This is a genomic window from Bradyrhizobium sp. CCGUVB14 (assembly GCF_024199935.1).
In the GTDB taxonomy this organism is placed as follows: Bacteria; Pseudomonadota; Alphaproteobacteria; order Rhizobiales; family Xanthobacteraceae; genus Bradyrhizobium.
Map to the genome: position 1 here is coordinate 5105485 of NZ_JANADS010000001.1, position 54696 is coordinate 5160180.

58 protein-coding genes and 1 tRNA gene (2 of these 59 cut by a window edge) are annotated in these 54696 nt (G+C 63.8%); 23 read left to right on the plus strand and 36 right to left on the minus strand.

Annotated elements, in window-relative coordinates:
* Positions 1–534, plus strand: partial view of a L,D-transpeptidase family protein gene (locus NLM32_RS23605; RefSeq protein WP_254131267.1) — the 3' portion only. It extends 474 nt beyond the left edge of the window; 534 of the gene's 1008 nt are visible here — the last part of the coding sequence; its start codon lies beyond the left edge, outside the window; the stop codon is at positions 532–534.
* Positions 535–550: 16 nt separating this feature from the next.
* Here the strand turns inward: NLM32_RS23605 and NLM32_RS23610 are convergent, their stop codons facing one another.
* The 18 genes from NLM32_RS23610 to NLM32_RS23695 all read right to left on the minus strand — a co-directional run bounded on the left by NLM32_RS23610 (position 551) and on the right by NLM32_RS23695 (position 20910).
* Positions 551–1294 (minus strand): SDR family oxidoreductase, encoded by a 744-nt coding sequence (locus NLM32_RS23610; protein ID WP_254131268.1) that lies wholly within the window; start codon positions 1292–1294, stop codon positions 551–553.
* Positions 1295–1490: 196 nt separating this feature from the next.
* Entirely contained in the window at positions 1491–2495 is a 1005-nt protein-coding gene (locus NLM32_RS23615; RefSeq protein ID WP_254131269.1) for an ABC transporter substrate-binding protein, read from the minus strand.
* Positions 2492–4597 carry an adenylate/guanylate cyclase domain-containing protein gene (locus NLM32_RS23620; RefSeq protein WP_254131270.1) on the minus strand — a complete coding sequence of 702 codons (2106 nt, stop codon included), beginning with the start codon at positions 4595–4597 and terminating at the stop codon, positions 2492–2494. Before NLM32_RS23620 ends, NLM32_RS23615 begins: the two co-directional genes overlap by 4 nt.
* Positions 4598–4618: 21 nt before the next feature.
* Complete coding sequence (locus tag NLM32_RS23625; protein WP_254131271.1) at positions 4619–5635, minus strand: transporter; 1017 nt, start codon at positions 5633–5635, stop codon at positions 4619–4621.
* A 77-nt stretch (positions 5636–5712) separates the two neighbouring features.
* Positions 5713–7140 (minus strand): DUF1254 domain-containing protein, encoded by a 1428-nt coding sequence (locus NLM32_RS23630; protein ID WP_254131272.1) that lies wholly within the window; start codon positions 7138–7140, stop codon positions 5713–5715.
* Positions 7141–7151: 11 nt separating this feature from the next.
* A complete protein-coding gene (locus NLM32_RS23635; RefSeq protein ID WP_254131273.1) occupies positions 7152–8093 on the minus strand; it encodes an HlyD family secretion protein in 942 nt (313 codons plus the stop codon).
* Positions 8093–8332, minus strand: coding sequence for a DUF3302 domain-containing protein (locus NLM32_RS23640; protein ID WP_254131274.1), 240 nt, complete (start codon positions 8330–8332; stop codon positions 8093–8095). Before NLM32_RS23640 ends, NLM32_RS23635 begins: the two co-directional genes overlap by 1 nt.
* 33 nt (positions 8333–8365) lie before the next feature.
* Entirely contained in the window at positions 8366–8875 is a 510-nt protein-coding gene (locus NLM32_RS23645) for a hypothetical protein (RefSeq protein ID WP_254131275.1), read from the minus strand.
* A 58-nt stretch (positions 8876–8933) separates the two neighbouring features.
* Complete coding sequence (locus NLM32_RS23650) at positions 8934–9947, minus strand: HAD family phosphatase (protein ID WP_254131276.1); 1014 nt, start codon at positions 9945–9947, stop codon at positions 8934–8936.
* A 29-nt stretch (positions 9948–9976) separates the two neighbouring features.
* A complete protein-coding gene (locus NLM32_RS23655; protein ID WP_254131277.1) occupies positions 9977–11662 on the minus strand; it encodes an arylsulfatase in 1686 nt (561 codons plus the stop codon).
* Positions 11663–11746: 84 nt separating this feature from the next.
* Positions 11747–13141, minus strand: a complete 1395-nt coding sequence (locus tag NLM32_RS23660; protein WP_254131278.1) for a BatD family protein — start codon at positions 13139–13141, stop codon at positions 11747–11749.
* Positions 13138–14661, minus strand: a complete 1524-nt coding sequence (locus NLM32_RS23665; protein ID WP_254131279.1) for a VWA domain-containing protein — start codon at positions 14659–14661, stop codon at positions 13138–13140. The genes NLM32_RS23660 and NLM32_RS23665 overlap by 4 nt, the downstream gene beginning before the upstream one ends.
* Positions 14654–15652 carry a VWA domain-containing protein gene (locus tag NLM32_RS23670; RefSeq protein ID WP_254131280.1) on the minus strand — a complete coding sequence of 333 codons (999 nt, stop codon included), beginning with the start codon at positions 15650–15652 and terminating at the stop codon, positions 14654–14656. The genes NLM32_RS23665 and NLM32_RS23670 overlap by 8 nt, the downstream gene beginning before the upstream one ends.
* The gene (locus NLM32_RS23675; protein WP_254131281.1) at positions 15645–16136 is read right to left on the minus strand and encodes a DUF4381 domain-containing protein; all 492 of its coding nucleotides are present in this window, start codon (positions 16134–16136) and stop codon (positions 15645–15647) included. The genes NLM32_RS23670 and NLM32_RS23675 overlap by 8 nt, the downstream gene beginning before the upstream one ends.
* Positions 16129–17130: a DUF58 domain-containing protein gene (locus NLM32_RS23680; protein ID WP_254131282.1), complete on the minus strand. Its 1002-nt coding sequence runs from the start codon at positions 17128–17130 to the stop codon at positions 16129–16131. The genes NLM32_RS23675 and NLM32_RS23680 overlap by 8 nt, the downstream gene beginning before the upstream one ends.
* Positions 17131–17137: 7 nt before the next feature.
* On the minus strand, positions 17138–18172 hold the full coding sequence (locus tag NLM32_RS23685; protein WP_254131283.1) for a MoxR family ATPase: 1035 nt from the start codon (positions 18170–18172) through the stop codon (positions 17138–17140).
* Positions 18173–18236: 64 nt separating this feature from the next.
* Entirely contained in the window at positions 18237–19886 is a 1650-nt protein-coding gene (locus tag NLM32_RS23690) for an arylsulfatase (protein WP_254131284.1), read from the minus strand.
* Between the two features lie 10 nt (positions 19887–19896).
* A complete protein-coding gene (locus NLM32_RS23695; protein ID WP_254131285.1) occupies positions 19897–20910 on the minus strand; it encodes a formylglycine-generating enzyme family protein in 1014 nt (337 codons plus the stop codon).
* Between the two features lie 495 nt (positions 20911–21405).
* Between NLM32_RS23695 and NLM32_RS23700 the strand changes: the two genes are divergently transcribed.
* Positions 21406–22392 carry a helix-turn-helix domain-containing protein gene (locus NLM32_RS23700; protein WP_254131286.1) on the plus strand — a complete coding sequence of 329 codons (987 nt, stop codon included), beginning with the start codon at positions 21406–21408 and terminating at the stop codon, positions 22390–22392.
* An 11-nt stretch (positions 22393–22403) separates the two neighbouring features.
* Here the strand turns inward: NLM32_RS23700 and NLM32_RS23705 are convergent, their stop codons facing one another.
* On the minus strand, positions 22404–22886 hold the full coding sequence (locus tag NLM32_RS23705; RefSeq protein WP_254131287.1) for a VOC family protein: 483 nt from the start codon (positions 22884–22886) through the stop codon (positions 22404–22406).
* Between the two features lie 190 nt (positions 22887–23076).
* Positions 23077–24153: a methyl-accepting chemotaxis protein gene (locus NLM32_RS23710; RefSeq protein WP_254131288.1), complete on the minus strand. Its 1077-nt coding sequence runs from the start codon at positions 24151–24153 to the stop codon at positions 23077–23079.
* A gap of 285 nt (positions 24154–24438) precedes the next feature.
* On the opposite strand from NLM32_RS23710, the gene recJ reads away from it, so the two are divergent.
* The 3 genes from recJ to NLM32_RS23725 all read left to right on the plus strand — a co-directional run bounded on the left by recJ (position 24439) and on the right by NLM32_RS23725 (position 28068).
* Complete coding sequence (recJ, locus tag NLM32_RS23715) at positions 24439–26280, plus strand: single-stranded-DNA-specific exonuclease RecJ (protein WP_254131289.1); 1842 nt, start codon at positions 24439–24441, stop codon at positions 26278–26280.
* 90 nt (positions 26281–26370) lie between these two features.
* Positions 26371–27180, plus strand: coding sequence for an SDR family NAD(P)-dependent oxidoreductase (locus tag NLM32_RS23720; RefSeq protein WP_254131290.1), 810 nt, complete (start codon positions 26371–26373; stop codon positions 27178–27180).
* A gap of 96 nt (positions 27181–27276) precedes the next feature.
* On the plus strand, positions 27277–28068 hold the full coding sequence (locus NLM32_RS23725; RefSeq protein ID WP_254131291.1) for an aldolase: 792 nt from the start codon (positions 27277–27279) through the stop codon (positions 28066–28068).
* Between the two features lie 6 nt (positions 28069–28074).
* Here the strand turns inward: NLM32_RS23725 and NLM32_RS23730 are convergent, their stop codons facing one another.
* Positions 28075–29301 carry a lytic murein transglycosylase gene (locus NLM32_RS23730; protein ID WP_254131292.1) on the minus strand — a complete coding sequence of 409 codons (1227 nt, stop codon included), beginning with the start codon at positions 29299–29301 and terminating at the stop codon, positions 28075–28077.
* 136 nt (positions 29302–29437) lie between these two features.
* On the opposite strand from NLM32_RS23730, the gene NLM32_RS23735 reads away from it, so the two are divergent.
* From NLM32_RS23735 to NLM32_RS23745, 3 genes are all read left to right on the plus strand, one after another.
* The gene (locus tag NLM32_RS23735) at positions 29438–29692 is read left to right on the plus strand and encodes a hypothetical protein (protein ID WP_194462305.1); all 255 of its coding nucleotides are present in this window, start codon (positions 29438–29440) and stop codon (positions 29690–29692) included.
* 57 nt (positions 29693–29749) lie between these two features.
* Positions 29750–30001 (plus strand): hypothetical protein, encoded by a 252-nt coding sequence (locus NLM32_RS23740; RefSeq protein WP_254131293.1) that lies wholly within the window; start codon positions 29750–29752, stop codon positions 29999–30001.
* 75 nt (positions 30002–30076) lie between these two features.
* Entirely contained in the window at positions 30077–30250 is a 174-nt protein-coding gene (locus NLM32_RS23745; RefSeq protein WP_254131294.1) for a hypothetical protein, read from the plus strand.
* Here NLM32_RS23745 and NLM32_RS23750 read toward each other — a convergent pair.
* The gene (locus tag NLM32_RS23750) at positions 30247–30768 is read right to left on the minus strand and encodes a MarR family transcriptional regulator (RefSeq protein ID WP_256568289.1); all 522 of its coding nucleotides are present in this window, start codon (positions 30766–30768) and stop codon (positions 30247–30249) included. The two genes, NLM32_RS23745 and NLM32_RS23750, sit on opposite strands and share 4 nt — an antisense overlap.
* A 57-nt stretch (positions 30769–30825) precedes the next feature.
* Here NLM32_RS23750 and NLM32_RS23755 point away from each other — a divergent pair, with 57 nt between their 5' ends.
* Both NLM32_RS23755 and NLM32_RS23760 read left to right on the plus strand, forming a co-directional pair.
* A complete protein-coding gene (locus NLM32_RS23755; protein ID WP_254131295.1) occupies positions 30826–31305 on the plus strand; it encodes a carboxymuconolactone decarboxylase family protein in 480 nt (159 codons plus the stop codon).
* Between the two features lie 21 nt (positions 31306–31326).
* Entirely contained in the window at positions 31327–31830 is a 504-nt protein-coding gene (locus NLM32_RS23760) for a cupin domain-containing protein (RefSeq protein ID WP_254131296.1), read from the plus strand.
* A 48-nt stretch (positions 31831–31878) separates the two neighbouring features.
* Here NLM32_RS23760 and NLM32_RS23765 read toward each other — a convergent pair whose 3' ends face one another.
* The 3 genes from NLM32_RS23765 to efp form a co-directional block, all read right to left on the minus strand.
* On the minus strand, positions 31879–32787 hold the full coding sequence (locus tag NLM32_RS23765; RefSeq protein ID WP_254131297.1) for an amino acid ABC transporter substrate-binding protein: 909 nt from the start codon (positions 32785–32787) through the stop codon (positions 31879–31881).
* A 168-nt stretch (positions 32788–32955) separates the two neighbouring features.
* A complete protein-coding gene (locus NLM32_RS23770; protein WP_254131298.1) occupies positions 32956–34578 on the minus strand; it encodes a M23 family metallopeptidase in 1623 nt (540 codons plus the stop codon).
* A gap of 23 nt (positions 34579–34601) precedes the next feature.
* Positions 34602–35168: an elongation factor P gene (gene efp, locus NLM32_RS23775; protein ID WP_234682817.1), complete on the minus strand. Its 567-nt coding sequence runs from the start codon at positions 35166–35168 to the stop codon at positions 34602–34604.
* A 162-nt stretch (positions 35169–35330) separates the two neighbouring features.
* On the opposite strand from efp, the gene epmA reads away from it, so the two are divergent.
* Genes epmA through NLM32_RS23790 form a run of 3 tightly spaced genes read left to right on the plus strand, consistent with a single transcriptional unit; the run spans position 35331 to position 37781 of the window.
* On the plus strand, positions 35331–36395 hold the full coding sequence (gene epmA, locus NLM32_RS23780; RefSeq protein WP_254131299.1) for an EF-P lysine aminoacylase EpmA: 1065 nt from the start codon (positions 35331–35333) through the stop codon (positions 36393–36395).
* On the plus strand, positions 36392–37486 hold the full coding sequence (locus tag NLM32_RS23785; RefSeq protein ID WP_254131300.1) for a lysine-2,3-aminomutase-like protein: 1095 nt from the start codon (positions 36392–36394) through the stop codon (positions 37484–37486). Before epmA ends, NLM32_RS23785 begins: the two co-directional genes overlap by 4 nt.
* Positions 37487–37526: 40 nt before the next feature.
* Positions 37527–37781 (plus strand): hypothetical protein, encoded by a 255-nt coding sequence (locus NLM32_RS23790; protein ID WP_254131301.1) that lies wholly within the window; start codon positions 37527–37529, stop codon positions 37779–37781.
* Positions 37782–37844: 63 nt separating this feature from the next.
* On the opposite strand, the gene NLM32_RS23795 is transcribed toward NLM32_RS23790, so the two are convergent.
* The 7 genes from NLM32_RS23795 to NLM32_RS23825 form a co-directional block, all read right to left on the minus strand.
* Complete coding sequence (locus tag NLM32_RS23795; protein ID WP_283044025.1) at positions 37845–38930, minus strand: 3-deoxy-7-phosphoheptulonate synthase; 1086 nt, start codon at positions 38928–38930, stop codon at positions 37845–37847.
* Positions 38931–39163: 233 nt separating this feature from the next.
* Positions 39164–39742 carry an HdeD family acid-resistance protein gene (locus NLM32_RS23800; protein WP_254131302.1) on the minus strand — a complete coding sequence of 193 codons (579 nt, stop codon included), beginning with the start codon at positions 39740–39742 and terminating at the stop codon, positions 39164–39166.
* A gap of 69 nt (positions 39743–39811) precedes the next feature.
* Positions 39812–40852, minus strand: a complete 1041-nt coding sequence (locus NLM32_RS23805) for a PrsW family intramembrane metalloprotease (protein ID WP_254131303.1) — start codon at positions 40850–40852, stop codon at positions 39812–39814.
* A 615-nt stretch (positions 40853–41467) separates the two neighbouring features.
* A complete protein-coding gene (locus NLM32_RS23810) occupies positions 41468–41725 on the minus strand; it encodes a hypothetical protein (protein WP_254131304.1) in 258 nt (85 codons plus the stop codon).
* Between the two features lie 114 nt (positions 41726–41839).
* A complete protein-coding gene (locus NLM32_RS23815; RefSeq protein ID WP_254131305.1) occupies positions 41840–42466 on the minus strand; it encodes a PilZ domain-containing protein in 627 nt (208 codons plus the stop codon).
* 254 nt (positions 42467–42720) lie between these two features.
* Positions 42721–42927 carry a hypothetical protein gene (locus NLM32_RS23820; RefSeq protein ID WP_148778603.1) on the minus strand — a complete coding sequence of 69 codons (207 nt, stop codon included), beginning with the start codon at positions 42925–42927 and terminating at the stop codon, positions 42721–42723.
* A gap of 123 nt (positions 42928–43050) precedes the next feature.
* Positions 43051–43707, minus strand: coding sequence for a hypothetical protein (locus tag NLM32_RS23825; protein WP_254131306.1), 657 nt, complete (start codon positions 43705–43707; stop codon positions 43051–43053).
* A 212-nt stretch (positions 43708–43919) separates the two neighbouring features.
* Here NLM32_RS23825 and NLM32_RS23830 point away from each other — a divergent pair, with 212 nt between their 5' ends.
* The 3 genes from NLM32_RS23830 to NLM32_RS23840 all read left to right on the plus strand — a co-directional run bounded on the left by NLM32_RS23830 (position 43920) and on the right by NLM32_RS23840 (position 48378).
* A complete protein-coding gene (locus tag NLM32_RS23830) occupies positions 43920–44996 on the plus strand; it encodes an acyltransferase (RefSeq protein WP_254131307.1) in 1077 nt (358 codons plus the stop codon).
* Between the two features lie 260 nt (positions 44997–45256).
* The gene (locus tag NLM32_RS23835; protein ID WP_254131308.1) at positions 45257–46708 is read left to right on the plus strand and encodes a glycosyltransferase; all 1452 of its coding nucleotides are present in this window, start codon (positions 45257–45259) and stop codon (positions 46706–46708) included.
* 20 nt (positions 46709–46728) lie between these two features.
* Entirely contained in the window at positions 46729–48378 is a 1650-nt protein-coding gene (locus tag NLM32_RS23840; protein ID WP_254131309.1) for a hypothetical protein, read from the plus strand.
* 18 nt (positions 48379–48396) lie between these two features.
* Here NLM32_RS23840 and NLM32_RS23845 read toward each other — a convergent pair.
* A tRNA-Glu gene (locus tag NLM32_RS23845) sits at positions 48397–48471 on the minus strand.
* Positions 48472–48700: 229 nt separating this feature from the next.
* Here NLM32_RS23845 and NLM32_RS23850 point away from each other — a divergent pair.
* From NLM32_RS23850 to NLM32_RS23860, 3 genes are read left to right on the plus strand one after another with little or no spacing between them, the layout of a single operon-like run.
* Positions 48701–48955 carry a PilZ domain-containing protein gene (locus NLM32_RS23850; protein ID WP_254131310.1) on the plus strand — a complete coding sequence of 85 codons (255 nt, stop codon included), beginning with the start codon at positions 48701–48703 and terminating at the stop codon, positions 48953–48955.
* Between the two features lie 46 nt (positions 48956–49001).
* Complete coding sequence (locus NLM32_RS23855; protein WP_254131311.1) at positions 49002–49244, plus strand: porin; 243 nt, start codon at positions 49002–49004, stop codon at positions 49242–49244.
* 7 nt (positions 49245–49251) lie between these two features.
* Complete coding sequence (locus tag NLM32_RS23860) at positions 49252–49419, plus strand: hypothetical protein (RefSeq protein WP_254131312.1); 168 nt, start codon at positions 49252–49254, stop codon at positions 49417–49419.
* A gap of 132 nt (positions 49420–49551) precedes the next feature.
* Here NLM32_RS23860 and NLM32_RS23865 read toward each other — a convergent pair whose 3' ends face one another.
* Complete coding sequence (locus NLM32_RS23865; RefSeq protein WP_254131313.1) at positions 49552–50190, minus strand: glutathione S-transferase family protein; 639 nt, start codon at positions 50188–50190, stop codon at positions 49552–49554.
* Positions 50191–50509: 319 nt separating this feature from the next.
* Positions 50510–50962, minus strand: a complete 453-nt coding sequence (locus NLM32_RS23870; RefSeq protein ID WP_254131314.1) for a VOC family protein — start codon at positions 50960–50962, stop codon at positions 50510–50512.
* Between the two features lie 251 nt (positions 50963–51213).
* Here NLM32_RS23870 and NLM32_RS23875 point away from each other — a divergent pair, with 251 nt between their 5' ends.
* Positions 51214–51882 (plus strand): DUF4145 domain-containing protein, encoded by a 669-nt coding sequence (locus NLM32_RS23875; protein ID WP_254131315.1) that lies wholly within the window; start codon positions 51214–51216, stop codon positions 51880–51882.
* Between the two features lie 138 nt (positions 51883–52020).
* Here NLM32_RS23875 and NLM32_RS23880 read toward each other — a convergent pair whose 3' ends face one another.
* Positions 52021–52764, minus strand: a complete 744-nt coding sequence (locus NLM32_RS23880) for a response regulator (protein WP_254131316.1) — start codon at positions 52762–52764, stop codon at positions 52021–52023.
* A gap of 537 nt (positions 52765–53301) precedes the next feature.
* Here NLM32_RS23880 and NLM32_RS23885 point away from each other — a divergent pair.
* The 3 genes from NLM32_RS23885 to NLM32_RS23895 form a co-directional block, all read left to right on the plus strand.
* Positions 53302–53883, plus strand: a complete 582-nt coding sequence (locus tag NLM32_RS23885; protein ID WP_254131317.1) for a hypothetical protein — start codon at positions 53302–53304, stop codon at positions 53881–53883.
* A complete protein-coding gene (locus NLM32_RS23890; RefSeq protein ID WP_254131318.1) occupies positions 53832–54419 on the plus strand; it encodes a hypothetical protein in 588 nt (195 codons plus the stop codon). The genes NLM32_RS23885 and NLM32_RS23890 overlap by 52 nt, the downstream gene beginning before the upstream one ends.
* A gap of 119 nt (positions 54420–54538) precedes the next feature.
* Positions 54539–54696 carry the 5' end (the start) of a hypothetical protein gene (locus NLM32_RS23895; RefSeq protein ID WP_254131319.1) on the plus strand. It continues 436 nt past the right edge of the window, so only the first 158 of its 594 coding nucleotides appear in the window; the start codon lies at positions 54539–54541; its stop codon lies beyond the right edge, outside the window.

Sequence of the window (54696 nt, forward strand, 5' to 3'; positions counted from 1 at the left end):
TTTCACATGAGCGAACAGTTGCTCGCCGCGCTCAACCCCGGGCGGCACTTCGACCGTGCCGGCGAGACCATCGCCGTCGTCGACACCAGCGACGGTGGGAGCGCTGCACCTGCCAAGGCCGACAGGGTCGAGATCGACAAGAAGCGGCAGACCGTCAAACTGCTCGACAAGTCGAACGCGCTGATCGGTTTTTATCCCGCCAGCGTCGGAAGCGAGGAGAAGCCGTCGCCATCAGGCACGCTGAAGGTCACCGAGATCGATCCAAATCCGACCTACCGCTACAATCCCGCCTATCATTTCAAGGGCGTTCATGCGCGAAGACCCTTCAAGATCAGGCCCGGCCCGAACAATCCGGTCGGCACGATGTGGATCAACCTGTCCGCCGACGGCTACGGCATCCATGGCACGCCGTCGCCGCAAAATATCTCGAAGGGGCAATCGCACGGCTGCGTTCGTCTCACCAATTGGGACGCCGAACGCGTCGCGGCCAGCGTCGCGAAAGGGACGCCGGTCGCGTTCGTGGAGGGCGGATGATGCCGGCGCCAGATCTCTAGATGCCCGTCAACCAGGTTGCGAGCGGCGTCTTTCCGAGCCGCGCCTCGCCGAGCGGGACGAGCGTCGTGTCGTCGATGGCGACGCCGTAATACTGCGCCTTTCGGTCCCCCACCACTTGGCGGCCGTCACCGGCTGCCTTCAGGCGCCGCGCGACGAATTCATTGAAGGGCGCCTTCTCGGGACCTGCGATGTCGATCGTGCCGTTCAAGGGCCGTCCCGTTGCGACCTCGGCAAGGCTATCTGCGACGTCGACCGATGCGATCGGCTGGAACAGCGCCGAGGGAACGACGATCTTGCCGTCGATCACACCTGCTTCGCCGATGGCGCCGAGGAATTCGAAGAACTGGGTGGCGCGGACGATCGAGTAGGGGATCGGCGAGGCCTTGATGACGGTCTCCTGCGCGAGCTTGGCACGGAAATAGGCGATGTCGGGCGAACGGTCGGTCCCCACGATCGACAGCGCGACATGATGCTTGACGCCAGCCTTGGCTTCGGCAGCGACCAGGTTCTGGCTCGAACGTTGGAAGAATTCGAGCACGGCGGCAGGCTCCCAGGATGGTGAATTGGCGACGTCGACGACGACATCCGCGCCGGCCAGCACTGTGGTGAGACCTTCCCCTGTAACGGCATTCACGCCGGATTTCGGTGAGGCCGCGATGACCTCGTGGCCTTGCTGCTTGAGCTTCGCAACGAGCTGGGATCCGATCAGCCCGGTTCCGCCGATCACGACGAACTTCATGGCGTGCCTCCTCGACATTGGGGAACGTGAGTTGACCAAATCCAGCGGATGCTCACGCTCTCGCGTTGGCGCGATCCATCTTAACAGAGTTGCTGGGTACGCTCTCGCCTGTCACAGACAAAACATGCCGGAAATGCGCGAGAGACGTGCGTTCCGGGAAAAATGCGGTGAGGGATCATTTGCGATCTGCTGGTCTCTATCCAGTTGCCGCCAGATAGAGCTGCGTATCAAAATAATCCGACGCGCGCTGTGCGCCGGTGACACCGGCGTCCGCCATGAAGAAGTCGCTGGCCTGCTGCAACCATTTCAGCACGGTGCCATCGGCATAGAGCCGCCGCCATTCGCGCGCGGAATAGAGCTTTTGCGCCTTGAAGGCTTCAGCGATGTCTTGGGGGCGCGATGGCTTGTAGTGAACCGGGAGCGCCTCCGTGGCAGCGGCCGGATTGCGCACCATGTGGTCGTTCGCGTCGACCCAGGCGCGGATGATCCTGCTCAGGACCTCTTTGTTGTCGGCATAATAATCCAGCCGCGCCGCCCAGCCGCCGAGCACGGCGGATTGCGGATAGAAGGCGGAGGCGTCCACCAGTTTCACGGCGTCAGGCAGTGCCTCGCGCACGGCGACATTGAATGGCACCCACAGCGCCACGGCCGGTACCTGGCCGGCGATGAACGCCTTGACGGCATCGGGCATGCTGGCGTTGACGATCTCCACCTCGGACGAGGCGATGTTGTTGGCCTTCAGCGCGCGGTCGAGAAAGATGTGCGCCGTGGTCTTCATGGTCGTCGCGATCCGCTTGCCCCTGAGATCGGCGAACTTGTTGATTCCGAGCGACGGCCGGACCCAGAGCTGCGCGGTCGCAACCTCGATGTCATTGATGAGAAAGCCCCGGCCGCGGCCGAGCGCGAGGTAATTGGAGATGACACCGCCCGCCGAAGCGACATCGGTCTTTCCGCGCATCATCGCTTCGAACACTTCAGGCCCGGTGTTGAACTCGTGCAGCTCGAAATCGATGCCCTCCCGATCGAACGAGCCGCGATCCAGGCCGGTCCAGATATGCCCGTCCACGGCGACCACATGGAGATAGCCGAGCCGGACTTTTCTGCGCGCCTGCGCGATGGCGGGCACCCCAAGTGCCGAGGCGCCGGCTGCAGCCGCGCCGCTCAGCAGCAATCGCCGGCGGTTGATGGGGCGGGCGCTCATGCCGCTGCTCCCGAATTGCGGGCGGTGCCGCGAAAACGCTGGGCGTGAAACTGCGCGATGCCGTCCTTGGGATAGTCGTGCAGGAAGCCGGAGAGTCGGACCAGGGTGGTGTCGGCCGCGCCGTCCTGCGCAATCGCGGCAAACACCTCGTCCCAGCGCTGGCACATGATGATCTCGGCTTCGCTCGCCTGCGCCAGCTCGCCGCGCAGCTCGCTGACCTCGATCGGCTCGGCAAATCCCTTCGGCGTGATGCTGTCGACGCTGCGCAACAGGAACGCATGGCCGACGCGTGCGCGCACCGCTGCGCTGACCAGCACGCGCGTGCCGTAGTTCTTGTTGAGGCCTTCCAGCCGCGAGGCCAGGTTCACGGTGGCGCCGAGCGCGGTGTAGTTCATCCGGTCACTGGAGCCGACATTGCCGATCACGGCATCTCCGACATGGAGGCCGTAACGCGTGTCGTAGGGCGGCCAGCCCTCGCGCCGAAACTCCTTGTTGAGGGCCTCGTTTGCCGTAAGGCATGCCAGCACGGCGCGGCAGGCGTTGACGGTGTGATCAGGGTCATCCGCGGGCGCGTTCCAGAACGCCATCACGGCGTCACCAATGTATTTGTCGATCGTACCCCGGTGCCGCATGATCTCGTCCGAAAGCGCTGCGAAATAGCGCGAGGTGAAGATCATCACCTGCGATGGGTCGGCCCGCTCGGTCTTGGCGGTGAAGTCGGCGACATCCGTGAACAGCACCGTGACCTCGCGCCTGCTGCCGCCGAGGCGGAGCGACGAGCCGGTTTCGATGAGCTGCCGCACAATCGGGCGCGGGATGAAGCTGGCAAAGCTGCTGACCACGCTCCGCATGGTGAAGACCGAGCGGCCGAGCTCCTCGATCTCGGCAATCGCGGAGTGGATGCGCGGCCGCTCTGCGATGTCGAAGCGCTGGATGGCGTCAGTTTCCTCGACCAGCTTGCGGAGCGGCTGCGCCATCCGCGATCCCAGCCAGAACGCGAACGGCAGCGTGGCGCCGACGAAGGCCAGCGCCAGCGCGAACAGCGCGCGGCGCTCGCCGATGATCTGGGCGTAGAATTCGTCGAGCGGCGCGATCATCGCGAGCCGGACATTGGCCGAGCCGGCCGTCTCCAGCCGGTGCACCGCTGCGACATAGGTCCGGCCCGACGCATCGGCGAAGAATTGCTGCGCTGGCCCGCCGTTGCGCCAGGATCGGATGATCGGGACCAATGCGGGCAGCTTGAGCGCGCCAATTTGTGGCAAATCGTCCTGCCGCTCCGGGATCTCCGCCATCAGGCGGCTCATCTCGGGATGACCGACGATGCGCTCGGCATCGTTGAACAGGAAGGCGAGCCCGGATTGGCCGAGCTTCTGTTCCCCCAGCATGGCCTCGAACCGGTTCAGCAGCACGTCGCCGGCGACGACGCCGCGGCGTCCTTCCTTCAGGGGCGTTCGCAACGTGTAGCCGGGCTCGCCCGTGGCGTAGAACACGTAGGGCCCGGTCAGCAGCGTCTTGTCGTTCTTGAACGCCTCGACATACCAGGGCCGCTGCCGGGGATCGTAGCCGGTGGGGCCGGGGACCTCGGCGACCTGGATCAGGTTCTCCGACAGATATTGCGTGACCGGCGCGGCGCCTGCCGTGCGTGAGATCACGACCAGCCGGAACGCCGCATCCTGATCGACCCTCAGGCTGGCGCGGAACGCCGGCTTGGCGCGGTCGATCACATCCATCTCGATGAACGAACCGTCCTCATAGCCGACATAGAGGTTGAACAGCTGCGGGTTGTTGCGCAGCATCGCCGCCATCAGGCTGTAGAGCCGCGTATTGTCCGCGATGTCGGCTTCCTGGATCGGCGTCAGGCCGGACAGGATGTCGAGATTGTCGCGAACATTCTTGAACTGTTCGTCGACATGGTCGGACCCGAGTTGCGCGACCTTCTCGATGAAGCCGCTCGCCGCCGTCCGCGTGATCGAAGTCACGCGCTCGAAGCTGAGATAGACCAGGGTCAGGCCAACAAGCAGCACGACGGCCACGAACACCGTGATGATCGATGTCTGGAAGCCGATGCTGAATGGGCGCTTTCTGGTCTGATCTCCGGGCATTGGCGCTGCGTGACGCCTCCGTCAATACTTTCGAACGATGGGCTTGGTCGCGGCTGGCGGCGAAGCGGCCTGGGAGAGCGAGAAGGTCACCCAGGTCGACCAACTGCTCGGCCGGTTCTGGACCTCGAGATCCTTGTAGCCGCGGACGTTGAGATAGCCCTGATAGCCGTCGGACATCGGGATCATGAAGCCGATTTGTGGTCCGATGCCGACCGCCTGTCCGCGGAAGCCGCCGAGCTTGGCGCCGGGGCCGCTGTCGTCGGTGAGCTGCTGGAAGAAATAGCCGGCGATGCCGACATGGACGGTCTTGCTGACGAACTGCGAGGCGGCCCAGTCGACATGGAAATCGATGCCGTTCTGGTACTGCAGCGCGCCGTTCATGAAATTATAGGTGAGCCCGCCGACGACCGAAAATTCATGGCCGCTTTTGGGGTCGAGATAGGTGTAGCCGGCGCCGGCGTCGACCGCGGGGAAGCCGAAGCTCAAATTGGCGAGCCGCGTGGAGTCGTAAGTCCCACTCGGGATGTTGCCGGTGATGTAGACCATCTCGTTGTGGACGCCCTGGTTCCATTTCAGCGTGCCCTGGTAGAACACGTCGGTCAGCGTGGTGCGGTTGTCCGAGACGCCGCCCGAAATGGCGTTGCCACGCGGGCCGGTCAGCGTCGCATCGATGCCGACACCGATGTTGCCGGGGGCGGTGAGCAGCGTGAAGGCGGCCTGGCCGCCGAGCACCGGCATCGCCGAGGTGTAGGTGATGCCTTGCACGAGCACGTCGGCATGCGCGTTGAGGCCGGCCGTCACCGAACCGGGAATGCCGCCGCTGGTGACGAAGTTCTGCCCGGCGCCGGCCTTCTCGTTGAGATGGATGTAGATGGTCGAATAGGCCCACCCCGGCGCGACCGGAACGGCGGCGAGGCTGCCGAAGATGCCGGGGAGCCAGAAGCTGACGCCGCCGGAATCGGCGAGGGCAGGCTGGGCGGTGAAGCTCATCGCCGCGAACGTCGCCGCAAGCGTGGTCTTCCGAAAATGTCCCGTCATGTTGCGTCTCCTTGGTCCCATCAAGTCATCCACCCGAGCAAGTCCAATCGTCCCTCAAAGCCGTCGTCATGGCTCATCTACTTCGTGGCGCCTCCGATCGTGGTCGCGACCCGCTCGACGTCGGGCAGCTTCCAGCTGTGATCGAACAGCGGCTTTTCCGGCCCGTAGAGGCGGAACAGCAGCTCGAACTTGCGGGCAGGGTCGGTCGGCACCCAATTGGCTTCCTTGCCGTCGGGCGCCTTCGGGCCGAAATAGACATCGACCGAGCCGTCGGCGTTTTTCTGGATGCCGGGACTGATCGAGGCGCGGCTGGCGCTCGGCATGTTGCGCACCAGCGCATGCGTCTCGCGGTCGTAGACGGTGGCCGACCAGTATTGCTTGACCGGCGCGTTGGCCGGTACCGTCAAGCGATAGGTGGCGCCACCGTCAAACGGCTGGCCGTCCTTGTCCTTGTTCGACATCAGATAGAACTGGGCGGTACCGAGCCGCTTGATCCCGGTGAAGCCGAGCGTGTAGGTCACGCCCCGCGCATCGACCGGGTATGCATTCGGATCGGCATATCCGCCGCTTGCAGCCTTCACCATTTCAGCCACCGCAGCCGGGAACCAGCGGATTCCCGGATTGATCGCGGGGAAGCCCGCGTCATAGATCTGCGCCAGGATGGCGTGGGCCTCGCCCGCAGCCTGGTCCAGCAGCACGATGGTCTTCGGGTCCGGATCAAACGGCTTGCCTTTCACGATGCCAATGGTTGCAAGCTGATCGATCATGGCGCGGTCGCGATCGAGCCATGGTTCGCTCTGCACGACGCGGTCGAGGCCGCGATAGAATCTTGAATCATACGGGATCGTCGAGTCGAACAAGACGTCATAGGCGTCTGTGAAATTGGTCGCCGGCGGCTCCTTCGCGCTCGACAATCGATAGATCTTGATCTGCTTGCCATAAGCGACCGATTTGGCGACGTCGGCATCGGCATGGCTGGCGAGATTGGACCGCAGCAGCGCGAAGCCGCTGAATGTGTCGGACTGCAGCGGAATATAGCCAGCGGGCACAGCGCTTTTGTAATCGGGCGGCAGGATCAGGTATTTGCCACCTTGGCCCTTGTCGGCGCCTTCAGGGCCGGCGTCCTCCAGCGGCATCTGCCAGGCGGTGACGATATTGCCCGCGATCGAGCCGCCTTGCGCCGGCGGGATCTCCAGCACGATCGGTCCGTCTTTCACGTTCCAGAACGACATGAAATAGATCGAGTCAGGGTTCGGCGTCAGCGTCTGGTTCTTCCAGTTCACTGGCTTCGACCAATAGACGATCTCGTTGACCTTGGCTTTCGTGCTCCTCAGCATCGCCTGAAGCATCAAGTCGGTATTCACCGCCGGCATGGCCCAGATCATCGCCTCGACGGCGCGGCGATGGATGTTGCGCGCGGCGAGCTCATCCGGGGAGGGAGTCTGGGCCTGTGCGCTCAAAGCCACCAATGCAGCAACGGTGGCTCCGGCGATGACTCTCAACATGTGGCACTCCCTCAGAACGGATTGACGTAATTCAGGATCGCAAGCTGGCGCAGCACCACACGTCGAACGATGTGCGCCGGCTTGACATGGTCGGTGTAGATCGCCGCCGTGCCTGCGCTTCCTGCCGGCAGGCGCCTTGCGAAATCGGCATCGTCGAGCCTGACGCGGACGACGAACGGCGCCGCCTCGATCGCCCTCGGCAGCACGGCTGTGCCCGACGTCTGCGTCTGGCCCGGCGCGATCGCCTGCAGCACGCTTTCGACCTTGCCCGTAAAGATCTGGCCCGGGGCGAATTTGAAGGTGGCCTCGACCTCCTGGCCGGGCGCGACGTAACGCGCGTCGATCTGGTTGATCTCGACGCCGATGATGGTCGAGGAGGTGTCGATGAACGCCATCACCGGCGACAGCGGCAGGCTCGAGACGCGCGCGCCCTTGCGTAGCGCGAGGTTGGTGACGTAGCCGTCGGCCGGCGCGCGCACGGTGGTCTTGTCGAGATTCCACTGCGCGGCCTCGAGCTGGCCGGACAATTGATCGGCCTCGGACTGGCGCTGCTCGACGTCGAAGCCGCGGCCGGCGTCCTTTTCGTAAAGTTCGGTCATCTGGCCGAGCCGTGTCTTCGCGAGCTTGAACTGGGCGTTGATCGCCTTCACTTGTGCCGCGTAAGGTGTCGGGTCGATCTTGAACAGCACGTCGCCGGACCGCAGCGGCACGTTGGCGACGACGGGGACGTCGGTCACTTCGCCCGCGACGTCAGGCACGATCGAGACCGCGTTGCGCACCACCAGCGCTGCGCCTTGCGGCGCGCCCCAGCCCATCGGGATCAGCAAGCCCAGCAGCACCAGCACCATCACGATCGCCGGTGATACTTTCCAGAACAGGTTGAAGCGCACGACTCTGAAATGTACCAGCAGGAACAGCAGCACGAGGTAGATGTTGAGGATCGCGATGGCCATCACGCATCTCCTGCCTTGCGCGATGGCACGTCGACATAGGCCCAGATGAAGGCGAGGGGCCATAGCGCGAAGCCGAAGAACAGCGTGATCCAGCCCGCGACCGCCACTGCCTGTGCGTAGGGATGGTTGCGCGATTTGGCGATATGACCGGGCAGCCATCCGGCGATGCAGATCACGGCGACGCCGCTGGCGAGCAGGATCACCAGCACGATCCAGGCGAAGATGTCGTAGCCGCTCATGATGGCCGCCCCGGTGTCATTGGCGCGCCGCCGTCACTGGCAATAGTCCCAAAAGCCCTGGGTGCGGGACGGATCGGTGTAGTACCAGCACATGCCGGGCGCGGGGGCTGCACCGGCCCATGCGGCCGCCGTTGCCGCGGTCACGACGCCGATCGCGGCACCCGCGGCAATTGCGCCGCCACGCGGCCAGCCGTACCAGCCCGGCCGTGCCCAGCCGCCGCGTCCGGCAACCGCCGTCGTGCTGCGAGCTGCGACGTTGCCCCGAGGTCCTCTGACGACGGTGGTGCCGCGATAGGCCGCGCCGCGCGGACCGACGGCGGCACCGCCGCGATGAACGACCGCACCGCCACGGGGGCCCACTGCCGCCCCGCCGCGGCGACCCGCCGCGCGGACCTCGATGAGGTCGGACGACGCCGTGGCGTCGTGCTGGATCGCGGTCGGTTGAAGCGGGGCCGCCGATAGCGTCGCCGGCGCTATCGTTATGCCGCCGGCGAGAACCAGAATGCAGCCTGCCAGTCGTGCCACGTCGGTATGCTTAGACATTGTGTACCTCTTCTTGCTCTTCTGCCTATTGCCCGTCAGATCCATCACCGGTTTCCCGTCATTGCGCCGCTCCCGTGCTGCCGCGGTCGGACGCGAACACCGTCTTCCAGTCTTTCGCCATGTCGACGACGGTCCAGCCGCGCTGGGTGGCCTCGTCCCAGGCCTTGTCGAGCTTTCCGACCTTCGACTGGCGGTCGTAGGCGTATTCGCGTGCGGCGTCGGTGTGGTGGACGATGCCGAGGAAGCGCGCACCGGAGCCGGCCGCGGTCCATTGCAGCATCTGCTGGTCGCCATCCGAATTGCCGAAGGCAAGGATCGGGCGGCGGCCGATGAAGCGGTTGATGCCCGACGGCTTGCCGGCGCCGTCGTCGATGAATTCGACCTTCGGCAGCTTCATCAGCACAGGCCGGCCGTCGGCGCCGATCTTGAACTGCGTGACGCCGGACGAGCCCACGACCTGCTCCGGCGGAATGCCGTAGGCCTTCTCGGCCCAGACCCGCATGAATTCGACGCCGCCGCCGGAGACGATGAAGGTCTTGAAACCGTTCGCGCGCAGATAGGCGAGCAGCTCCACCATCGGCTGGTAGATCAGCTCGTCGTAGGGCCGGTTGAACCGCGGATGCCGGGCCTGCGCCAGCCAGTCGCCGACCGATCGGGCGTAAGCGTCCGTCGTCATGCCGCTGTGCGCCACCGCGAGCAGGGTGAGCATTGCCTTTTGGCCTTGCGCGGCGAAGGCGTCCTTGTCACCGGCGAGGAACGCCTTGAACGGCTGCTGCTGCTTCCATTCCGGATGCTGCGGCGCCATCGCCTTGACCTGGTCGAGCCCGAACGCGAACTGGAAATAGATCGGCTGCTCGCACCACAGCGTGCCGTCATTGTCGAACACGGCGATGCGCTCGGCGGGCGGCACGAAGTCCGGGCCGCCGTCGCGCGTGACGCGCACGACGAAGTCGGCAATCGCCGATTTCGCCGCGCCGTCGTTCCAGGAGGGCAGGAGATCGGCCGGCTGCGCCATCGCAACGGCGATGCCGGCCAAACATGCAAGCAGCAAAGCAGCGAGCCGTGCCATCATTGCATCTCCCCTTCCATCCCTCGCTCCGGCTATTGCGGCTTCATGCGTTCGAGCTCGTTGAGCCGCTTCAAGGCCGCCTGCTGCCGAAGCAGGCCGTAATTGATGCCGCTCGCGTTCAGCGAGCTGCCTTCCTGATAGGGGAACTGGTCGAAGTCGGAGAAGAACTCCTTGATCTTCCCTTGCACCGGCACGATCAGCCACATGTTCCGGGCCAGAAAGTCGATCGCTCCGCCGCCATCCTCCATGCCGCGCTCGTAGGGGTCCATGCGCAGGTTCGCGATCAGCGACCATGCGGGAATTTCGCGGGTCGCGGTCGCGATATTACCCTTGGAGGCGGTGGCGAAGCTCAGCTTCCAGTCGTTCCACCTGATGGCGTTGAGATTGCCGCCTTGGTCGAAATAGTAGAGCGCGTCCCGCGGCGGCGTGGTGGTCTCTCCCTTGAAGAACGGCATGAAGTTGTAGCCGTCGAGATGAACCCGGAAGCTTTTGCCGCCGGCGCCGGCGAATCCGGTCTTCATCTTCTCCTTGATGTCCGGGATCCCGGCAGCGGCGCAGAGGGTCGGGAACCAGTCGATCAGCGAGATGATCTCGTTGTATTGCGTGCCGGGCTTCACGACGCCTGGCCACCTGACCATCATGGGAATGCGCATGCCGCCTTCCCAGGTCGTGCCTTTCTCGCCATGGAACGGCGTCTGCGCGCCGTCGGGCCACAGCGCGAGTTCGGCGCCGTTGTCCGTGGTGTAGAGGACGATGGTGTTGTCGGCGATGCCGAGATCGTCCAGTTGCTGCAGCAACTCGCCGACCATGCCGTCATGCTCGACCATGCCGTCGGCATGCATACCCTTGCCGGTCTTGCCAAGCGACGACGGCTTCAGATGCGTGAAGACATGCATCCGCGTCGAATTGAACCAGACGAAGAACGGACGGTTGGCGCGGACCTGACGTCCGATGAAATCCTTGGCGCCGCCGAGGAACTCCTCGTCCACCGTCGGCATCCGCGCGGTATTCAGAGGGCCTGTGTCCTCGATCTTGCCGTCGGCCGATGTCTTGAGCACGCCGCGCGGGCCGTACTGTTTCCGGAAATTCGGATCCTTCGGATAGAAATAGCCCTCCGGCTCTTCTTCCGCATTGAGGTGATAGAGATTACCGAAGAATTCGTCGAAGCCGTGCTTGGTCGGCAGATGCTCGTCGCGATCGCCGAGATGGTTCTTGCCGAACTGGCCGGTGGCATAGCCTTGCGTCTTCAGCACGTCGGCGATCGTCGGCATCCAGTCCTGGATGCCATGGGGATCGCCGGGCATGCCGATCGTGAGCAAGCCGGTCCGGAACGGCTCCTGGCCGAGGATGAAGGAGGCGCGGCCGGCCGTGCAGCTCTGCTGGCCGTAGGAGTCCGTGAAGATCGCGCCTTCGCGCGCGATCCGGTCGATGTTGGGCGTGCGGTAGCCCATCATGCCCATGGTGTAGGCGCTGATCTGGGGAATGCCGATGTCGTCGCCGAAGATGACGAGGATATTGGGCTTGCGTCCGCTCGGCGGCGCCGCGGCGGGTGTTGGCGACGGCGCAGCCTTCTGCGCCTGGGCAACGGCCTGTGAGGTCAGCGCGGCCGTCGCGACGATCGACGATGTGCCGAGCAGAATCGCTCGGCGATGAATGGCTCGCGCGGTATCGGAGGCGGAATCCGTGCTGAGGTCTTGCCTTGTCGTTTCACTGCTCATTTGACGCTCCCGGTTACACAAGGGTTGTTTTCGCTGGTGACAACGAGCTCCGTTCTGGTGCTGCCTGGTCTTGACGTGCTTCGCTCATCTGGCGGGCCTCCTGCGGTCATGCGCAGGCGTGGAAGTCCCGGCCGGATTGATCGATGGGGGCAGGCCTCTGCTGCGGCCGTGCCTCGCGCGCGGTCGCAGATCGCGGCGCGCCGCGGTCAGATGGCGGATCATCTCGTTGGGCGACCAGGGAGCGGCGTTGCCTCCCTTGCCATAGAGCGTGCGCTCGAGCGCTCCGATCTGCGCGTCGAGCACCGGATCGCCTGCGGCCGCGCGAAACGCCGCGGCGGTGCTGTCCGGGGCGGCCTTGAGGTGCGGCAACCAATCGAGCAATGCGAAATAGGCCCGGCTTGCGTCCCGGCGACCGATCGCGCGGCGAAGCTGGTGGAATGCAAAGGCCTCCGACCGGCGGTAGGCGTCCCGGCGTCGTCGATGATCGGCGCTCGCTCGCCGGATCGCGCGGGGCGCGATCAGGCCGAGGCCCACAGCAATGATGGCTGCGAGCAGGACGATCAACCAATGGTCTGCGAGGACGTCGCGAATGCCGGCCCAGGTCCAATTGCGGCCGGATTGGCCGACAGGCCGCTCGCCTGTCATCCCGGGAGTTGCGGCAACGGTGAAAGCCAAACCGTCGAGATGGATCCGCTCGACCTTGCCGCCGGCCACGTTCCACCAACCGATCTCGATCGCGGGCAGCGCATAGGTGCCGGATCGTTCCACCATATAGGTCGCGGACTCGATCCGGGTCGCGGTCATGACGTCGGTGCGCGCCTGCGTCTTGTCCTCGAGCTGAGACTGTGCCGGATAGAGCCGCAGGCCATCGACCGCCGAAAATTGCAACGGGGGTAGCAGCATCGCCGGTGTCCCCTCGGCGGTGATCGTCACCGTCAGGGTGACGGCGTCGCCGGCCCTGAGCGGGTCGGATGAACGTTTGATCTGCTGTTCGGCAACCAGCTTTTGGGCTGACACAAACGGACGGAGTGCGGCGGCCGCATCCGGAATGAAGGCCTCGAACGACACACGCGGCAGCACGACGCTCAGCTCACGCGTGGCGGGAGGGGCGGCGGCGTATTTGATGCTGACGCTCTGGTCCGCAATCGCATAGGTGCCGGGCTCCTGCGGCGAGATGGCATATTCGTACTGCACGCCGGCATAGGACACGCCGTCGCGCTGCTCGGTGGTATTGACGCTCTGCAGCTGCCGGGTCACGGCATTGCGGACCTGGAAATCGGGCAGCTCGGGCGGCGAGGTCATGTAGTTGGGCGCGAGCACGGCGATCCGCAGCGTCACGGGCTGTCCGACCACGACACGTGCCGGATCGGCCGTCACCTGCACGATCGGCTCCGCGGCGACCGGCTCCTGCGCGAAGGCGTGCGGTTGCAGCAGCAGCGCGGCGATCCAGACCATGGCTGATCCGATCCATCGTGTCATGGCGCGGCCGTTCGCTGCGCAGGCGCTGCGTCCTGGATCGCGAATTTCAGCTTGAGGAAATCGGCCGGCGAGGTCTGGACCTGCCGCATCCAGGCTTCGGCCGCGCCTGCGGTGGTGACGTCCTGCGGCGTGACGGTGATCCTCTTGCCGCCTTTCTGGTTGGGATCGATGCGCGTCTCGTCGGCCTTCTCGTCCGGCGGCGCGGAATCGTCCTGCTCCTGCTTTCGGCGCTTCGCCTCCGCCGCCTCCAGCGCCGCCTGAACGATGGCGCGGTTGGTCTTTGCTGCGGCGTTGCCGGGCTGCGCCTTCAACACCTCGTCGTAGGTCTTCAGGGCCTTTTCATAGGCGTGGTTTTGCGCCTGGGCATTGCCAAGCGCGAATTTGCCCTCGAGCGTATCGACGCGCGCGAATTCCTCGGCGGCTGCGATGAAGTCATAGCTGCGGTAGGCCGCGATGCCGCGCCACATCGGATCGGCGAACAGATTTTGCGCAGCCCGATACTCGCTGCGGTCGAACGCCAGCCGTCCCTGCTGGTCAGGCGTCAGCCACAGGCCGGTGAACCCCGAGGATCCCTCGGCGCGCGACGGCGCCGCGTGCGAGACGATGCAGAGAGCCAAAATCCAGGCCACGGTCGTGCCGCGCCGGAACCAGAGCAGGCTCAGCAGCGCCAGCAGCGGCAGCAGCCAATAGCCTTCGTCGCGCCATTGGGTTCCGAACGCATCGCCTTGCGCGGCCTGAAAACGTGTCTCGATCCGTCGCTCCAGCCGCGCAATGTCGGAGCCGTCGATGCTGACCTTGATGGCATCGATGCCGGCCGGCAGCGCAGAATCGTCAGCGCTGACCGCAAGGACGACGAGGCTGTTGCGCCCGGCCGCTTGCTGCATGGCGGCCGCATCGGCAGTGCCGAGATCGTCGGCGACAAGGAGGATGGTTCCGGCGACGGGTTCGGTCGCCAGCGCGTCGACCGAAAGGGCGATTGCGGCGGCCACATTCATGCCGTCCGTAGGCATCAGTCCCGGAGACAGCGCGGCCAGGAATGGCGCGATCACGGAGCGGTCATCGGTCGGCGGCATCACAAGATGCGCGGTGCCGGCATAGGCGACAAGGCCGGTCCGGGCACCGGCGCGGGCCGCCAGCAGATCGCTGACTTTCTGCTTGGCGCGTTCGAGGCGCGACGGCGCGATATCGGTCCCGCCCATCGAGGCGCCGACGGCGAGTGCGACCATCAGTGGCGCCTTGTCCTCGACAAAGGGCGGCAGCTCCCGCCGCCAGGTCGGTCCGGACAGCGCGACGATTCCGAGCGTCATGGCGGCAGCCACCAGATAGAGCGGATTGACGTGGCGTCCCTGCTGCGGCCGCACGATCAGGTGCGTGAGGAGATGGGGGGCGATCACGCCGCCCCATTGCGCGCTCGCGCTTTGCCGGCGCAGCAGGACGACCAACACCACAGCGAGCGGGATCAGCGCGAGCAGCCAGAGCGGTCGCAACAGATGGAAGGACATCGTGGCCGCGTCATGCATGGCTGACGCTCCTCATCCGACGCCACTCGCTGCCGAGCAGGAGTGCGAGCCACAGCAGCAGGCCAAGCATGACGGCCGCGCCAAGCGGCCACTGGAACAGCGGCAATTTCGGCCGCCACGACAGGGTCTGAAGTTTCGCCGGCGCCAGCCGGTCGATGTCGGCGTAGATCGCCTGCAGCTCGGCGCCATCCTCGGCTCTGAAAAAGTGCCCGCCCGTGGTGGTCGCGACGCGCTGAAGGACCCCGAGATCGACGCGGTTTTCGCCGGAAGCGGCGGGATCGCCGACACCGATCGTGTAGACGGCGACGTCGTTCTGATGGGCGATGTCGGCGGCGTGCTCGGGCGGCACGCGGCTCGCGGTATCGTTGCCGTCGGTCAGGAGGACCAGCAGCTTCTGCTTCGCCGTGCTGGCCGCGAATGTCTTGATGGCAAGGCCGATCGTGTCACCGATCGCGGTCTGCTGGCCGGCCATGCCGACTGCGGCCTGATCGAGCAATTGCTGCGCCGTTTGCAGATCCTGGGTGAACGGCACCTGCACATAGGCCTTGGTGCCGAACAGGAGGAGGGCGACCCGGTCGCCCTTGCGACGGGCAATGAAATCACTGACCACGCGCTTCACGCCGTCGAGACGGGTCAGCACCTTGCCGTCGGACGCCTTGAAATCGTTCTGGTCCATCGAGCCCGAGATATCGATCGCCAGGATCAGGTCGCGCGCGGACACGTCGCGCGTCACTGCGTCGCCGACCCATTGCGGGCGCGTGAGCGCGATCACCAGCAATGTCCAGATCGCCACGGCGGCGATCATTTGCACGGCCCGGCGTTCCAGGATGACCGCGCCCCGCTGCGGCGTCTGTCCCGTTGCTGCGGCGAGCCTGTCGAAGAACGGCACCTGGATCGAGGCCTGTCGCGCCCGGTACGGCGGCAGCAGCCACCACGCCAGGATTGGCAGCGGCAGCAACAGAAGCAGCCATGGCCAGGCGAATTCAAGCATGGTGCCCCCTGATCCAGAGGCGGACGAGCCGAAGCAGCGATTGCAGCTCGGCCGGTTCGGGCGGTATTTGCTGATACGGATCGCTCGCGAGCAGGCGGCCCACGCCATGAGAGAACTCCTCGCCGCCATAGCTGCGATCGAGGAAGGAAAGCCATGCCGGCCCGATCAGGGGCGCGACCTGCGCGCGCGGGAAGGCGGCCAGCGACGTGCGCCGCACCAGCACGGTGAGCCTCGACAGCAGTTCCGAAGGCCCCGAATCGCCGGCATGCTCGATCCGCGAAAGCTCTGCGAGCGCTTCGCGGCGATAGCGGTCAACGCGGCGCCGATGCACATAGCGCCACACCGCCGCAACCATCGCCAGCAGCAGCAGGCCAATCGCGAGCCGCGCCTCCCAGGTCTGTGGCCAGAGGCTCACCTCACGCGGCAGCGGGACGTCGATCAGGCCGGCGACAGGATCTGCCGTTGCGGATGGAGCTTCAGCCAAGGGCCGCCTCCGTCCGGTTGTGGCGGGTACCACCACCATGGCGCGCCGAGAGGCCGCCGAGCAGGCGGCGAAGTTGTGCGGCTGTATCCTCCGCGGCGCTTAGCGGCAGCACGGGGATTCCGAGTTCATGCGACCAGTCGAAGATAACCTTGAGGCGATCCTGAGTGGCTCGCGATACATTGTCGCGAACGCTGTCACGGCCGACGTCGAGCCTGATCTGCAATTCGCCGTCGGTCACGGTCATGGTGGCCGAAGACGGCAGATCGCTTTGCAGGGGATCATGGACCAGCACGGCGATCACATCATTGTGCCGCGCCATGTCGGCGACCATGCCCCGCGTCGTCTCGTCGGCGCCATCGAAATCGCTGATGATGATCACGGCCGCATCATGGGGCGCGCGACGCCGCGCGCGATCAAGCGCGGCATTGAGCATCGCCGGCGCGGAGACGAGACCGCGCCCGACACCCAGCGCCTGGTTCTGAGCGACGATGGCGGCGAGGATCTGGAGCACGTTCGCCCGGCTGCGACGCGCCGTCACCTCCGTGATGCCCTGGTCGCCGAACACCACGCCGCCGATGCGGTCGCCGACGCCAAGCACCCGCCAGGCGCCGATCGCGGCTGCCTCCGCGGCGGTCACCGATTTCATCGCGCGTCGGCTGCCGAAGAACATCGACAGGCGCTGGTCGACCACGAGGATCGTTTGCCGGTCACGCTCTTCGTTGAAGACACGGATATGCGGCTTGCGCAGGCGCGCCGTCACTTTCCAGTCGATCGAGCGGACGTCGTCGCCGGCGCGATAGTCCCTGATTTCCTCGAAGTTCAGGCCACGGCCGCGCATGCGTGAAGCAAAGCGGCCCGAAAGCAGGCTGTGGACCGGCTGACGCGGCAGGAACGAGACCCTGCGTCCGCGGTATTCGAGCGCAATCAGGTCGTCGAGATCGACATAGACACCTGGCAGTTTGGCTCCTGGCAGTTTGGCTGATGTCTCGGGCATGTCGGCCTCAGGCTGCCGCGACGAGCTCGGTGATCTTGTCGATCACCTGGTCGGGAGTGACGCCCTGGGACACTGCCTCGTAGCTGAGGATGATCCGGTGCCTCAGGCAGTCGTGGACGACGGCGCGAACATGGTCGGGTGTCACGAAGTCGTACTCGTCGAGCCATGCGCGGGTACGGGCGCAACGGTCGAGCGCGAGGCTGCCGCGTGGACTTGCGCCGACCTGGATCCATTTGCTCAGGCGCTCGCCATAACGGCCGGGGAAGCGCGTCGCGGAGATGACGTCGACCATGTATTTCTCGGCGAGGTCCGAGACGAAGATGCCGTCGATCTCGCCGCGCGCATTGAGAATTTCCTGCTGCGGGATCGGTGGCGGCTCGGTGGCGTGGTCCTTCGGTGCCTGTGCGTTTTCCGCGCGGTTGAGCCGGATGATTTCGGCCTCCGTCGCTTCGTCGGGATAGGTGATGACGACATGCATCAGGAAGCGGTCGAGCTGGGCTTCGGGAAGGGGGTAGGTGCCTTCCTGCTCGATCGGGTTCTCGGTCGCGAGCACCATGAACAGATCGGGCATCTTGTAGGTCTTGCCGGCGACCGTGACCTGGCGCTCTTCCATGGCTTCGAGCAGCGCGGATTGCACCTTGGCCGGCGCACGGTTGATCTCGTCGGCCAGCACCAGATTGGCGAAGATCGGACCCTTCTGAAACTCGAACTGGCCGCCCTTGTCGGTCTGCACGTAGATTTCAGCGCCGGTCACGTCCGATGGCAGCAGGTCGGGGGTGAACTGCACCCGCGACAGGTCCGCGGCCAGATGCTTTGCCAGCGTCTTGACTGCGCGCGTCTTGGCGAGGCCCGGCAGGCTCTCGATTAGGAGATTTCCATTGGCCAGAAGCCCGATCAGCATGCTCTCGACGAGATGATCCTGGCCGAGCACGGACTGGCCGATGCGTGACTTGAGATCGAGCACGGCGTCACGCGCCGCCGAGCGGTCGGCGTTCGCGGGTGCCTTGAAGGCCGCTGCTCCTGCCGTTCCGGATTCCGACATGCTCTTCCAGTCTTTTTGAGAAACCACCGGCCGGCATTTCACCGGCCGATGCACGGCGTATTTCTTAGTTCTTGCCCGAGTTCGCCGTGGTCAGTTTGTCCATCACGTCACTGACGGTGAAGCTCGCTGCCTTTGCGCGTGGTGGAAACTCCTTGAAGCTCTCGATGTATTTCGCGACGATCGCTTGAGCCGGGACGAACATGAAGGCGCGGTGGGCCTGCCAATCGGCGTAGTAGATGCTGTCGGGGCCCCGCTCGAACGGATCTGCCCGGAGATTGTAGAGATTTGGCCCGCGTAGCTTGGTGAAGTTGCCTTGCCAGACGCCAAGCGGGGTTTGTGGATTCACCTCAGTGTGCTGCTCCATGAAGGTGATCTTCCACTCGCGGATGCGGAGGGCCATCAAGTCGCCGTCGTCACTCCAATACATGAACTCCTTGCGCGGCGATTCCTTTGCGTCACCCTTGAGGAACGGCAGCAGGTTGACCCCGTCGAGATAGACCTTGAACGTCTTGCCGTTCAGCGTTGAGCCCTTTTTCAGCTTCTCGACGAGGTCGGTATCGCCATTCGCTGCCGCAAAGGTCGGGATGAAATCCTCATGCGCGCAGACATCGTTGATCACGGTGCCCGGCTGGATGACGCCCGGCCAGCGCATCAGGCAGGGAACGCGGAAGCCGCCTTCCCAGTTTGTCGCCTTCTCGCCCTTGAACGGCGTGGAGCCGCCATCAGGCCAGGTGAAGGCTTCGGCGCCGTTGTCGGTGGTGTAGACGACGATGGTGTTGTTGGCGACGCCGAGATCATCCACGAGCTTCAACAGCTCGCCGACCATCCCGTCGTGCTCCACCATGCCGTCGGGATAAGTGCCGAGCCCGGTCTTGCCCTGCGACTCCTTCTTCAGATGCGTGAAGATGTGCATCCGGGTCGAGTTGAAGTAGCAGAACCACGGCTTGTTGGCCCGATGCTGGCGGTTGATGAAATCCTTCGCCGCTCCGAGGAATTCCTCGTCCACAGTCTCCATGCGCTTGGTATTGAGTGGTCCGGTGTTCTCGATCTTGCCGTCGCTGGTGGCCTTGAGCACGCCGCGCGGCCCGAACTTCTTGCGGAACTCGGGATCCTTCGGATAGTCGGGGTTCTCCGGCTCCTCCTCGGCGTTGAGATGGTAGAGATTGCCGAAGAATTCATCGAAGCCGTGCGCGGTCGGCAGATGTTCGTCGCGGTCGCCGAGATGGTTCTTGCCGAACTGACCGGTGGCGTAACCATAGGTCTTGAGGACGTCGGCGACGCTTGGATCCAGCGGTCCAAGCCCGAGCTCGGCGCCAGGCAGGCCGACCTTGGTCAGGCCGGTGCGTATCGGTGATTGTCCTGTGATGAAGGCCGCGCGGCCCGCCGTGCAACTCTGCTGGCCGTACCAGTCGGTGAAAACAGCGCCTTCCTTGCCGATGCGATCGATATTGGGCGTGCGATAGCCCATGATTCCCAAATTGTAGGCGCTGACATTGAACCAGCCGATGTCGTCACCCATGATGAAGAGGATATTCGGCTTGCTGCCCGAATTGGACGATGACGCAGCGGGAGCCGCCTTCTGAGCCTGCGCGAATGCATCGGAGGTCAGCGCCGCGGCCGCGACGAGCGAGGATGTTCCCAAAAGAAGGTTTCTGCGATCGATCGACTTGTCAGCCCGCGACTGGTTTTTGTTGTTCTCCAATTCGCCACTCATTCCTTACTCCCTATGTTGCAGCACGTCCTTCTTGTTCGCGTTGATTGGCAAGCGGCGCTCGCACCACGCATCGGAAACCGACGTGGCTGGTCGATGTATCGATGGGCTCGGCGTGCCGCGCAGCAGGGCGATAGCGGCGGCAATAATTCGGCGCGCAAAGATGCGAGCCGCCTTTCAAGACTTTGCGCGGGATGCGGATGTCTGGTTGACATGGATCAAAGCTCGCCTCCTCACGGCCGCCGCGGGGATTGCTTGGGACGCAGCAGGGCTTTGCGGCGTCGGCCGTGTGCTTGGCCGACCACCAGTCGGAGGTCCACTCCCAGACATTACCGATCATGTCGTGAAGGCCGTAGCCATTCGGCGGGAAGGCCATGACCGGCGAGGTACGCTCGAACCCATCCTCGCCGAGATTCTGGACAGGGAAGTTACCCTGCCAGATGTTGGCCATATGCTTGCCGCCGGGCATAAGTGCATCGCCCCAGGCGAACTCCTCGCCCTCGAGGCCGCCGCGCGCCGCGAATTCCCATTCGGCCTCCGTCGGCAGCTCCTTGCCGGCCCAGCGCGCATAGGCCGCCGCATCGCTGTAGGAGACGTGCACGACCGGATGGTCGTCGAGACCCTTGATGTTGCTGCCGGGACCGTAGGGATGGCGCCAGTTGGCGCCGCGCATGAACGACCACCACTGGCTCCAGTCCTTGAGGTCGGTGATGCGGGGCAGGGGCGAGAACACCAGCGAGCCCGCGTAGAGCATCTCCTTCAGCGCGCCGGGATAATCCTTCGGGTCGGGAACGATCTGCGCCTCAGTGACATGGCCGGTGGTATTGACGAACTGCTTGAACTGCCGGTTGGTAACCGGCGTGCGATCGATCCAGAAGCCATCGACGGAGACGCGATGGCTCGGCGCCTCCTCGGGATAATGATGGTCGGATCCCATGCGAAACGTCCCGCCGGGAATGAAGACCATCTCGCCGGTCTTCACGTCATCCGGCAACCACTCGCAGTGATCCAGATCCGCCCGCAGCATGGTGGACACTCCGATACGCGTATCCCACCTGACGCTAAGGCGTAGACATTGGCAGACGACGGCACGTTCCCCGGCTCATTGGACGCATTATCTGGTCCCCTCTTTTTTGGCGCTCGGGGAGAGGAAGACGCCTCATTGCGTCAACATCTCTTTCCTTTGCGCGCACGTAGTCCAGCACGCGGCAAACACCTGCCACGTGCGCTCCGCCATCTGCGGAGCGCGTTCTGTCGAAATCGCTAAGGTTGCAAACGGTATCCGAAGATTTGGCAGCTGTGATGTGCAGTTTGTGCCAATACGTGTGAGCGACAGGTGAGACTTAATGACCCATGTCGCTAATCGCTCAATCCGCAGCGCGATCTGGTACTTAGCTCGCATCAAATACAGTATTGATTTAGATCAAACCACCAGATCACTTTGTCGCATGGACTCGCGCTAGGGTGGTACTTCACTATCGCCTGCCCCAGAATAGCCGCCCTTCAGCAACAGGGTTCAGCCATGGGGCAATTTCTTCTGGTTGATTCGAAAAAGCTGGACGGTTTCGAAGGACTTCAGCAGGCCGTCCACGGTTCGCATGTCGATGTGATGCAGCTTGGCCGCGGGCGATTACGCGGAACGTTGTCCCATATCGGCATCGGCGATTTCTCGCTCAGCATCGGAACGTTCAATGTAGGTATGCGCACACAGCGTGTCTCCAGCGACGACAAGCTGATCATCGGAATGCTGCTGGCGGCCGAAGACCGCGTTGCGCACTGGTCGTTCGACATGCAGCTCAATGACGTGCTTGTGATCCCGCCGTTGCTCGAGCATGACGGGGTCTTTCACGGCGGGTCCGCTTATGCCGCGATGCGCCTCGACCTCAACGAAGTCGCATCCTTGTTCGGCGGCGAGACGAGGCTGAGCGATCCCGACACCTGGCGCAGCCGCGGCCATTTCCGGGCGGACCTCGAGACTGGCGCGATCGCATCGCGCCGCCTGGTTCGGATCATGTCGCATCTGGGCACTAACAAGCTTGGCCTGACGCCGTCGACGGCGGATTTCTGGAAGCGATCGATCGTCGAATGCATGGCGGCCAACGTCATGTCGTCGCTGCCGCCCGACGACGGCGGCTGGTTGCCTTCGGCGCGACGGCTGATCCGCAGGGTTGAGGACTATCTCGACGAAGCTGGTACGCGACCGGTGCATGTCTCCGAGATTTGCGCGGCACTCGGTGTATCGCGGCGCACCTTGCATCGCGCCTTTCAGGAGGTGTTCGGTCTCGGCCCGGTCAGCTTCCTCCGGCACAAGCGCCTCTGCGCCGTTCACTCGATCCTGCACCAGAGCGCGCCCGGCTCGACCACCGTAGCGGCCGTCGCGATGGAGCAGGGCTTTTACGAGCTCGGCCGGTTCGCGCAATATTACCTCGCGATGTTCGGCGAGCGCCCGTCGCAGACGCTCGGAGGTGCAGCATTGCACACGGTCGGAGAGCGCGTCGCCAGGGCCTAGCGCGGTCGGGGCTACGACGGCGCGCGTATCCCCAGGCGTTCGACCAGGCGGATCAAATAGCCATCGGGATCCTGCACGAGAAACTCACGCTGCCCGACTTCGCGATCGCCGACCCGATACCAGGCCTCGTTCGGTGGCTCGTAGAGCGGCCATTTCGCGCCTTCGAGCGCGCGCAGGATCGGATCGACGCGATCGACGACCATCTGGAAATTGATGCCGCGCCCGAACGGCGGCTTCATCTCCGCCGTCTCCCATCGTCCGTTCAGCTCGCACAGCATCACCTGCAAACGGCCCCTGACCAGATAGGCAAATCGGGCGTCAGGGCGGTCATAGGCGATGTCGAAGCCGAGCAGGTCTCGCCAGAACGCCAGGCTGGTTTGGATGTTTGAGACGCTGAGCTCAGGCACGAGATCGGCAAAGCCGTCACTCGGCGCGCTTCCCGTGCTGTCGGAGGTGGCGCGGGCGACGGGGTCGGAAAGCGGAGGTTTGGACATTGCGGGGCGCGCCAGTCGTCAGCCTCGCTCGCGAACGACGCCATCGTCGGAGAATGCCGGTGTTTTGCCCGACGTGTCAAACGGCATCACGCGAAAAATCGCAGGCTGCTTTCGTCACGCCAGATCGAAAACAAAAACCGCTAAGAAAACAACCCGCCCGCTACTGTGCATGGGGTTGTTTTCGTCGGCCTCACGTCGCGCAGACGATCACGCCGTACCAGCCAAGCCCGCGATAGGTCTCGTAGCCCGGCGTCGCATGGAAGGCGATCATCGCGCCGGAGCGGTCCTGGTAGAAGCCGGAGCGCTGGCCGTTGAGCGAGATCGAGATGCGTTCGCTTAAGATGCCTTGGCCGTCGGAGGCGGCGATGACGCGGAAATGCGAGTCGACCAGCAGCACGCGGGCCTTGTCGGCATCGCCGACGCGCACGCCTTGCACGATCGCGCGCGCCTGCGGCTCCCAGTCGAAATGGATGGCGAGCACGCCGATCGGCGCGCCGTTGGCCTGGCCGCCCGCGCGGACGCTGGCGCAGTAGGTCGCGACCTGCGCGTTGCCGAGCAGCGGCTGGTTCTCGATGTCGCCGGCGACATAGTCGTCGCCGGAGCGCAAGGTCTTTGCCTCGCGAAACCATTTGGTGTGGGCGACGTTCTGGCCGACCACACGAAAGCGATCCGCGCGGCCGTTGGCGATGACGTTGCCATCGAGGTCGCAGAGCCAGAGGTCGAGATAGACGGTGTAGGCGCCGAGGATGACGCCGAGGCGCTGCGAGGCGTAGCTGACTGCGGCCGGCGCAGGCGAGGCCGCGCAATCGACCACGGCGGAATCGGTGGCCCACCAGCGCACGTCGCAGGTACGCTCATAGAGGTTGCGGTCGATCAGCTCGACCGCATTGAGGGAGAGATCCATCATCCGCTCGCCGCGCGACCGTTGGCTCATGCGGTCGATCGAGGCGACGAGATCGCCGGTGCGTTTGGTCAGCTGCGTCTCGAGCTCGCGCGCGATGGTCTCGACCTGCTGGCCGACACCGCGGACCTCCTGCGCCACCACCGCGAAGCCCGCGCCTTGCGCGCCGGCCCGCGAGCTCTCGATCAGCGCGTTCAGCGCCAGCATCTTCATCTGGTTGGTGATCTGCTGGATCGACTTGGTCTTGTCGACCGCGATCTGGTTGACCTCCGCGGTGAGGCGGTTGATCAGCGCGGAGATGTCGGAATCGTCGTCGGCGGGTTCGGTGGTGGTCGGCTTGGTTTTCAGACCCAGCGCAGCAGACATCGGGCACTTCCCTTGGCAATGAGGCCTGATCTGCAATGAACCCGGAACAATCGCTTACAGATCGAATAAGATTCGTTTTCGAAGATTCCGCCTAACGCCCGCTTAATTTGCTGTTTTGCGGAATGCCTAAATGGTAGTCAGTCAGCGCAGCAAAGCGGCAATCCACCGCTTTGTGCGGTCCGGCCGTTGCAAATTCCGAGGGATTGCCGGCCAATCCCTTCCAGCCCAGTGACCGGACATCCGCGCTTGTCCGGGTCCCGAGTTCCCAACAGCCGACTTCCCCTTATGACGCCGCCCGCCACCGCCTTGCCCGTTGAAATGCCCCAGGCCTTCCTGGGCGTGGCGCGCTCGCTCACCGACAAGCTCTGGCGCGACCGGCTGGATCCGCGCGGGGCGGCCAAGGCGCTTGCCATCGTGCAGCAACACCAATTGCCCGAACTGCTGGCCCGGGTGCTGGCCGGCCGCGGTGTCGACATCGACGCGGTCGCCGACTTCCTCGATCCGACCATCCGAAAGCTCATGCCGGACCCGTTCACGGTGACGGAGATGGAAGCCGCCGCGAAGCGGATTGCTGATGCCGCGGCGAAGGGCGAGAAGGTCGCGATCTTCGGCGATTACGACGTCGACGGCGCGACCTCGGCGGCGCTGCTGGCCTGGCACCTGCGCCATTGCGGGCTCGATCCGCTGATCCACATTCCCGACCGCATCTTTGAGGGCTACGGCCCGAACGTCGACGCGGTTCGCGGCCTTGCGGCCAAGGGCGCAACCCTGCTGGTCACCGTCGATTGCGGCACCACCAGCATCGAGCCGCTCGCCGAAGCCAAACGCCTCGGCATGTCCGTCGTCGTGATCGACCACCACCAGGCCGGCACGGAGCTGCCGGAGGTCGACGCCCTGGTCAATCCGAACCGTCTCGACGATCTCTCCGGCCTCGGCCATCTCGCCGCCGTCGGTCTCGTGCTGGTCACGCTGGTCGCCGTCAATCGCGAGCTGCGCCAGCGCGGCTTCTGGAATGCGGAGATGCCCGAGCCCGATCTGCTCGGCATGCTGCACCACGTCGCGCTCGGCACCGTCGCTGACGTGGCGCCACTGATCGGCCTGAACCGCGCCTTCGTCGCCAAGGGACTGATCGCGATGCGGCGGCGCGACCATGTCGGCCATACCGCGCTGATGGACGTGGCGCGGCTGAATGGCCCGCCGGAAGCCTGGCATCTCGGCTTCATGCTGGGCCCACGCGTCAATGCCGGCGGCCGCATCGGCCGCGCTGATCTCGGCGTGCGGCTGTTGCTCGAGGGCGACAGCGTCGAAGCCGCGCGTATCGCGGCCGAGCTCGACCGTCTCAACAGCGAGCGCCGGGTCATCGAGCAGGCGGCCGAAGCGCAGGCCGAAGCCGAAGCGCTCGCATCGATCGGGCTCGAGGACAAGCTCGGCGTCATCGTCACCGCGTCCGAAGGCTGGCATCCCGGCGTGGTCGGCCTTGTCGCATCGCGCCTGAAAGAGAAGTTTTCGCGACCTGCCTTCGCGATTGCGCTCGAACCCGGCGGTATCGGCACCGGCTCGGGCCGCTCGATCACCGGCGTCGATCTCGGCAAGGTGGTGCGGCAAGCGGTCACTGACGGCATCCTGCTGAAAGGCGGCGGTCACGCGATGGCCGCGGGCGTGACGCTGCGGAAAGAGAAGCTCGCCGAATTCCGCGCCTATCTCGAAAACGCGCTGGCGCAGGACGTCGCCGAGGCGCGCCATGTCAACGAGCTCTATATCGACGGCGCGATCTCGGCGCGCGCAGTGACGACGGAGCTTGCGACCACGCTCAATCGCGCAGGGCCGTTCGGCAGCGGCAATCCGGAAGCCGTGCTGGCGCTGCCGGCGCATCAGCTCGTCTTTGCCGACGAGGTCGGGCAGGCGCATCTGCGTTTACGCTTCAAGTCGGGCGACGGCGCGATTGTCAACGGCATCGCGTTCCGCTCGGTCGGGCAAAAGCTCGGCAACGCACTGCTCGCCAATCGCGGCCAGCAATTGCATGTCGCGGGCTCCTTGTCGGTCGATCGCTATCAGGGCGCCGAGCGCGTGCAGTTTCGCGTCATCGACGTCGCACTACCGGACCAGGGGCCATCCGTGATTAGGTAGCGCCTGATCCGGAAAAGTGCGAAGCGGTTTTCCGACAAGATCATGCGCAAGACAAAACGGCCTCAAACAACAAAAAGAAAGGGAGTGAACATGGCAGGACAGGTTGAGGGCAAGGTCGCACTGGTCACGGGCGGCGCATCCGGCATTGGCGAGGCGATTGTCGAGCTGTTCGCGCGCGAAGGCGCGACTGTTATCATCACCGACATCGATGAGCTCCGCGGGCCCGAGCTCGCCACGCGAGTGACAAAAGCCGGCGGCAAGGCGATCTTCCTGGAGCAAGATGTCACCAGCGAGGAGCGCTGGATCGAGATCGTCGCCGAGGTCGCGAAGCGCTACGGCCGGCTCGACATCATGGTCTCCAATGCCGGTATCGGCATTGCCGTGCCCTCGATCACCGACATGACGCTCTCGGACTGGCGCAAGCAGAATGCGATCAATCTCGACGGCGTGTTTCTCTCGGCCAAACATTGCCTGCCCTTGATGCGCAAGACCGGCGGCGGCTCGATTGTCATGATGTCGTCGCTGGCGGGCCTACGCGGCGCGCCGGGCCTCTCGGCCTATTCGCTGACCAAGGGCGGCGTGCGGCTGTTCGCCAAATCGATCGCGATGGAATGCGCGGCGGCCGGCGACGGCATCCGCGTCAACTCGGTGCATCCCGGCATCATCGACACGCCGATCTGGGGCAAGATTCCGACCGGGGCCTCCGGCGCCGGCCAGAATGCACCGATCGATCCGGAGGAGCGCGCCAAGGTCGCAACCCCGCTTGCCCGTGCCGGCCAGGCCGCGGAGATTGCCTCCGGCGTGCTGTATCTGGCCTCGGATGCCTCGCGTTACGTCACCGGCAGCGAGCTCGTGATCGACGGCGGCATGAATGCCGGGGGCGTGCCACGGCGGGCGTGAGAGGCGCAGGGCAGGGTGGCGGCCGCAGGGGCTGACGCGCAGGCGCAGGCCCTGTAAAACGCGGCCGTCTCATGCCTGATAGAGGTCTCCTTCGCCATGGCGCATAGCCTTCATGCCTCCTCACCAGCGGCCGCTCGCTCGAACCGGCCGGACCTCGCGACCGATGCGATCCGCACGGCGCGCGAGGATCTCGCCGCCTGCTTCCGAATGGCCGCACGCAATGGTTTCGAGGAGGGCATCTGCAATCATTTCTCGGCCGTGGTGCCCGGCCATGACGATCTCTTCCTGGTCAACCCCTACGGCTACGCCTTCCGCGAGCTGACGGCGTCGAAGCTTCTGATCTGCGATTTCCACGGCCACGTGCTCGATGGCGAAGGTGAGCCCGAGGCGACGGCATTCTACATCCATGCCGAGATGCACAAGCGCTTGCCGCGCGCCAAGGTCGCGTTCCACACCCACATGCCCTACGCCACGGCGCTGTCGATGACCGAGGGCGATCCCCTGATCTGGGCCGGGCAAACCGCGCTGAAGTTCTACGGCCGCACAGCGGTCGACCGCGATTACAACGGCCTTGCGCTCGACAACCGCGAAGGCGCGCGCATCGCATCAGCTGTCGGGGATGCCGACATCGTCTTCATGAAGCATCACGGCGTGATGGTACTGGCGCCGACGATCGCGGAAGCCTGGGACGATCTCTACTACCTCGAGCGTGCCGCCGAGGTGCAGGTGCTGGCGATGTCGACGGGACGGAAAGTTCTGCCGGTCGATCCCGCGATTGCGGCTGCGACCTACAAGCAGATGCGCGAAGGCGATTCCGAATCCGCGCGGCTGCACCTCGCTGCAATCCGCCGCCAGCTCGATGCGGAAGAGCCGCAGTACCGGCACTGAGCCCGTCTACGATCCCTGCCGCAGCTTCGCCAGCACCTTCAGCCCGCCATAGCCATCGGCGGGCGCGATCCCGGCGCGCTGCTGGAAATCCTTGATCGCCTTCATGGTGTCGTTGCCGACGCGGCCGTCGGTGCCGCCGGTATCAAAGCCGGCCTTGGTCAGCCGCGTCTGCATCTCCTGCACCTCGGCGAGCGTGAGCACGCGCTCGGAGCCGGGGAAGGGCTGAATGAAGGGCGGCGCACCCAGACAGCGGTCGCCGAGATGGCAGATCGCGAGCGCGTAGTTCATCGAGGGATTGTAGCTCTTCACCGAATAGAAATTCGGCCCCAGCAGGAACGTCGGCCCGCCCGCGACAGGTGTCCACATCTGCGCTGATGCGTTCGGCTGCGGGAATGGCTGGCCGTCGGCGCGGGTGACGCCCGCCGCCTGCCACGCCGCATAGGTGCGGCTGCCGCTCATCTCGCCGGATGTGCGCACCTCGTAGCCCCAATGCTCGCCGCGATGCCATTTGCCGCGATTGACGAGGTACTTTGCCGTCGATCCCAGCGCGTCGTCAGGCTTGCCGAACGGGGAGACCTTGCCGTCGCTGTCATAGTCGATGCCGACATTGAGCCAGACTTCCGGCATCCATTGCGAATGGCCCATCGCGCCGGCCCAGGATCCCTGCATCTCCTCGGGCGTGCTCCAGCCCTTGTCGACGATGCGCAGCGCATTGATCAGCTCGGTCTCCCAATAGGCCTTGCGGCGCGGCTCGTTCCAGGCGAGTGCGGCGAGCGAGGGAAACACCGGCGTCATGTGGTTCTGCTGCACCAGCGGATCGCCGTAGGCGGATTCCACGCCCCACAGCGCCAGCAGCGTGCCGCGCTCGACGCCGAAATCGCGTTCGATCCGCGCAAGCAATGCCTCGTTGTTCTTGAGTGCGATCTTGCCGTTGATGATGCGCCAGTCCGAGACGCGGCGGTTGATGTATTGCCAGACCTGCTCGTGGAATTCGGGCTGGTTGCGCATCTGCTTGAAGACGCTCATGTCGGGCTCGACCCGCGCCATCGCACGCTGCCAGGTCGCGGCCGAAATGCCTTTGGCCATCGCGCGTGCGCGAAACCCCTCGCGCCATTCATCGAAGCCCGGCGGCGACGCGAAGACGCTCGTCGGGATTGCGAGCAGAGCGGCTGTGCTCAGCGTGGACTGGAGCACGGCGCGGCGGGTGATGGCCGAGGAATCAGCATGTTTCATACGGCCATTGTAGCTGGAAACGTGGCGCCTGTGAGCCGGTTCCCGGAACATGAGGAACAGGCTTTCGGCGTCACGTGCTCCGGAACAAAGTGTCGCAGTCCCGCATTCCCTCCGCACGACATTGGAGGAGGATGAGATGAGGAAGTATCTGTTCGCCGCTGCGATGGTTACGGCTATCGCGGCCCCTGCGTTCGCGGATGAAGTCGGTGTTCATGTCGGCCCGGTCGGCGCCGGCGTGACGGTCGGCGAGTCCCACGAATATCGCGACCGCGATCGTGATCGCACCACCGTCATCAAGGAGCGCGCGCCCGCCGACCGCACCACGGTGATCAAGAAGGAAGATGAATTCGGCAACCGCAGCAAGACCGTGATTCATCACGACAACGATTGACGGAGCCGGGCCCTGGCCGAACGCCAGGGCCTACCTCCAACAAGATTTCGGGGTGGAATGAAGATACGCGCGCACGCGGAAAGCCATGTTGTCGAGCTCGACGACGGATCGTGCTGGCAAATTTTTCCAGGCGATCTCGCGGCGACGCTGAGCTGGAAACCCGAAACGGATTTGCATCTGGAGCCGAGCAGCGACCGGATCAGTTCGCACGTGCTGGTCAATGCTGCGGACCGAAGTCGCGTCCGGGTCATTCGGGCAGGCGGGACCTGGCCCGACGGCGAGGTTAAGAAAGTGTTGAAGGGTGGCTAGGCCGGCCTCCCAAATCCCCAACTTTAAGCCTGTCCTTTTACGGTCAGTTCGCTTCCATCTGCGTATCATGCGCGCATGCGGGAGCTGTTCGACATCATCCGTTCCAATCCCTGGCCGTTCGGCGCGGGGCTGTTGGTCGTGGTCATGATGATCATCGCGGAGAATTTTGGCCGCGGCATTCAGGGGGACGGCGACTTCGGCTTCGGTGATTTCGGGGATGGCGACGGCGGCGACGGAGGAGGCGACTAGACCTCGTCCTGCAGATCGGCCGCGACGCCCGCAAGCCAACGGCGGACGGTGACTTCAGCTTTGGCGTCGAGCCCTGTCACCAGACGCTTCTCCAGTTCGAGCACACGGTCCCGGCATGCCTTGAGCAGCGTCGCGCCACGCGGCGTCAGCGTCCATTGCTGAATGCGGCCGTGGACGGGATGCGGCGTCATCAGGATCGCGCCGTCGCGCTCGAGGTTGCGGATGATGACGCCGACGGTCTGCGGCGTCAGGAAGGTGAGGCGGGCGACGTCGGCGCCCGAGAGTCCGGGATAGGCGTTCAGCATGGTCAGCACGGCGAATTGCGGCGAGGTCACGCCGAGATCAGCCAGCGTGCGTTCCATCTTCAGCCGTACCGCGGCGTGGGCCTGACGCAGGAGATAGCCGAGATAGCCTTGCTCGCCGCGCTTGCCTTCGCCGGGGGCGGGCACGTGCACCACAGCCTCCTGCCTGGATCCCTTCGCCGGTTTCGATTTCGTGATGGTCGCCGACTTGCGCATAATGTAAGAACTCTTATAAGATGTAAGCAGTCTTATAATAGCACGAGGTGAACGGCAATGTCACACGCCCGCAGCGAGTACGAGGATTTCAAGAGGATTGCTCCGGACGCGTATGATCTGGTGCTGGCGCTGGGCCAGGTTGCGGCCAAGGCCGGCCTCGACAAGCAGCTGCTCGAGCTCGCCAAGCTGCGCGCCTCGCAGATCAATGGTTGCGCGTTCTGTGTGCAGCATCATATCCTCCTCTCGGAGCGGCTTGGCATACCCGCGGACAAGCTCCATCTGGTCGCGGTCTGGCGTGAGGCACCGATCTACTCGGCGCGTGAGCGTGCGGCATTAGCCTGGGCCGAGGCGTTGACCTTGCTTCCCGACGGCTTCGGCGACGAGGTTTACGCAGAGGTACAGCGTGAATTCTCGGAGACCGAGCTGATGTACCTGACGTCGGCAATCGCCTCGATCAACGTCTGGAACCGATTTGGTGCGGCCTATCGCTGGACGCCAACGAAGCGGCCGGTCGCGGCGAATGCCGCGGCGTCCTGATTGCAACGAGGGGAGGTTGTTATGACTGCAATGAATTTGGTCACCATGCCGCGCCCTGTGCCATTGCGCTCGATGGCGCTGGCCGTCGTCGGCGGCCTCGTCTGCGCGGTTGCGATCGGCAAGGTGCTGCCGGTGACGATGGACAAGGTATCAGGCGCACTGGCGCCGCTCTGCGCCACCGCCGCGGAAAGCTCGCCGCTCGACAAGATCGAGCCGATCGGCTCATACGCATTGCCCAACGTACCGGGTAAGCGCGTCACCATCGTGCGCGTGTTCTACGGTCCGGGCGGGTTTTCGCGGCCGCACCGGCATGCCGGCTCGGTGACGGCCTATATCACCAAGGGCGAGATCCGCTCCCAGCTCGGTGGCGGCCCGGTCGAGACGTTCGGTGTCGGCCAATCCTTCTTCGAGCCGCCGGGCGCGACGCATCTGGTCTCTGCCAACGCCAGCACCACCGAGCCGGCTGAACTGATCGCCGTATTCGTGGCTGACGAGGGCGCGCAGCTGACGACGTTTCTGGAGTAAAGCCGGTAACCCGGATGACCCTTCGTCATCCGGGTCCTCAAGCCGTCCTCAGCCCCCGTAAGACGCAGGATCGGGATTGTCCGACGGGCTCTCGAACGATTTCTTCAGCGAGGCCGGCATCGGGACATGGAAGTTGAGGCCGCGCGGGGGCACCGACTCCATGAACCATCTGTTGTAGATCTTCTCGATCTCGGGGCTCTTGTAGAGCTTGGCCGTTGCGCGATCGACCACCGCCTTGAACGGCACGTCGTCCTTGCGGAGCATGATGCCATAGGGCTCCGGATCGGAAAATGCGCCGGTGCTGATGGCATAGAGCGACGGATCCTTTGACGAGGCGATCATGGCCGCAAGCTGGATGTCGTCCATGACGAAGGCCACGGCGCGGTCGGTCTCGACCATCAGGAAGGCCTCTGGGACGTCCTTGGCGCTCATCACGGTGATGCCGAGCGAGCGGGCGGCGTTGGCCTTGTTGAGCTGGGTGATGTTGGTCGTGCCGGAGACCGAGACGACCGCCTTTCCTTTGAGATCATCGACCTGGTCGAGCTTCAGCGCCTTCTTGGACACGAAACGGCTCGCCGTGAGAAAATGGGTATTGGTGAACCACACCTGCTTTTGGCGGTCGGCGTTGTTGGTCGTCGAGCCGCACTCGAGATCGACCGTGCCGTTCGCCATCAGTGGAATGCGGGTGGATGAGGTGACGATGGTCTCGTTGACCTCGAGCTTGTCCAGCTTGAGCTCGGTCTTGATCTCGTCGACGATCTTCATGCAGATGTCGACGGCGTAGCCGACGATCTTCTGCTTGTCGTCGATGTAGCTGAAGGGCACCGCGCTGTCGCGTATCCCGAGGGTGATCGCGCCGGTGTCCTTGATCTTCTTCAGCGTGCCGCTCAATTCTTCCGCTTGAACCGGTATAGCGAAAGCGACGGCGAGAATAGCCGCCGTGGTGAGATAACGCATGAGCTTCCCCTTCATCCTGTTTGGCTGCGGACGCCAAGCAAGTCTGGGGCCAGAGAAGATCAGGTCATGGGGGAGCCGGCGGGATCAGGCTTGGCCAAGCCTGCAGGGCTGTCATTGGCGTGTCATCAACACACGCGTCCGAGCCACATGGCCGGCGCGAGCAGCGCGTCAATTCTCTTCGCTGCTCGATCCCTCGCGCTGATCGGGTTTGATCACATCCTCGGGCAGCGCGTGTGCGACCGGCTGCGGCGAGCTTGCGATCTCCGGCCCGACCTCGCGGCCGCGGGCGCGGATCAGGCGTTCATAGGCCGAGACCAGCGTGACGTAGGGGCTGACCCAGATCCAGCCGTCGCGGGTGAACACCTGGACGTCGAAATGCAGGTGCATCGACGTGCCGGCGGGGTGGTCAAGGTAGTTGGAGATCACGCCGATCTTCTCGCCCTCGGTGACGATGCGGCCGTTGAGAATGCCGTCGGCGTTCAACGCCTGCGGATTCATGTGCATGTAGCGGAAGCGGATGTGCTCGGTGCGGCTGTTGACCTCGAGCGTCGCGGCCTGATCCTTGGAGGCACGGATCACCGTGGCGTCGCGAACGGCAACGACGCCGCGCTGTTTGGGATCGCAGGGGTCGCGGCCGTCACCCGGCGAGGGGCAGTCGGCCGCGCGGATGTCCTCGCCCTGGTGGCCATAGCCGCCGCCGCACTGCCAGACTTCGAAGCTGCGTGACTCGCAGAAATTGTCGCGCCACGGATAGGCGGTCGGGCGGTCGTCCTTGTCGCGCTTGGCGTAGGACTGCGAATGCACAAAGGCAGGCGCCTTCTCGAGCGGAAAGCGGATCTGCGCATAGGCCATCGGATCGGGATGGCCGCCCTGCTTGCGGTAGCCGGTGTTCGGGATGATGTCGCCGCTCGGCCGATAGCTGAAATCCGCCGAACGTGCGACCGGGCGATCGATCAGATCGGAGGCAACGTCCATCAGTGGCCGCATGCGCTGCCCGCCGGCGACGTGCAATGCCTTCAGGAAGCGCTCGGCAACGGGATAGGCTTCCTTGCAGGCGAGCCGCCGCGGTTTCGCGACGCTGTCCAGGCACTGGATCGAAACCACATAGGCGGCGCCGAAGCGCGTGAAGGCGTAGCGCACATAGCCCTCGCGGATGAATTTGCGCAGGTCCGGATAAATTGCCGCCAGCGGCTTGACCGGCTCGCCCTTGCCGCCGGCGGGATCGGCGATGTCATAGACGAGCGCCGATCCGGTGATCTGCACCTCGACCGGCTTTGCGAAGGTGCGCAATGGCATGCCGTCGCCGGCGCCGGGCTCGAGCGAGAACGTCGCGCTGTAGCCGGCGGGACCGGCGTCGAACATGTCGGCGGGATTGAAATCGGCCTGGTAGCGCGCCAGCGCCAGCGGGGCCTGTGCGCGGCTGCGTTGTGCTTCGAGATAGGCGGCGGCATCGAACGGCAGCAGCACGGGAACCGAGCTGCGGGCAATGCCGGTGAAGTGTTGCGAGGAGACCGCGTTGAGCTGCACCAGCGCGGGCATTGCGCGCGGATCGAAGCGTGGCACCGAACGGCGCGGCACGAAGATGAAATCGCCGGCGACCTGCGGGCGGCTGTTGATCTCGGTGCGGAGCTGGTCGAGCGCTGCGCGCCAATCGACGCGCAGGGCTGTGAGTGAGGGGCTGCGGAATTCGTCCGCGGCGAGCGGCGTGGTGGTGAGGAGCGAAAGCGACGCCAGAAAAAGCGAGACGAAGCAGAAAGCCTTTCTACCCACTGTCTCGCCCCCCGGCGGCACCTGTCCGATCCTCGATCCCTTGCCTAGTCCTTGGCGCGCTCGGAGTAGGAGCCGTCTTCGGTCATCACCACGATGCGGGTGCCGACGGCGATGTGCGGCGGCACGGTGGTGCGGATGCCGTTGGAGAGCACCGCGGGCTTGTAGGAGGACGAGGCGGTCTGGCCCTTGGTCACGGGCTCGGTCTCGACCACTTCCAGCGTTACGCGCTGCGGCAACGCGAGCGACACCACGTTGACGTCGTGGGTCGACAGCTTGACCATCATCTCTGGCTGAAGATAGGCGGCCGCGTCGCCGACCACGTCTTTAGAGACCTGGACCTGGTCGTAGGTCTCAGGGTTCATGAAGTGGAAGCCGTCGCCGTCTTCGTAAAGGAAGGTGAAGTTGCGCTCTTCGATCGTGGCCTTTTCGACCTGGTCGGTGGTCTTGTAGCGCTCGGAGATCTTTACCCCGTCCGAGATTCGGCGCATTTCGATCTGGCTGACCGGCGTGCCCTTGCCGGGATGGATGTTCTCGGCGCTCACGACGACATAGAGCTTGCCGTCTTGCTCGATCACGTTGCCCTTGCGAATAGAACTGGCGATGACTCTCAAAGCTATATTTCCTGCTTGCTTGGCCCGGCTCAGGCCAGGACGTGGTCAAATCGATGGGGGACTTGGGGCCTCAAATCAGACCTCGGCGCCCGTTTCGGGCCGCAACATACTGATTTTGCCGTTGGATGCCAGCACTTTGCTGGCTCAGGGGGTGGTCGGTTAATGGCTGGGGAAAAGCCGATTTCGCCGTTCTGGGCGCCCAGCCGGCACCTCGACCGGCGGCCGTTCCTCCAGGCAAGGGGGGCCATTACCGGGTCTCTCAGGGGCTTTTTCGCCGAGCAGGGCTTCGTCGAGGTCGAAACCTCGGTGCTCCAGGTCTCGCCGGGCAATGAGACCCATCTGCATGCCCCCCGGACCGAGATCATCAGGCCCGATGGCAGCCGGATCAGCCGATACCTGCGAACATCGCCCGAATTCGCCTGCAAGAAGCTGCTGGCGGCCGGCGAGGCGCGGATTTTCGAGTTCGCACGGGTGTTCCGCGACCGCGAGCGCGGCGACCTGCATCTGCCCGAATTCACCATGCTGGAATGGTACCGGGCGGGCGCCCCCTATGATGCCATCATGGCCGACACGGTCGTGGTGATCGCCCACGCCGCGCAGGCGACCGGGATCGGGACCTTCGCGTTCCGGGGCCGGACCGCGGACCCCTTCGCCGAGCCGGAGCTGCTGACGGTGGCTTGCGCCTTCGAGCGCTTCGCCGGCCTCGACCTGCTGTCGACAATCTCGGGCAACGAGGGTAACCGTGCGGCGCTCGCCCAGGCGGCCGCCGGCAAGGTTCGCGTCGCCGAGGACGACACCTGGTCTGACATCTTCAGCAAAGTCCTGGTCGAGCATGTCGAGCCGCATCTGGGGCAGGGGCGTTTGACCATTCTGTTCGAGTACCCATCTCCAGAGGCGGCGCTGGCGCGGGTCAAGGCGGACGATCCGAGGGTCGCGGAACGGTTCGAGGTCTATGCCTGCGGCGTCGAGCTCGCCAATGGCTTTGGCGAATTGACCGACGCCGAGGAACAGCGCAAGCGCTTCACGGAATCCATGGCGGAGAAGCAGCGCCGCTACGGGGAGGCTTATCCGCTGGACGAAGACTTCTTGGCTGCGGTCGCCCAAATGCCGGAGGCGAGCGGTGTCGCGCTCGGCTTCGACAGACTGGTGATGCTGGCGAGCGGTGCAACAAGGATTGATCAGGTGGTGTGGACACCGCCTGCAAATGAAACGTTAAGTGGAAAATGACGAAGACCAATCTTGCACGCACCTTGCGTGAGCCGGCCGAGCTCGTGGCTGCAGATCTCGCGCCTGCGACTGCGCTGCCCGCGCTCGAGCGCGTCGCTGCGCGCTATGCGGTGGCGATCACGCCGGCGCTGGTCGAGCTGATCGACAAAACGGATCCCGAAGACCCGATCGCGCGGCAGTTCGTTCCGACCGCCGCCGAGCTGGAGACGCAACCGGGCGAGAACGCCGATCCGATCGGCGATCACCCGCACTCGCCGGTCCAGGGCATCGTACATCGCTATCCCGATCGCGTGCTGTTCAAGCTCGTTCACGTCTGCGCGGTCTATTGCCGCTTCTGCTTCCGCCGCGAGATGGTCGGACCCGGCAAGGAGAACGCGCTGTCGGACGGTGCCTACCGCGCCGCGATCGATTATATCCGCGCGCATAGCGAGATCTGGGAGGTGATCCTGACCGGCGGCGATCCGCTGATGCTGTCGCCGCGCCGGATGAGCGAGATCATGGCCGATCTTGCCGGCATCGATCACGTCAAGATCATCCGTCTGCACACCCGTGTGCCCGTCGCCGATCCCGCGCGGATCAGCGACGAGATGGTTGCGGCGCTGAAGGTCGAGGGCGCCACCACCTGGGTCGCCGTGCACGCCAACCATGCGCGCGAATTGACCGGGCCGGCGCGGGCCGCCTGCGCGCGGCTCGTCGATTCCGGAATTCCCCTGGTGAGCCAGTCCGTGCTTTTGCGCGGCGTCAATGACACCGTCGCGGCCTTGTCGGATTTGATGCGAGCTTTCGTCGAATGCCGGATCAAGCCCTATTATCTGCATCACGGCGATCTCGCGCCGGGCACCGTGCATTTGCGAACGACGCTCGCGCAGGGGCAGGATTTAATGCGGCAGTTGCGAGGGCGGGTGTCAGGGCTGTGTCAGCCGGACTATGTCATCGACATTCCCGGCGGCGCCGGCAAGTCGCCGGTGGGGCCGAATTATGTGTTGGCGGAGCAAAATACCGCAGCCGATGCACGTGATGCGGCCTCGGAAACGCGCTATCGTATCATCGACTATTGCGGCGACGTCCATCTCTATCCGCCCGAGACCTGAGCGGTCAGAGAACGCCGGTTTGAGGAATGGAGGATCGGACATGAAGAAGATCATGGTGGCTGCATCGCTCGTGGTCTTGCTCGGCGGTGCGGCGATGGCGCAGACCGGCACCAAGGGGTCATCGACGTCAAGCGGCGCAACGTCCGGAACGTTGCCGCAGGCGCCCATCGGACATCGTCAGCCGCGCGCCGGCGACGTGCCGAACGAGAAGAATCTGAGCGATCCGAACAATCCCGTGAACAAGGAAGACGCTCTGCTCGACAAGAAGATCAAGAGCATCTGCCGAGGCTGCTAGGCCGCAAGTGCGGCGCGGTGGGCAGGACGCGAACAGCATCGCCCCGCCCACCTGTGGCCCCGCTTAGGCGGAGCGCTCGTGCAGTCCGGCGCGCGCGGTGTTGCGCCGGATCTCGACCGCATCGGCGAGCTGCTCGAGCACATTTGCCGTCGTCGCCCAATCAATGCATCCGTCGGTGATGCTCTGGCCGTAGGTCAGGGGCTTGCCCGGCACCACGTCCTGGCGGCCGGCGACGAGATTGCTCTCGATCATCACGCCCATGATGCGGTTCTCGCCGCCCGAGATCTGGCCGGCGATATCGGCCGTGACCAGCGGCTGATTTTCCGGCTTCTTGCTCGAATTGGCGTGGCTCGCATCCACCATCACCAGCGGCGCGACGCCGGATTTCGCCAGGTCGTTGCAGGCCGCGGCGACGCTTGCGGCATCGTAGTTCGGCTTGGCTCCGCCGCGCAGGATAATGTGGCAGTCCTCGTTGCCTGCGGTCGAGGCGATCGCCGAGCGGCCGAGCTTGGTGACCGCCATGAAATGATGCGGGTGCGAGGCCGACTTCACGGCGTCGGCTGCGATGCGCACATTGCCGTCGGTACCGTTCTTGAACCCGACCGGGCAGGACAGCCCCGAGGCCAGCTCGCGATGGATCTGGCTCTCGGTCGTGCGCGCGCCGATCGCGGCCCAGGAGACGAGGTCGGCGATGTATTGCGGCGTCGTCATGTCGAGGAATTCAGTGCCGGCGGGCAGGCCGAGATTGTTGATGGCCGAGAGCACGTTGCGTGCGAGCCGCAGGCCCTTGTTGATGTCGAAGCTGCCGTCCAGATCGGGGTCGTTGATCAGGCCCTTCCAACCGACCGTGGTGCGCGGCTTCTCGAAATAGACCCGCATCACGATCTCGAGCTGGTCGGCCAGATCCTCGCGCAGGGCGGCGAGGCGCTCGGCATATTCGAGTGCGGCTTTGGGATCATGCACCGAGCAGGGGCCGACGACGACCAGAAGCCGGTCGTCCTGGCCGCTGAGGATGGCATGGATCGCGTTGCGCGCCGCCATCACCACACGGGTGGCCGTGAGGGTGCGCGGGACCTCCCGCATCACGTCCTCAGGCGTGCTCAGCTCTTTCAGTTCGCGGATACGAAGATCGTCGGTCGTGCTCAGCACGGCGGGCTCCTGTCATGTTGAGAACCTGCCGGCCAATAAAAAAGCCGCCAGGTCTGGCGGCTGTTCGGACGTTTGCTTCAATATTTCAGATTGAGCGCGATCCTCCTGCCGCCAGCGAGCTGTCGTAGCTAAAGTACCAATAAAAGCTGGTGGCGACGGTGATCATGGTCGCTCATATAGCTTGCCGTTGGCGCCTTGTCACCCCCCAATCGGCGCGGCGGCGACGAGGCGGCTCAGGTGTTGCTTTTGCGTGCCGCCAAGGCCACGCCGATCAGGGTGGCGCCGCCGAACAACAGGTTGATGCCGACCAGCACGCCGATGGCCCATTCCGCCGAACTCGGCAGTCCCGCGATCACCATGAACGCGATCGCGATGTCGACGAGGCCTGAGATCAGCAACCACGACCAGCGGCCGCTCAGCTCGCGGCGGTGCTCCAGCGCGTACATGATGGTGGTGACACCCTCGGCGAGGAAATAGGCGCCGAGCACGATGGTCAGCGTCAGCACGGCCTGCATCGGGCGGGCCAACAGCAGCATGCCGGCGAGCACCGCCAGCGCCGCGGAGATCAGCGACCACCAGAAGCCCGGCGTGGCGCGCGCCCAATAGGTCACGATCAATCCGCCGATACCGCTGACCAGGAACATCCAGCCGAGAAGAATCGTGATGGCGAGACTGGCGAGCGGCGGCAGGATCAGCGCGGCGATGCCGAGAGCGGCGAGCAGAATGCCTTCGAACAGAAAGGCCCTCCAATGCGCCTTTACCGCCTGGCTCATTGCCGATTGCAGCCGCGAAAATTCCTCAGGCGAAGTCATCGGCTAGCTCCGGATCGAACGACGTGCGCCCAATCTGGTACGCACATTCCACGCTTGCCATCCTGCGGATCAACCGCCGCCGTGCGCTGACGAAAAACCCTCGCCAGTGGTGCGGATGCGGTTGCGGCCGAGGACGTAGATCGCGGTCGTGACCACCAGCAGCGCAAGGCCGAGCAGGATCGAGACGAAGCCGATCGGGATCAGGGCCAGCGTCAGATTGCGCTCGGGGTTGATGAGCCAGTGATGGATCGAGGTCAGCACGAAAGCGAGGCCGAGGAAGCCGACACCGCCGCCGGCGAGCCAGAGCGCCCACATCCGGCGCAGCTGGCTGAGACGCTCCCGCGCGATATCGGTGCGGGGCGCGTGGTGGCGCGCGACGCGACGCACCAGGCGCATGGCAAAAGCGATCGAGCTGAAGCCGATCAGAAGGCTTGCCCCGCCCAGCCACATCCGGATTGTCGGATCGAGATCGGGCATGCGCTGGAGCGTGAGCAGCGGGAAGTCGAACGCCGCGTGCAGTGCGAGTGGGCCCGCGAAAATCAGCAGCCGGCTGGAGAGACGGGCCCAGTCGCGGTGATGGCGGTTTGCGCCCAACGCCGTGCCGGCCCGGGCGATCGTGAGATAGGCGCCCGCGATGATGCCGAGCGCGCCGTGGAACGGCACGGTGAGAACGCTGCGCAGCGCCGCCAGCGACCGCCACATCTCGGCATGCTGCACCAGGTAGGCGAGGTTCTCGTAAGCCGCGAAGCCAAGGCCGACGGCGGCGCCGTAGACCACGGTGTCCATGGGGTTGGCAAAGGTTCGCCGCTTGGTCGAGGAGATCAGCACGATGGCGATGACCTTCACGGCCTCCTCGGGCAGCGCGACGCCGAAGACCGAATGCATCACAAGTGCCGTCCAGGGATTGTCGGGCGCCGCAACCATCTTGGCGAAGGGGGCCCGGGCCAGACCCAGCAGCGAGATGCTGGCCGCGCCAAGCAGGAACGCGGTCCAGACCTGGGCCGGCGGCCCGGGGCGTTCCTCGGCGGCAATGACAAGCCACAGCATCAGCAGCGCCGGGGCGATGGCGGCTGTCCCGATGACGGTGGGTAAAGCTTCAATCAGATACATCGGCGCCGAAATTAGGTTCCCTTGGTCCGCTTATCTACGTTTCCCGATGCGACCATCTGTCATGCGCCGGCTGTCCCGTAGCTTAACAGGCACGACAGCCGGCGTTCATCAGGGCCGTGTAGAATACGAGCGCAATCAATTGCATGACAGAACCACCTCGTCGTCGACTATAACGGCTGCGCGCCGGTCAGCGGATCGCGATTGATAAGTCAGATCAAGGCAGTGTGCAGGTTTCTTCGATTCACGATGCACGTGCGCGCGCGGCGAGTCCAGAGGCGGGATGGGCCTCGTTCGGACAACGTCCGGCCAATGAGACCGCCTAATCACGCTTCGTTGTGCGTCGGCGAGGCGATGATGCGATCCGGCGGGCTCGCAGCTGCTCGAGCTCCCAGATGGCGCGTATGAGGCACGTGCCAAGACAGGAGACGATGAGCAGCAGCAGGAAGGCCTGGTCGGCGGGAGGAATATGGATCATGGCGTTGATTAAGCAACGCGCATGCCATGCGTTCCCGAGAAGGCCTGCACATGGTGCAACGGCGGCTCACACCGGGCACGGCTTGCTCCGGTTCGAATCGCCGATTCCCGAAAGGCGGCCCTAGCCTGCGCTTCCCGCCCTCAATGGGTGGTGAACGGCGCTGGAGCGTCGGGCGTGATGTCGAAGGCCCCGAGGTGGAATTCTTCGCCGACGGCCTCATCTGGCTCGGAATAGTGGGCGAGCAGCGTGAAGGCGGCTTCTGGATACCGTTTCCAGATATCGAGGTCACCGGCCGTAATCGTGAGCCATCCGAACGTGTACATGTAGCGCCCGGGCTCGGTGACCCGGCCGACCCTGTCCCAAGTGATCTTATCAACTGTGATCTTGTCGACTGCCATCCGGTCCCCCGATCGCAAGCCTGCAATGATGCCCGGCACGCGGCACGGACCCCTGAGAGGCTGATCCCGCAATGGGGCCGCGGTAGGGCAGCAATCTGGTTCGTTTGTCCGGCGTTAGCCCGGCTGCGGCACGGCCTGGCGTACGACCAGGCGGACGAGGTCGTCCCGCTGCTGCTTCTCGGTGAACTTCACCGCAAAGCCATTATCGAACTTACGGATGACGCGGCCAACGCAGGCGCCGACCGCAAGCGGGGTCCCGATCGGCGGGTCGTATTCGCAGGAGATCGCGACGCCGGCCGTTGAGACGTCGATGATAAAGCAGGGATGGGTGCTGCCGTCGGCAACCGTCAGGAATGTGTGTGAGGCCTGCGGGACAAAGCGCGCGTCACGGCGCAGATCCTGGATGCTGTCGTCCTTCTGCTTCTTTTCGAGCCAGGTCAGCTTTTCCGACATCCAGGCGCGGCGTGCGCGGGTCATGTCGAGCTCCATCAGGAAGCCCGATTTCAGCGTCGCGCTGATGGTGCACTGGAACTCGCCGAAATCCTGGAAGTAGGAGGTGACGCGCTCGCCGATCTTGCCGACGACCGGCACGTCCACGATCATGCGGAAGGGTGAAACGCGCTTGGTGCGGCAGGCGAAGTTTCGCAGTTTGCCATCGCAATCGTACCAGCGATGCAGCGAATAGCTACCGCTCACGTTCACTTCCACGGCACGCTGCCTGAGGAACTCTGCGACGGACATGGGTGCCAGTTCGTGTTTCTGATTGTTTCCGTAATTCCACGGTAGCGGTCAAATTCTAAGCAAATGATACCGGCGCTCAGGAGCAGGGGTAAATTTCCGGTAAATGAGCAGGTCGGTAATGTGCCGGGATAAGCGGCAAAACGTCCCGGTTATCGGGCGCGCGCATTCACAACCACGTCATTGCGGTCGCCTTGTCCGCAATCGCGCGAAGCGCGACGACGGAAGCGGAGCAATCGAGGCTCACGCGTTTACTGTCAGCCGTTCCTGCATTTGGCGATGATGCCGTCGGCGAGGCGGATGTCATCAAGGGTCCAGTTGCCGAGCAGCGTGATGATCGCCTCCCGCCGGTACTGATGCCGCTCGTCCCTCGAGGTTTGCCGATAGTCGATGCCGTCCTGTCGTGCCAACGCGCGCGACACGATCGCGATCTGTCGCAGCTTCGCCTGCTCCAAGGAGCTCATGTCTCACCGCGTGGCAATGCCACCTGCCGTTTGGCGGGGTCTGTGAATCGGACGCCCTGAAACTAGCTGCACCGGCTTACGGAGACCTGACGCGGGTTTTTCGCCCGAGCTGAATGGCGCCGTTCAGGCAGGGCCGTGCAGCGCGAGCAAAGCCAGCACGCCAAGCGCAAGGGCGAGCTTCATCACCGCCCAGGTCAGGCCGTTGGAGCTGATCTCCAGCCCGAACCACGGCAACACGCGCCGCATTGCGCGCGTCGCGAGCGCTTCGACGATGGTGAAAGCAAAGGCAATGCCGGCGATGAGAGACCAGGACGGTTCGGCCGGAGGCATCCAGGCGGTAAGCCAGCCGGGGACGAAGTCCCGCAACGACACGAGCAATGCGAACCATCCGAACAGGGAGACGAAGCCCTTGACGATGTCAGGCCTGATCGCTTCCGGCTCGAACCGGATCCCCATCATCGCGAGGGCGCCTTCGACGCGCTCGCCGTCGGTCAGGAAGATGAACGCCCCGAGATAAAACGGCACGCGCGATTGCAAAAAGAACGCGATGATCGCCGACAGGACGGCGTAGCCATAGGCGTCGCGGAGAATGTCCCAGCCGCTCATGCGCGACGGCTCCGTCGCCTTCGCAGCTTGTGGCGACGGCACCGATCTGGCGCGCGCCATGTGCTCCAGCATTTTGGCACGCCGGTCGGGCGAGTAGGGCAACGTGCGTCGCATCCAGGCCGGCGCCGGTGGGGCGCCGGACGGGCCGTTCGCTGTGGATTTGCGTTGCTCCATGGGCCGAGCCCGGTCCTTCAAGACGTAACGCCATCGCGGTCGGCGAGGCGGTTCCTTCGGACATTGGTCGGAGTTGAGGGGCGGGGAGGTTCATGCCGGAGGACAGATTCTGCCGGCGCATCATTCGGGTGCCCGATTTCCCGAGCGATCAAGGCCGGTCCGCGGACGGACCCATTTCGATAGATTGCCATGGCGTGCCGTATTGTGCCTAAGTGCGAACCGATGCGGCCAGATCAGAAGCCGTCGAAATCCAGACCCTGGATGTCGGGACGAGCGTGATTCAAAAACTCGAATTCCTGCCGAGACTTGAGTCGCTGCGCGGCCTGGCCGCGGTCTCTGTCGTTGGCTACCATGCATTCGGACGCTTCACCGACACCTATGTCACAGGCATGGCGCCGGTGGTGCTCTTCTTCGTGCTGAGCGGCTTCGTACTGTCGCGCTCGCTGGCTCGGAACGACGACATCGCGGTATTCCTGCGTCACAGGATTCTCCGGCTATTTCCGGCGGCGATTGCGGTCGTGCTGCTGCTGGCCGTGCTGCACGAGGCATTCGGGTTCTACGTGGGCTTCAGGCCCGATTTTTCGCCGTTCAACGTGATGCTGAACGCCCTGATGATCCGGCACGACATCAATGGGCCGATGTGGTCGATGACGGTGGAGTGTTTCGCAACTCCGGTCATCATTCTGGCTTTCCTGGCCGGCCGGCGATTTGGCTCGCGGGTCCTGATCGCAGCGATCGCAGTGCTGTTCGGGTTGTCGTTCATCGGGCCATATGCGCACCTGCTCGGCGGCTACACGAACATCGCGCCCTTGTATGCTTTCGTGCTTGGCGCGGCGCTGCACTTCTCGGGACGCCGCCTCGAGGAACGTATCGGCGATCGGCAGATGGTGGTGGCTGTCGTGGCGGGTGGCCTGTTCCTCTATTGCGGTCTGCAGAAGCAAACCGCGCCGATCATCTTGCTCGAAGCCTGTTCATCCGGGCTGCTGGTTGCGTTGATCGCGTTTGGGGATCGGCAGCGCGGCTTTCGTTGGCTGGATCATCCGGCGCTAGGCTTCTACGGCCGGATATCCTACAGCTTCTATCTCTTCCACATCATCGGCTTGACCGTTGCGGTTCGCATCAGCACCATCGATGGCTGGCCCTTGCTGTCGATCCTGTTGAGCATTGTCATCGGCGTTATCTTGACCACGCCGATGGCGTGGATATCCCAGCGGTTCATCGAAGAGCCGTTCATCGCGATCAGCCGAAAATGGCGCGACCGGCGACGTGAGGTTTTCACGACGACCTGAGGAATCCGCAGCGCGGTCGTTGACCTTCGCGCCGATGTGGCGCGCTCGGCAGCATTCGATCGTCGCCGGATTGGGGGCTTAAATTCTGGCCCGCCGAATGACGTTCCTGTTGAAGTCCCGCTGCAGTTGCGCTTGAGTAGCAGCAGGTTCGGGGGAACTGTTTTTATGTGTTTTTTTGTGTCTGCGGCGCCTCGCGCTGCGTTGTTTGATGTCGCGATAGATTATCGTTCGAGCAGGCGTGACGAGGCCTGTGTCCTGTCATGGACATGACCCTCACGTCGGACTGCCTGTCTCCGCGAAAAGCAGGCATCCTCGATCACGCCGACAGCGTCGCCACGGACCGCGTGGCCTGGCGCGAGAAGAACAGCTTCTTTCATGACGAGGATGAACGCTATCTCCGGTTCTTGATCCCGGCGGGAAGTCGCGTCCTGGAGATCGGATGCGGTGTTGGCGACACGCTCGCGAGCCTCGCGCCATCGCATGGCGTCGGAATAGATTTCTGTCGCAAGCAGATCGAGATCGCGCGGGAGCGCCACTCCGATCTCACCTTCGTCGTCGGCGATGCCGAAGACCCTGCGACGCTGGAAGTGCTGCAAGGTCCGTTCGACTATATCCTCGTCCTCGATACGATCGGTTCGCTGGAGGATTGTCAGAAGTTCATCGCACAGCTGCATCCACTGTGCACGCGGGATACGCGGCTGGTGATCGGCTACTTCTCGCATCTCTGGTACCCCGTGCTGAAATTGGCCGAGCTCGTCGGCCTGCGGATGCCGCAGCCGGATCAGAACGTGCTGTCGCCGTCCGACTTGCGCAGTCTGGCGAGACTTGGGGACTTCGATCCGGTGAAGTCCGAGCAGCGCGTGCTGTCGCCGGTCCGGATATTCGGGCTCGGGCGCTTCCTCAATCGTTTCGTCAGTGTGCTGCCGGGGATCCGCCAGGCGGCGCTGCGGCACTATATGGTCGCGCGCTCGAGCCGCAGGGCGAGGGAGGAGTTTTGCTCCGCCACCGTCGTGGTGCCCGCGCGCAACGAGCGCGGTAATATCGAGCCGGCTGTCCTGCGGATGCCCGACTTCTGCCGCGACATCGAGATCATCTTCATCGAAGGCCACAGCCAGGACGGCACCTTCGAGGAGATGGAGCGGGTCAAGCAGGCGTATCCCTCCAGGGACATCAAGGTGATGCGCCAGCCGGGCAAGGGCAAGGCCGACGCCGTCTTCACCGCGTTCGACGCGGCACGCGGCGACGTGCTGATCATTCTAGATGCCGATCTGACCATGCCACCGGAACAGATTCCGAAATTCGTCGAGGCGTTGCTGTCGGGCAAGGGTGAGTTCGTCAACGGATCGCGCCTGGTCTATCCCATGGACGAGGGCGCGATGCGCTTCCTCAACCTGATCGCCAACAAGATCTTTTCCTATCTGTTCTCCTGGCTGCTCAACCAGCGCTATACGGACACGCTGTGCGGCACCAAGGTTCTGCGCCGGAGCGACTATCAGCGTCTGAAGGCCGGCAAGGCCTATTTCGGCGATTTCGATCCATTCGGCGATTTCGACCTGATCTTCGGCGCCTCGAAGCTCAATCTGAAATCGGTGGATCTTCCGATCCGCTACGCCGCGCGCACCTATGGCGAAACCCAGATCTCGAGGTTTCGTCACGGCTGGATGCTGCTGAAGATGGTGGCTTTCGCCTTTCTCAAGATCAAGGCGATCTAGGCCGTGGAAGCCGCGGTTCGATGCCGATGATGTCAGCCGATCGCGCTTTTCCCGACACGCGCGTGAGCGGGAGGGTCAGAACGTCGCTGATCCTGATCGTGCCGATATTGTATCTGGCGGCGACGTTGCTCTATTCGGCCTGGCAGGCGGTCTGGGGTGTCCAGGTTGATCCGGAATCGGCCTACACCATGAACGGCCTGGTGGCGGCGGCCGGATATGGCTCGCTGAAATTCGATCATCCGGGAACGACGACGACGCTGCTCGTCGAACTTGTCATCAGGGGCTGGGCCCTGGTCGCCCGGCCTGACGATATCGTTGCGTTCGGGCTCAAGCACTACGATGCGATCACCTTCGCGGCGCGGACTTGCGAGGCGCTGGTGCTCTCGGGCGCGTTGCTGGCAGGCGGGCTCATCGTCGGTCGGACCACGCGCAGTGCCATTGCTGCGATGCTGTTTCAAGCCGGCGCGTTCGTTCATCCCGATGCGTTTCATTTTCAGACGGTGCTCGCCCCGGAAAGCCTCATGGTCGCGATCGCGCTGTTCGGCATGGCGATCGTGCTCAAGGCTGCGCTCGACGCGCGACCGCCGGCGACCAGCCTCGGCGTGGTGTCCGGATTAATTTTCGCGCTCGGCTTCACGACCAAATATCTCTACCTGCCGCAGGCGCTGTTCGCGGTGTGCCTGCTCAGAAACCGGCGGGCGGTCGTCGCCGCCTTGCTCACGGGGGCGATCGGCTTCGTTGCCTTCAGTCTCGTCTTCAATCCCGGAACGATCACGCGCGGGTTCGGATGGCTGGTGCAGATCGCAACCCACAAGGGACATTACGGTGAGGGCGAGACCGGATTCATCGACTTCGCGACGTTCTGGTCGAACATGCGCGAGATCATCACGGCCGGACCGCTCGCGGCGGGTGCCTACATCGCAGCCGCTGCTGCGGCGCTGGCCTGGTGCATCAAGACGCGCGACTGGCGCGATCCGGTCAGCCTCACGCTCAGCGCTGCCGCCCTGGTCTTTGCGGCCTACCTCGTGGCGACGTCGAAGCATTTCGCGCTGCATTACATGATGGCATCGTGGGCCCTGACGGGCGGTGTCCTCGTCCTGGTCGTGGTGCAGATCAGGCGCCTGGCCCCCTCGGTTCCGTCGGCGGCGCTGAGCCTGCTTGCGGGCGGCCTATGTGCCGTGACGGCGGCGGTGACGCTGATCGACGCCCGCGCTATCGCGCTGCAAGCCTCTGCCTCGAATGCGATCGGGGCCAGGCTCTCGAAGGCCGTGGTCGCGGCGGGTCCGGTCTGCGCCAACGTCTCCGGCATGTTCGTGGGAGCGCCGGAGAACGACATGAATCACGGCTGGGACATGACCTTGCAGCTCTGGGGCGACCAGGCGATGCGGGAGAGGTTCTCGGTCGCCTATGAGCACGCCTTCGCGGTCGCCCTGCTGGACCACAACACCTACACGCATGTCCTGAAGACCAATTTTCGCGCCACCAGCTACGCCAGGCTCGCTGCGGACTATCCCTGCATCGTGGTCCGCTCACCGTGGGAACTGAACGAGGACAATTCGATCGGGCTGCTGGCGCTCCATCCGGACCATTGCGTGATCGAGGGGATCCACGTCTATACCGTCGGGTTCGCCTGCGCGAAGGTGCGCGAGAGCTTCCTGGGCGAGCGGTGAGGGATGGGGGCTGCTGCTTGGCGCTCCCTAGCGGAATCGAACCGCTCTCTCCACCGTGAAAGGGTGGCGTCCTAACCGATAGACGAAGGGAGCAAACGCAAGGCCGGGCCGCATGTGGCGACAGGCCCGCTGGCCGGTCCGAGTCGTGCCCGGCGGCTTGCAGCGGGCGAACGTATAGTGGCCTTTCGGCCCGTGGGCAAGCCGTTCCGGAACGCTCTTTTGGGCCCGGTGGATAGCCTGCCCCGGGATCGTGCGGGCGGCGATTTCAACCGTTTCTTAGGGTTCCCTGGGCTAGCGCTGGGGCGGGAGATATCTTTCGCCGATGCCACAGCCCAAGAAGCGCGCAGCCCGCAAAATGCTGTCGCAGCACGCCTGGATCACGCTCGAGGGCGGATTCGCGGCGCGGCATTGCCTGGTCCAGGACATCTCGGCCTCCGGCGCCAAGATCACCATGGACGAGGATGCGAGCCAGCTGCCGGGCGTGATCCGGATGGCGTTTGCGCGCGACGCCCGGACCGGGCGGAGCTGCCAGGTGGTCTGGCGCCGCGGCAAGTCGGCCGGCATCAAGTTCCTCTGACGGCCGCCCGATAGCGCCTGGCCCGGGTCCGGGTTACAAGGCGGGCATGCGCCTTTCCGTCCTCGTCCTGATCTCACTCGCGACGACCTCCGCAGCCGGAGCCGAGACGCTGCGCCTGCCGCCGACCGAGCAGCCCCAGTCGGGCAAGACCCTGCCGCTGAAGAGCACCACGGGGGCTGCCAGCAAGGCCAATGCCTGCGCCGCTTATGGCCGGGGCTTCATGATGGTCGAGGGCACCTGCGTGAAGATCGGCGGCTCGGTCAGGGTCGACACCGTGACCGGGCGCTGAGGGACAGATGTCTCAGGACCTGCTGCGGCTCGATCTGCTCGTCCCCGCGCTGATGTATTGCGCGCTGTTGTGGTGGGTCGGACGCGGGCTCTCATGGACGGCCAAGCTCGCCACCGCGGTGGTCACGCTGGTGCTGATCGTGGTCGTCGTGATGGCCGAGCGCGGCTGGCGCTGACGCGCCCTTCAACAAAAACGCGAAAACAACCCCATGCACAGTAGCCGTCAAGGAAGACGTCGGACGCGCCCCGTTTGCGCGGCCCGCGCGATTCAACGTGCTCTCACCGCAGCTTAAGCCGCGTCAGCGGCTTTACGACATCGGCGGCGCCACGTGCTGCGCAAATCCGGGCCGCTTGCCGAGCGCGGCGAGCCACCGCGTCAGGTTCGGTTGCGCCGGACGAGTGATCCCCTCGACGCCGAGCCAGCGCCGCGCGTAGCAACCGATCGCGATATCGGCGATCGTGAACTGGTCGCCTTCGATGAAGGTGCGCGATGCCAGATGGTGGTCGGCGATGGCCCAGACCTCGGCGGCCGCGTCGGCATCCCTCTGGATCTTGATCATGTCGCGCTCGGCAGGCGGCGTGCGCACGATGCCCCAGAACACCGGGCGATCGACCGGCTGCACCATCGACAGCGTCCAGTCGAGCCAGCGGTCGACGCCGGCGCGCTTCTTCGGCGGCTCCGGATAGATCGGCGTGCCGCGCCCATGCGCCATGCAGAGATAGCGCATGATCGAATTGGATTCCCACAGCGCATAATCGCCTTCGACCAGCGTCGGCACGCGCGCATTGGGATTCATCGCGAGATAGCCGGCCTCGCGGGTCTTGCCATAGGCCATGCCGGCGTCGATGCGCTCGTAGGGCAGGGAGAGCTCGGTCAGGCACCACAGCACCTTCTGCACGTTGACCGAATTGGCGCGGCCCCAGATCGTCAGTTTTTGGTCCGGCATGAAATCCTCCCGCAGCGTTTTTTGACGTCGCGCGGGTGATAGCGGAATTCGCGGCCTGGAGCGATGCGCATTGCCGTGAGCCCCTCATGCAAAAAGCTCCGCCAGAGGCGAAGCTTTCCTTGCAGAGCAAGCCGGCGCGACACACGCAAGATGCGTTTGCGCGGAGATCAATGGCCGAAGAACAGCCACAACAGAATGATCACCGGGATAGGGACACCCAGCAGCCACAGCAATATTCCTCGTCCCATTGCGTCCTCCTCCAATCGCTTTGTTGAAGGGAGAACGCGCCGGGTGGGCGCTGGTTCCTGTGGTAAAAGCCTTACCAATGGCCGGTATTCGGCATCGACGCCCACGGCTCGGCCGGCGCTTTCGGCTCGCCCTTCTGCAGGATCTCGATCGAGTGCAGATCGGGCGAGCGCACGAACGCCATGTTGCCGTCGCGCGGCGGCCGGTTGATGGTGACGCCAGCCTTTTGCAGCTTCGCGCAGGTGGCGTAGATGTCGTCGACCTCATAGGCGAGATGGCCGAAGAAACGGTCCTCGCCATACGTCTCCTCGTCCCAGTTGTAAGTGAGCTCGACCAGCGGCGCGCCGCGCGTCTGCGGCTGCGTCTTCAGTGCCTCGAGATCGTCCGCCGAGCACAGGAACACGAGCGTGAAGCGCCCCTTGTCGTTCTCGATCCGCCGCACCTCCTTCAGCCCCAGCGCATCCTGGTAAAACTTCAGCGCGACATCGAGATTGCGCACGCGCAGCATGGTGTGGAGATAACGCATGGTTGTTGCTCCCTACGGATGGGGTTTTGCTTTGGGCCGGGATGGCGGGGAGGAGAGATAGCAGGAAAAGGGGAAGAGGGGCAGGGGGCGGGATCAGGCCGCGCCACAGTCGAACTGTCGGTTGAAGCGGAGCACCCCACCAGTTTTGCATGTTCGGCAATGAGGACCGGAGCGGAGGCACCAGTGAGCAATCCTCGACGGAGGCATTGCATTTGCGCTCCGTTTAGGTTGAATCCAATTGGGAGGCGAAGATGGCTTATCTTACTGTCGACTGTGCTCGTTGCGGTGCGAACCAGATGACCCATGACGTTAGGGGTTGCTCAACTTATCCAGGACCCAGCTACGAATACTACCTGCAATGTCGAAAATGCTACAAGTCAGCAACCTGGGAAATCATTCGCCGCCCGAACAAAGACACGCCTGTTAGTTACTTCAAGTATGACACCTTGATTGATGACGATGTCCTGATTGGCGCTGTTGTTCGCCCCAAACCGGATGCCGTGCCCACACCTGATCACACTCCACCCGATCTCAAATTGATTTTTGACGAAGGAGCCGAGTGCATCTCGGTTGGCGCATGGAACGCAGCATGCGCCATGTTCAGGAAGATCCTCGATCAAGTTTCGAAGGACAAAATGAACGCGGCGCCGAGCGGCCCGCCGCCGGACAAACGGACGCGCTTCAGTTTGAAACCCAGGCTGGAGTGGCTGTTCGCAAACAACCTACTTCCAAAAGACGTAGAAGCGTTGGCCGACTGTATTCGCGAAGATGCGAACGATGCGGTCCACAATACGCCGCTCAGCAAAGATGACGCGTTAGATTTGCAAGATTTCACCGTAGAGATGCTTGAGGCGCTGTTTACGCTTCCGGGGAGATTGAAAGATGCTGAAGCGCGGCGCGCTGCTCGGCGAGGAGCATAAGAAGATAGACGATGACCCTTGGTCTCTGGAGTCTCGATAAGGGCCCTTAGGGAACTCCAGCCTCGCTGCTGATTGCAAACGTCGCGCCTCACTTCAAAGGTACTGCAGTCCAGCACTGTCACCGCAATTGCACCGTCACTAAGACGAGGAGCGCAAATGACGATAACGATAAGACGAAATATCAGGTTTGGCCCATGAAGTTCCCAAGTTAACAGCTTCGGCTACACGGCTAATCAGTTCGGAAGCGAGATGCGTGACCGCAAATGCTCCTGCATCCCGAAGTTCTGATGCGAATTGAGGAGATTCGTTTGAGCTATAGACAACGACCGGAATCTCGCTGCCCATTTCTCTGAGTTTGCGGACTAATGTTTTTCCAGCCTCAGTGTCTCCGGGACGCGACATATCGGAGATGATAGCGTCGTATCTAGTCTTGAGAATGTTTTGGAGTGCCTCGTCGGTGCTCACGACAAAGTCGACAGCGAAGCCCAATTCTTCCAGCGCCTTCGCTTCCAAGAGATTGTTGCCCGGCTGATCGTCGACCCAAAGCAATTTTCGGCCTGATGTGAGGGGACCGTGAAGCTTAAGCAAATTAACAGCGTAGTCGGCAGCACGGAGTGACATGCCTACCGAGCGGCTTAGTTGAGCTGGTCGGTTGCTATCTGTTTCCTGTTTCGAGAGTTCGGCGCTGACAAGAGCTTGCTGGACCCGGCGCTTAGCAGAGCCTTCGATACCAAAGGCCTTGAATGAGCCTTCCGAGACGCCGAGTAGGAACTGCTTCAGCGCTTCGCCAAACCACCAGAAGAGGAATATCACCACCCCCGGCCAAGCGAAGGCGGCAACGAGCTTTGCGAGCGCCTCGATAAGACGGACAAAGGTATCCATAGTTCCCTCAGGCTGCGGGAGCATACCAAGGATCTCACCAAACACAACGGAAAACAACCATTAGTTGCGGAGCTCGTCTTCAGAATGGCTGAGCTCGTAGGATGAGTTAAGCCCTCGCGAAACCCATCTCTTCCCGATGTCAGCAACTATAGCTGCCGTTGCGCCAAGTTCACGATGACGAAGATGCATCCGCCCGGAACGAAGTTGCGGTGACCCACCGTCATGAGGACGCCACCGGGAAGCAAGTGCGATGGGTTTCGCAAGCGCTCAACCCATCTACGGGCAGTTGATCCAGATGATCCGGCCAGCCCTGCTAATCGAAATCAGCGCGAAAGGCGCTGCATCGGGCTGGCGTTACATCAGGATTTGCCCCCGTAGCCAGCGATATTGGGGGATTGGGCCACCGGTTTTCCTGCCCCTTGGGAAAGAACCGGACGCATGTAGTAGTTGTGCATGCTGGAAGCCGGGATGTTGTGGAGAACGTAACCGCCATTTAATCTGCGCAACCTTTAGGCGAGGCACATCGACGGGGAAGAGATGGCAGAAGATCCCGAACTGAAAGCGATCAGAACGATCATTGAGCTGATGCAGCCGCTCGACGAAACGGGAAGAAGCCGCGTCCTTGAATACGTTCTCAAGCGTCTTGATATGGGCACGTTCCAATCGGACGGACTGATTTCCGAGATGGCAACCGTGGCCACAGTCCCGTACGAAACCCGGACTTCGCCGATCAAAGATATCCGCACTCTCACCGCTGAGAAGCAGCCTCGGTCTGCCAATGAAATGGTGGCCGTTATTGCCTATTACCTTTCCGAGGTCGCGTCGCCGGCAGAAGCGTCGTCAACGATCAACGTTGAGACTATCCGCAAATATTTCAAGATGGCTGCATTCCCGATGCCGCGCGCTCCGACGAGCGCGCTTACAAATGCCGCGGCTGCCGGGTATTTGGAAAACACAAGTCGCGGCGAATATCGCCTGTCGGCTACAATTTGGTTGTGCACGCTCTCCCACGATCTAATGCGGCACAACCTGCAACAAAACAGCGCCGCAAGCGGCGATAAACGCCAATGGCTCGCCGCACGACCAAAATCGCGGTCCCGACACCGACTGAGCTGCTGATCGTGAAGACCTTGCGTCGCATTGTTCCCGCGGCTGCCGTCTCCTATGAACAAGTAGTCATCGACCTCGCTGACGTGCGGCGACATTCGTATCGGGGCATCGCCCATGAGCTGCGCGAAGTCCTTCGCGAGACGCTGAACTACCTGGCTCCCGATTCCGAAGTGATAGCAGTGAACGGTTTCAAGCTTGAGAAGGATCAAGATAAGCCAACTCAGCGCCAGAAGGCGCTGCATGTGCTCCGCAAGCGGAAGCTCTCCAAAGAAGAAATGTCTGCGCCAGAACTTACAATTAACCTCGCCGAAGAGCTGAGCGCCACCATCACACGCAATGCCTACACTCGTGGCGCCAAGGATGCGCATACGCTCAGCTCAGCGCCTGAGGTGCGGCAGTTGAAGATGTGGATCGACGCCGTTCTGGGCGAGCTCTTAGAGATTCATCGGTCGCGCCCAGTTGTGGTCGCGCGCGCGGTACAAAGAGCAGCATCGCCTGATGAGGGACACGTTGAATACGCAATACATATGAAGCTGAAGTCCTGAGAGTCATTGGTGGCGGTCAGGAATTCACGGAAAATTTAGGTGGAATCATGCACGGAGACTGGGTAGCGGCCACGGCGAGCGTTCTAGCCGCCATAATCGGGGTGGTTGGAGGCTACCTCTTGGCCCGTTATCACCGTGAGAAGCGGCTGCTTCGCTTTGTGCTCATGGACGTGGATGATCTTTCTTCCACGCTCCGGCAACACGGTAACTTCGAATTCAAATTTAAGGACTACACGACCAGCCAGCTGATGCTTTCTACAATCACGGTTCGCAACAC

What these genes read in the sequence shown, in the direction of transcription:
- NLM32_RS23835 (WP_254131308.1), top strand. Translation starts at nt 45,257, where the DNA reads ATGGACATGACCCTCACGTCGGACTGCCTGTCTCCGCGAAAAGCAGGC.
- NLM32_RS23765 (WP_254131297.1), bottom strand. Translation starts at nt 32,787, where the DNA reads ATGCGTTATCTCACCACGGCGGCTATTCTCGCCGTCGCTTTCGCTATA.
- recJ (WP_254131289.1), top strand. Translation starts at nt 24,439, where the DNA reads ATGACGCCGCCCGCCACCGCCTTGCCCGTTGAAATGCCCCAGGCCTTC.
- NLM32_RS23740 (WP_254131293.1), top strand. Translation starts at nt 29,750, where the DNA reads ATGAAGATACGCGCGCACGCGGAAAGCCATGTTGTCGAGCTCGACGAC.
- NLM32_RS23690 (WP_254131284.1), bottom strand. Translation starts at nt 19,886, where the DNA reads ATGAGTGGCGAATTGGAGAACAACAAAAACCAGTCGCGGGCTGACAAG.
- NLM32_RS23620 (WP_254131270.1), bottom strand. Translation starts at nt 4,597, where the DNA reads ATGCCCGGAGATCAGACCAGAAAGCGCCCATTCAGCATCGGCTTCCAG.
- NLM32_RS23825 (WP_254131306.1), bottom strand. Translation starts at nt 43,707, where the DNA reads ATGGAGCAACGCAAATCCACAGCGAACGGCCCGTCCGGCGCCCCACCG.
- NLM32_RS23645 (WP_254131275.1), bottom strand. Translation starts at nt 8,875, where the DNA reads ATGTCTAAGCATACCGACGTGGCACGACTGGCAGGCTGCATTCTGGTT.
- NLM32_RS23665 (WP_254131279.1), bottom strand. Translation starts at nt 14,661, where the DNA reads ATGCATGACGCGGCCACGATGTCCTTCCATCTGTTGCGACCGCTCTGG.
- NLM32_RS23670 (WP_254131280.1), bottom strand. Translation starts at nt 15,652, where the DNA reads ATGCTTGAATTCGCCTGGCCATGGCTGCTTCTGTTGCTGCCGCTGCCA.
- NLM32_RS23820 (WP_148778603.1), bottom strand. Translation starts at nt 42,927, where the DNA reads ATGAGCTCCTTGGAGCAGGCGAAGCTGCGACAGATCGCGATCGTGTCG.
- NLM32_RS23750 (WP_256568289.1), bottom strand. Translation starts at nt 30,768, where the DNA reads ATGCGCAAGTCGGCGACCATCACGAAATCGAAACCGGCGAAGGGATCC.
- NLM32_RS23610 (WP_254131268.1), bottom strand. Translation starts at nt 1,294, where the DNA reads ATGAAGTTCGTCGTGATCGGCGGAACCGGGCTGATCGGATCCCAGCTC.
- NLM32_RS23800 (WP_254131302.1), bottom strand. Translation starts at nt 39,742, where the DNA reads ATGACTTCGCCTGAGGAATTTTCGCGGCTGCAATCGGCAATGAGCCAG.
- NLM32_RS23860 (WP_254131312.1), top strand. Translation starts at nt 49,252, where the DNA reads ATGTCTCAGGACCTGCTGCGGCTCGATCTGCTCGTCCCCGCGCTGATG.
- NLM32_RS23635 (WP_254131273.1), bottom strand. Translation starts at nt 8,093, where the DNA reads ATGGCCATCGCGATCCTCAACATCTACCTCGTGCTGCTGTTCCTGCTG.
- NLM32_RS23890 (WP_254131318.1), top strand. Translation starts at nt 53,832, where the DNA reads ATGGCTCGCCGCACGACCAAAATCGCGGTCCCGACACCGACTGAGCTG.
- NLM32_RS23785 (WP_254131300.1), top strand. Translation starts at nt 36,392, where the DNA reads ATGACGAAGACCAATCTTGCACGCACCTTGCGTGAGCCGGCCGAGCTC.
- NLM32_RS23705 (WP_254131287.1), bottom strand. Translation starts at nt 22,886, where the DNA reads ATGTCCAAACCTCCGCTTTCCGACCCCGTCGCCCGCGCCACCTCCGAC.
- NLM32_RS23615 (WP_254131269.1), bottom strand. Translation starts at nt 2,495, where the DNA reads ATGAGCGCCCGCCCCATCAACCGCCGGCGATTGCTGCTGAGCGGCGCG.
- NLM32_RS23745 (WP_254131294.1), top strand. Translation starts at nt 30,077, where the DNA reads ATGCGGGAGCTGTTCGACATCATCCGTTCCAATCCCTGGCCGTTCGGC.
- NLM32_RS23855 (WP_254131311.1), top strand. Translation starts at nt 49,002, where the DNA reads ATGCGCCTTTCCGTCCTCGTCCTGATCTCACTCGCGACGACCTCCGCA.
- NLM32_RS23655 (WP_254131277.1), bottom strand. Translation starts at nt 11,662, where the DNA reads ATGAGCAGTGAAACGACAAGGCAAGACCTCAGCACGGATTCCGCCTCC.
- NLM32_RS23865 (WP_254131313.1), bottom strand. Translation starts at nt 50,190, where the DNA reads ATGCCGGACCAAAAACTGACGATCTGGGGCCGCGCCAATTCGGTCAAC.
- NLM32_RS23650 (WP_254131276.1), bottom strand. Translation starts at nt 9,947, where the DNA reads ATGATGGCACGGCTCGCTGCTTTGCTGCTTGCATGTTTGGCCGGCATC.
- NLM32_RS23885 (WP_254131317.1), top strand. Translation starts at nt 53,302, where the DNA reads ATGGCAGAAGATCCCGAACTGAAAGCGATCAGAACGATCATTGAGCTG.
- NLM32_RS23660 (WP_254131278.1), bottom strand. Translation starts at nt 13,141, where the DNA reads ATGACACGATGGATCGGATCAGCCATGGTCTGGATCGCCGCGCTGCTG.
- NLM32_RS23735 (WP_194462305.1), top strand. Translation starts at nt 29,438, where the DNA reads ATGAGGAAGTATCTGTTCGCCGCTGCGATGGTTACGGCTATCGCGGCC.
- NLM32_RS23840 (WP_254131309.1), top strand. Translation starts at nt 46,729, where the DNA reads ATGCCGATGATGTCAGCCGATCGCGCTTTTCCCGACACGCGCGTGAGC.
- NLM32_RS23870 (WP_254131314.1), bottom strand. Translation starts at nt 50,962, where the DNA reads ATGCGTTATCTCCACACCATGCTGCGCGTGCGCAATCTCGATGTCGCG.
- NLM32_RS23640 (WP_254131274.1), bottom strand. Translation starts at nt 8,332, where the DNA reads ATGAGCGGCTACGACATCTTCGCCTGGATCGTGCTGGTGATCCTGCTC.
- NLM32_RS23815 (WP_254131305.1), bottom strand. Translation starts at nt 42,466, where the DNA reads ATGTCCGTCGCAGAGTTCCTCAGGCAGCGTGCCGTGGAAGTGAACGTG.
- epmA (WP_254131299.1), top strand. Translation starts at nt 35,331, where the DNA reads ATGGCTGGGGAAAAGCCGATTTCGCCGTTCTGGGCGCCCAGCCGGCAC.
- NLM32_RS23625 (WP_254131271.1), bottom strand. Translation starts at nt 5,635, where the DNA reads ATGACGGGACATTTTCGGAAGACCACGCTTGCGGCGACGTTCGCGGCG.
- NLM32_RS23790 (WP_254131301.1), top strand. Translation starts at nt 37,527, where the DNA reads ATGAAGAAGATCATGGTGGCTGCATCGCTCGTGGTCTTGCTCGGCGGT.
- NLM32_RS23700 (WP_254131286.1), top strand. Translation starts at nt 21,406, where the DNA reads ATGGGGCAATTTCTTCTGGTTGATTCGAAAAAGCTGGACGGTTTCGAA.
- NLM32_RS23630 (WP_254131272.1), bottom strand. Translation starts at nt 7,140, where the DNA reads ATGTTGAGAGTCATCGCCGGAGCCACCGTTGCTGCATTGGTGGCTTTG.
- NLM32_RS23810 (WP_254131304.1), bottom strand. Translation starts at nt 41,725, where the DNA reads ATGGCAGTCGACAAGATCACAGTTGATAAGATCACTTGGGACAGGGTC.
- NLM32_RS23685 (WP_254131283.1), bottom strand. Translation starts at nt 18,172, where the DNA reads ATGTCGGAATCCGGAACGGCAGGAGCAGCGGCCTTCAAGGCACCCGCG.
- NLM32_RS23755 (WP_254131295.1), top strand. Translation starts at nt 30,826, where the DNA reads ATGTCACACGCCCGCAGCGAGTACGAGGATTTCAAGAGGATTGCTCCG.
- NLM32_RS23805 (WP_254131303.1), bottom strand. Translation starts at nt 40,852, where the DNA reads ATGTATCTGATTGAAGCTTTACCCACCGTCATCGGGACAGCCGCCATC.
- NLM32_RS23695 (WP_254131285.1), bottom strand. Translation starts at nt 20,910, where the DNA reads ATGCTGCGGGCGGATCTGGATCACTGCGAGTGGTTGCCGGATGACGTG.
- NLM32_RS23880 (WP_254131316.1), bottom strand. Translation starts at nt 52,764, where the DNA reads ATGGATACCTTTGTCCGTCTTATCGAGGCGCTCGCAAAGCTCGTTGCC.
- NLM32_RS23850 (WP_254131310.1), top strand. Translation starts at nt 48,701, where the DNA reads ATGCCACAGCCCAAGAAGCGCGCAGCCCGCAAAATGCTGTCGCAGCAC.
- NLM32_RS23720 (WP_254131290.1), top strand. Translation starts at nt 26,371, where the DNA reads ATGGCAGGACAGGTTGAGGGCAAGGTCGCACTGGTCACGGGCGGCGCA.
- NLM32_RS23680 (WP_254131282.1), bottom strand. Translation starts at nt 17,130, where the DNA reads ATGCCCGAGACATCAGCCAAACTGCCAGGAGCCAAACTGCCAGGTGTC.
- NLM32_RS23875 (WP_254131315.1), top strand. Translation starts at nt 51,214, where the DNA reads ATGGCTTATCTTACTGTCGACTGTGCTCGTTGCGGTGCGAACCAGATG.
- NLM32_RS23710 (WP_254131288.1), bottom strand. Translation starts at nt 24,153, where the DNA reads ATGTCTGCTGCGCTGGGTCTGAAAACCAAGCCGACCACCACCGAACCC.
- NLM32_RS23725 (WP_254131291.1), top strand. Translation starts at nt 27,277, where the DNA reads ATGGCGCATAGCCTTCATGCCTCCTCACCAGCGGCCGCTCGCTCGAAC.
- NLM32_RS23730 (WP_254131292.1), bottom strand. Translation starts at nt 29,301, where the DNA reads ATGAAACATGCTGATTCCTCGGCCATCACCCGCCGCGCCGTGCTCCAG.
- NLM32_RS23760 (WP_254131296.1), top strand. Translation starts at nt 31,327, where the DNA reads ATGACTGCAATGAATTTGGTCACCATGCCGCGCCCTGTGCCATTGCGC.